This is a genomic window from Aureimonas sp. OT7, from assembly GCF_014844055.1.
Classification (GTDB): Bacteria; Pseudomonadota; Alphaproteobacteria; order Rhizobiales; family Rhizobiaceae; genus Aureimonas; species Aureimonas altamirensis_A.
Map to the genome: position 1 here is coordinate 165,317 of NZ_CP062167.1, position 54,940 is coordinate 220,256.

Annotated in this window: 60 protein-coding genes and 2 pseudogenes (2 of these 62 cut by a window edge); 10 read left to right on the plus strand and 52 right to left on the minus strand. The window is 65.3% G+C overall.

Annotation, left to right across the window (positions count from 1 at the left end):
• The 16 genes from IGS74_RS00870 to IGS74_RS00940 all read right to left on the minus strand — a co-directional run.
• Positions 1–213: the start of a DUF2840 domain-containing protein gene (locus IGS74_RS00870; RefSeq protein WP_012092631.1), read on the minus strand. 273 nt of this gene lie to the left of the window's left edge; only the first 213 of its 486 coding nucleotides appear in the window; it begins with the start codon at positions 211–213; its stop codon lies beyond the left edge, outside the window.
• Complete coding sequence (locus IGS74_RS00875; RefSeq protein ID WP_039194771.1) at positions 210–464, minus strand: hypothetical protein; 255 nt, start codon at positions 462–464, stop codon at positions 210–212. Before IGS74_RS00875 ends, IGS74_RS00870 begins: the two co-directional genes overlap by 4 nt.
• On the minus strand, positions 461–1,204 hold the full coding sequence (locus IGS74_RS00880) for a site-specific DNA-methyltransferase (RefSeq protein WP_039194770.1): 744 nt from the start codon (positions 1,202–1,204) through the stop codon (positions 461–463). The genes IGS74_RS00875 and IGS74_RS00880 overlap by 4 nt, the downstream gene beginning before the upstream one ends.
• A complete protein-coding gene (parA, locus tag IGS74_RS00885) occupies positions 1,201–1,854 on the minus strand; it encodes a ParA family partition ATPase (RefSeq protein ID WP_012092628.1) in 654 nt (217 codons plus the stop codon). Before parA ends, IGS74_RS00880 begins: the two co-directional genes overlap by 4 nt.
• Entirely contained in the window at positions 1,851–3,026 is a 1,176-nt protein-coding gene (locus IGS74_RS00890; RefSeq protein ID WP_039194769.1) for a replication initiator protein A, read from the minus strand. The genes parA and IGS74_RS00890 overlap by 4 nt, the downstream gene beginning before the upstream one ends.
• Before the next feature lie 18 nt (positions 3,027–3,044).
• Positions 3,045–3,326 carry a helix-turn-helix domain-containing protein gene (locus IGS74_RS00895; protein ID WP_039194768.1) on the minus strand — a complete coding sequence of 94 codons (282 nt, stop codon included), beginning with the start codon at positions 3,324–3,326 and terminating at the stop codon, positions 3,045–3,047.
• A gap of 139 nt (positions 3,327–3,465) precedes the next feature.
• Positions 3,466–3,975: a DUF2285 domain-containing protein gene (locus IGS74_RS00900; RefSeq protein ID WP_197057540.1), complete on the minus strand. Its 510-nt coding sequence runs from the start codon at positions 3,973–3,975 to the stop codon at positions 3,466–3,468.
• Positions 3,929–4,237 carry a DUF6499 domain-containing protein gene (locus IGS74_RS20160; RefSeq protein WP_073469400.1) on the minus strand — a complete coding sequence of 103 codons (309 nt, stop codon included), beginning with the start codon at positions 4,235–4,237 and terminating at the stop codon, positions 3,929–3,931. Before IGS74_RS20160 ends, IGS74_RS00900 begins: the two co-directional genes overlap by 47 nt.
• Before the next feature lie 112 nt (positions 4,238–4,349).
• Entirely contained in the window at positions 4,350–4,628 is a 279-nt protein-coding gene (locus IGS74_RS00905) for a DUF2285 domain-containing protein (protein WP_082016221.1), read from the minus strand.
• 93 nt (positions 4,629–4,721) lie between these two features.
• The gene (locus IGS74_RS00910) at positions 4,722–4,973 is read right to left on the minus strand and encodes a helix-turn-helix transcriptional regulator (RefSeq protein WP_012092622.1); all 252 of its coding nucleotides are present in this window, start codon (positions 4,971–4,973) and stop codon (positions 4,722–4,724) included.
• 232 nt (positions 4,974–5,205) lie between these two features.
• Complete coding sequence (locus IGS74_RS00915; RefSeq protein ID WP_012092621.1) at positions 5,206–5,607, minus strand: single-stranded DNA-binding protein; 402 nt, start codon at positions 5,605–5,607, stop codon at positions 5,206–5,208.
• A gap of 703 nt (positions 5,608–6,310) precedes the next feature.
• The gene (locus IGS74_RS00920; protein WP_039194765.1) at positions 6,311–6,727 is read right to left on the minus strand and encodes a hypothetical protein; all 417 of its coding nucleotides are present in this window, start codon (positions 6,725–6,727) and stop codon (positions 6,311–6,313) included.
• Positions 6,728–6,887: 160 nt separating this feature from the next.
• The gene (locus tag IGS74_RS00925) at positions 6,888–7,823 is read right to left on the minus strand and encodes a DUF2493 domain-containing protein (RefSeq protein WP_012092619.1); all 936 of its coding nucleotides are present in this window, start codon (positions 7,821–7,823) and stop codon (positions 6,888–6,890) included.
• Between the two features lie 338 nt (positions 7,824–8,161).
• Positions 8,162–9,205: a toprim domain-containing protein gene (locus tag IGS74_RS00930; RefSeq protein WP_192388690.1), complete on the minus strand. Its 1,044-nt coding sequence runs from the start codon at positions 9,203–9,205 to the stop codon at positions 8,162–8,164.
• Positions 9,205–13,560 carry a strawberry notch-like NTP hydrolase domain-containing protein gene (locus IGS74_RS00935; RefSeq protein ID WP_192388691.1) on the minus strand — a complete coding sequence of 1,452 codons (4,356 nt, stop codon included), beginning with the start codon at positions 13,558–13,560 and terminating at the stop codon, positions 9,205–9,207. Before IGS74_RS00935 ends, IGS74_RS00930 begins: the two co-directional genes overlap by 1 nt.
• A gap of 158 nt (positions 13,561–13,718) precedes the next feature.
• Positions 13,719–14,141, minus strand: coding sequence for an antirestriction protein (locus IGS74_RS00940; protein WP_012092616.1), 423 nt, complete (start codon positions 14,139–14,141; stop codon positions 13,719–13,721).
• A 161-nt stretch (positions 14,142–14,302) separates the two neighbouring features.
• Here IGS74_RS00940 and IGS74_RS00945 point away from each other — a divergent pair, with 161 nt between their 5' ends.
• Both IGS74_RS00945 and IGS74_RS00950 read left to right on the plus strand, forming a co-directional pair.
• Entirely contained in the window at positions 14,303–14,560 is a 258-nt protein-coding gene (locus IGS74_RS00945) for a type II toxin-antitoxin system prevent-host-death family antitoxin (protein ID WP_028034381.1), read from the plus strand.
• Positions 14,557–14,940, plus strand: coding sequence for a type II toxin-antitoxin system VapC family toxin (locus IGS74_RS00950; protein ID WP_012092614.1), 384 nt, complete (start codon positions 14,557–14,559; stop codon positions 14,938–14,940). Before IGS74_RS00945 ends, IGS74_RS00950 begins: the two co-directional genes overlap by 4 nt.
• 17 nt (positions 14,941–14,957) lie before the next feature.
• Here IGS74_RS00950 and IGS74_RS00955 read toward each other — a convergent pair whose 3' ends face one another.
• The 18 genes and pseudogenes from IGS74_RS00955 to IGS74_RS01040 all read right to left on the minus strand — a co-directional run bounded on the left by IGS74_RS00955 (position 14,958) and on the right by IGS74_RS01040 (position 27,876).
• Positions 14,958–15,602 (minus strand): antitoxin, encoded by a 645-nt coding sequence (locus IGS74_RS00955; RefSeq protein WP_039194756.1) that lies wholly within the window; start codon positions 15,600–15,602, stop codon positions 14,958–14,960.
• Positions 15,595–16,011, minus strand: coding sequence for a hypothetical protein (locus tag IGS74_RS00960; RefSeq protein ID WP_012092612.1), 417 nt, complete (start codon positions 16,009–16,011; stop codon positions 15,595–15,597). The genes IGS74_RS00955 and IGS74_RS00960 overlap by 8 nt, the downstream gene beginning before the upstream one ends.
• 66 nt (positions 16,012–16,077) lie before the next feature.
• Positions 16,078–16,635 carry a hypothetical protein gene (locus tag IGS74_RS00965; RefSeq protein WP_039194755.1) on the minus strand — a complete coding sequence of 186 codons (558 nt, stop codon included), beginning with the start codon at positions 16,633–16,635 and terminating at the stop codon, positions 16,078–16,080.
• Positions 16,636–16,766: 131 nt separating this feature from the next.
• Positions 16,767–17,135 carry a thermonuclease family protein gene (locus IGS74_RS00970; protein WP_012092610.1) on the minus strand — a complete coding sequence of 123 codons (369 nt, stop codon included), beginning with the start codon at positions 17,133–17,135 and terminating at the stop codon, positions 16,767–16,769.
• A 39-nt stretch (positions 17,136–17,174) separates the two neighbouring features.
• Entirely contained in the window at positions 17,175–17,555 is a 381-nt protein-coding gene (locus tag IGS74_RS00975) for a hypothetical protein (protein ID WP_012092609.1), read from the minus strand.
• Positions 17,556–17,565: 10 nt separating this feature from the next.
• Positions 17,566–18,054 carry a DUF6878 family protein gene (locus IGS74_RS00980; protein ID WP_012092608.1) on the minus strand — a complete coding sequence of 163 codons (489 nt, stop codon included), beginning with the start codon at positions 18,052–18,054 and terminating at the stop codon, positions 17,566–17,568.
• 210 nt (positions 18,055–18,264) lie between these two features.
• The gene (locus IGS74_RS00985) at positions 18,265–18,429 is read right to left on the minus strand and encodes a hypothetical protein (RefSeq protein WP_166507195.1); all 165 of its coding nucleotides are present in this window, start codon (positions 18,427–18,429) and stop codon (positions 18,265–18,267) included.
• 424 nt (positions 18,430–18,853) lie between these two features.
• Positions 18,854–19,150, minus strand: coding sequence for a hypothetical protein (locus IGS74_RS00990; RefSeq protein ID WP_012092597.1), 297 nt, complete (start codon positions 19,148–19,150; stop codon positions 18,854–18,856).
• Positions 19,147–19,413 (minus strand): DUF6117 family protein, encoded by a 267-nt coding sequence (locus IGS74_RS00995; RefSeq protein ID WP_012092596.1) that lies wholly within the window; start codon positions 19,411–19,413, stop codon positions 19,147–19,149. The genes IGS74_RS00990 and IGS74_RS00995 overlap by 4 nt, the downstream gene beginning before the upstream one ends.
• 71 nt (positions 19,414–19,484) lie before the next feature.
• Positions 19,485–19,961: a hypothetical protein gene (locus IGS74_RS01000; RefSeq protein ID WP_012092595.1), complete on the minus strand. Its 477-nt coding sequence runs from the start codon at positions 19,959–19,961 to the stop codon at positions 19,485–19,487.
• Positions 19,962–20,059: 98 nt separating this feature from the next.
• Positions 20,060–22,210, minus strand: coding sequence for a chromosome partitioning protein ParB (locus tag IGS74_RS01005; RefSeq protein WP_039194752.1), 2,151 nt, complete (start codon positions 22,208–22,210; stop codon positions 20,060–20,062).
• Between the two features lie 123 nt (positions 22,211–22,333).
• Positions 22,334–22,729, minus strand: a complete 396-nt coding sequence (locus IGS74_RS01010; RefSeq protein ID WP_039194750.1) for a DUF2958 domain-containing protein — start codon at positions 22,727–22,729, stop codon at positions 22,334–22,336.
• Positions 22,726–22,956 (minus strand): annotated as a pseudogene (locus IGS74_RS01015) (zincin-like metallopeptidase domain-containing protein); the annotation flags it as partial. The pseudogene IGS74_RS01015 and the gene IGS74_RS01010, both read right to left, overlap by 4 nt.
• Positions 22,957–23,188: 232 nt before the next feature.
• Positions 23,189–24,535, minus strand: a complete 1,347-nt coding sequence (locus IGS74_RS01020; RefSeq protein WP_039194908.1) for an NAD(P)/FAD-dependent oxidoreductase — start codon at positions 24,533–24,535, stop codon at positions 23,189–23,191.
• Positions 24,536–24,582: 47 nt separating this feature from the next.
• Entirely contained in the window at positions 24,583–26,886 is a 2,304-nt protein-coding gene (gene merBA, locus IGS74_RS01025; protein WP_192388694.1) for a bifunctional organomercurial lyase/mercury(II) reductase MerBA, read from the minus strand.
• Positions 26,883–27,131, minus strand: a complete 249-nt coding sequence (locus IGS74_RS01030) for a hypothetical protein (RefSeq protein WP_036742955.1) — start codon at positions 27,129–27,131, stop codon at positions 26,883–26,885. Before IGS74_RS01030 ends, merBA begins: the two co-directional genes overlap by 4 nt.
• Position 27,132: 1 nt before the next feature.
• On the minus strand, positions 27,133–27,429 hold the full coding sequence (locus tag IGS74_RS01035) for a cation transporter (RefSeq protein ID WP_012112816.1): 297 nt from the start codon (positions 27,427–27,429) through the stop codon (positions 27,133–27,135).
• A 21-nt stretch (positions 27,430–27,450) separates the two neighbouring features.
• Positions 27,451–27,876, minus strand: coding sequence for a mercuric transporter MerT family protein (locus IGS74_RS01040; protein ID WP_039194744.1), 426 nt, complete (start codon positions 27,874–27,876; stop codon positions 27,451–27,453).
• Between the two features lie 86 nt (positions 27,877–27,962).
• Here IGS74_RS01040 and IGS74_RS01045 point away from each other — a divergent pair, with 86 nt between their 5' ends.
• Positions 27,963–28,391 carry a helix-turn-helix domain-containing protein gene (locus IGS74_RS01045; protein WP_012112818.1) on the plus strand — a complete coding sequence of 143 codons (429 nt, stop codon included), beginning with the start codon at positions 27,963–27,965 and terminating at the stop codon, positions 28,389–28,391.
• 16 nt (positions 28,392–28,407) lie between these two features.
• Here the strand turns inward: IGS74_RS01045 and IGS74_RS01050 are convergent, their stop codons facing one another.
• From IGS74_RS01050 to IGS74_RS01115, 14 genes and pseudogenes are all read right to left on the minus strand, one after another.
• Positions 28,408–29,334, minus strand: coding sequence for a zincin-like metallopeptidase domain-containing protein (locus IGS74_RS01050; RefSeq protein ID WP_012112819.1), 927 nt, complete (start codon positions 29,332–29,334; stop codon positions 28,408–28,410).
• 216 nt (positions 29,335–29,550) lie between these two features.
• Complete coding sequence (locus IGS74_RS01055) at positions 29,551–29,991, minus strand: hypothetical protein (RefSeq protein WP_012112820.1); 441 nt, start codon at positions 29,989–29,991, stop codon at positions 29,551–29,553.
• Entirely contained in the window at positions 29,988–32,153 is a 2,166-nt protein-coding gene (locus IGS74_RS01060; RefSeq protein ID WP_012112821.1) for a hypothetical protein, read from the minus strand. Before IGS74_RS01060 ends, IGS74_RS01055 begins: the two co-directional genes overlap by 4 nt.
• Entirely contained in the window at positions 32,150–33,991 is a 1,842-nt protein-coding gene (locus IGS74_RS01065; RefSeq protein WP_012112822.1) for a hypothetical protein, read from the minus strand. Before IGS74_RS01065 ends, IGS74_RS01060 begins: the two co-directional genes overlap by 4 nt.
• The gene (locus tag IGS74_RS01070; RefSeq protein WP_012112823.1) at positions 33,988–35,406 is read right to left on the minus strand and encodes a tyrosine-type recombinase/integrase; all 1,419 of its coding nucleotides are present in this window, start codon (positions 35,404–35,406) and stop codon (positions 33,988–33,990) included. The genes IGS74_RS01065 and IGS74_RS01070 overlap by 4 nt, the downstream gene beginning before the upstream one ends.
• Positions 35,407–35,672: 266 nt before the next feature.
• Positions 35,673–36,407, minus strand: a pseudogene (locus IGS74_RS01075) (ArdC-like ssDNA-binding domain-containing protein); the annotation flags it as partial.
• A 175-nt stretch (positions 36,408–36,582) separates the two neighbouring features.
• Positions 36,583–38,001: an IS1182 family transposase gene (locus tag IGS74_RS01080; RefSeq protein WP_039194741.1), complete on the minus strand. Its 1,419-nt coding sequence runs from the start codon at positions 37,999–38,001 to the stop codon at positions 36,583–36,585.
• Between the two features lie 469 nt (positions 38,002–38,470).
• A complete protein-coding gene (locus IGS74_RS01085) occupies positions 38,471–39,304 on the minus strand; it encodes a transglutaminase family protein (RefSeq protein ID WP_039194740.1) in 834 nt (277 codons plus the stop codon).
• Between the two features lie 12 nt (positions 39,305–39,316).
• A complete protein-coding gene (locus IGS74_RS01090; protein WP_009452373.1) occupies positions 39,317–39,592 on the minus strand; it encodes a DUF1488 domain-containing protein in 276 nt (91 codons plus the stop codon).
• Positions 39,589–39,918: a hypothetical protein gene (locus IGS74_RS01095; RefSeq protein WP_039194738.1), complete on the minus strand. Its 330-nt coding sequence runs from the start codon at positions 39,916–39,918 to the stop codon at positions 39,589–39,591. The genes IGS74_RS01090 and IGS74_RS01095 overlap by 4 nt, the downstream gene beginning before the upstream one ends.
• Positions 39,915–40,157, minus strand: a complete 243-nt coding sequence (locus tag IGS74_RS01100; protein ID WP_039194737.1) for a hypothetical protein — start codon at positions 40,155–40,157, stop codon at positions 39,915–39,917. Before IGS74_RS01100 ends, IGS74_RS01095 begins: the two co-directional genes overlap by 4 nt.
• A 36-nt stretch (positions 40,158–40,193) precedes the next feature.
• A complete protein-coding gene (locus tag IGS74_RS01105) occupies positions 40,194–40,340 on the minus strand; it encodes a hypothetical protein (RefSeq protein ID WP_167387076.1) in 147 nt (48 codons plus the stop codon).
• Positions 40,333–40,635 carry a hypothetical protein gene (locus IGS74_RS01110; protein WP_039194736.1) on the minus strand — a complete coding sequence of 101 codons (303 nt, stop codon included), beginning with the start codon at positions 40,633–40,635 and terminating at the stop codon, positions 40,333–40,335. The genes IGS74_RS01105 and IGS74_RS01110 overlap by 8 nt, the downstream gene beginning before the upstream one ends.
• Complete coding sequence (locus tag IGS74_RS01115) at positions 40,632–40,895, minus strand: hypothetical protein (protein WP_039194734.1); 264 nt, start codon at positions 40,893–40,895, stop codon at positions 40,632–40,634. The genes IGS74_RS01110 and IGS74_RS01115 overlap by 4 nt, the downstream gene beginning before the upstream one ends.
• Positions 40,896–41,400: 505 nt before the next feature.
• On the opposite strand from IGS74_RS01115, the gene IGS74_RS01120 reads away from it, so the two are divergent.
• The 5 genes from IGS74_RS01120 to IGS74_RS01140 all read left to right on the plus strand — a co-directional run bounded on the left by IGS74_RS01120 (position 41,401) and on the right by IGS74_RS01140 (position 45,706).
• A complete protein-coding gene (locus IGS74_RS01120; RefSeq protein ID WP_050475053.1) occupies positions 41,401–41,718 on the plus strand; it encodes a co-chaperone GroES in 318 nt (105 codons plus the stop codon).
• Positions 41,719–41,760: 42 nt separating this feature from the next.
• On the plus strand, positions 41,761–43,395 hold the full coding sequence (gene groL, locus IGS74_RS01125; protein ID WP_039194732.1) for a chaperonin GroEL: 1,635 nt from the start codon (positions 41,761–41,763) through the stop codon (positions 43,393–43,395).
• Between the two features lie 70 nt (positions 43,396–43,465).
• Positions 43,466–43,858 carry a hypothetical protein gene (locus tag IGS74_RS01130; RefSeq protein WP_039194731.1) on the plus strand — a complete coding sequence of 131 codons (393 nt, stop codon included), beginning with the start codon at positions 43,466–43,468 and terminating at the stop codon, positions 43,856–43,858.
• A gap of 67 nt (positions 43,859–43,925) precedes the next feature.
• On the plus strand, positions 43,926–44,093 hold the full coding sequence (locus tag IGS74_RS01135) for a hypothetical protein (protein WP_094513308.1): 168 nt from the start codon (positions 43,926–43,928) through the stop codon (positions 44,091–44,093).
• A gap of 725 nt (positions 44,094–44,818) precedes the next feature.
• Positions 44,819–45,706 carry a hypothetical protein gene (locus tag IGS74_RS01140; protein ID WP_199259163.1) on the plus strand — a complete coding sequence of 296 codons (888 nt, stop codon included), beginning with the start codon at positions 44,819–44,821 and terminating at the stop codon, positions 45,704–45,706.
• Positions 45,707–45,770: 64 nt separating this feature from the next.
• On the opposite strand, the gene IGS74_RS01145 is transcribed toward IGS74_RS01140, so the two are convergent.
• The 3 genes from IGS74_RS01145 to IGS74_RS01155 are packed head-to-tail and all read right to left on the minus strand — an operon-like array spanning position 45,771 to position 51,146.
• On the minus strand, positions 45,771–48,950 hold the full coding sequence (locus IGS74_RS01145) for an error-prone DNA polymerase (protein WP_039194727.1): 3,180 nt from the start codon (positions 48,948–48,950) through the stop codon (positions 45,771–45,773).
• Positions 48,947–50,470 carry a DNA polymerase Y family protein gene (locus tag IGS74_RS01150; protein ID WP_039194726.1) on the minus strand — a complete coding sequence of 508 codons (1,524 nt, stop codon included), beginning with the start codon at positions 50,468–50,470 and terminating at the stop codon, positions 48,947–48,949. The genes IGS74_RS01145 and IGS74_RS01150 overlap by 4 nt, the downstream gene beginning before the upstream one ends.
• Positions 50,385–51,146, minus strand: a complete 762-nt coding sequence (locus IGS74_RS01155; protein ID WP_039194725.1) for an ImuA family protein — start codon at positions 51,144–51,146, stop codon at positions 50,385–50,387. Before IGS74_RS01155 ends, IGS74_RS01150 begins: the two co-directional genes overlap by 86 nt.
• A gap of 163 nt (positions 51,147–51,309) precedes the next feature.
• On the opposite strand from IGS74_RS01155, the gene IGS74_RS01160 reads away from it, so the two are divergent.
• Both IGS74_RS01160 and IGS74_RS01165 read left to right on the plus strand, forming a co-directional pair.
• Positions 51,310–51,999, plus strand: a complete 690-nt coding sequence (locus tag IGS74_RS01160; RefSeq protein ID WP_039194724.1) for an SOS response-associated peptidase — start codon at positions 51,310–51,312, stop codon at positions 51,997–51,999.
• A 20-nt stretch (positions 52,000–52,019) separates the two neighbouring features.
• A complete protein-coding gene (locus IGS74_RS01165; protein WP_039194905.1) occupies positions 52,020–52,382 on the plus strand; it encodes a hypothetical protein in 363 nt (120 codons plus the stop codon).
• 94 nt (positions 52,383–52,476) lie between these two features.
• On the opposite strand, the gene IGS74_RS01170 is transcribed toward IGS74_RS01165, so the two are convergent.
• On the minus strand, positions 52,477–54,940 hold the 3' portion of the coding sequence (locus IGS74_RS01170; RefSeq protein WP_050475054.1) for a DEAD/DEAH box helicase. The gene runs 950 nt beyond the window's last position; the window shows 2,464 of its 3,414 coding nt (coding positions 951–3,414); the start codon falls outside the window, past its right edge — the gene reads right to left on this strand; it ends in the stop codon at positions 52,477–52,479.

Genomic DNA, 54,940 nt, shown 5'->3' on the forward strand with positions numbered 1-54,940 from the left:
GTCGAGGCGCGAAATGATCGTGCCGTGGTCGTTCGCCGCCCAGCGGACGAACGCAAACACCGTGCCGGGATGGAAGAATACAACACGCCGGTTGCGATCGAGGATCTGCTCACCAGTCGCATGGCCGAATCTGATCCAGTATTCGGTCTTGCCTTCCACCCAGGTCAGTTCCGCGCGGGTCAGATCGCCGTCATGGGCGTCGATGCCGATCATGGGCGGTCTCCCCCTATGTCGGGAAACTCGCGCGCCAGCAGGTCGCGCAGCATGTCGGCGACGGTGATGCCGCGCTGGAAGGCCGCGATCTTGATGCGGCCGCGCAGCGCCGGCGTGATGTCCACGGTCAGCCGCGCCGAATAGGCGTCGGCGGTATCCGTGCGCTTTGGCGGCGCGTCGCCGGCCTTGATCCAGCTATCGGGATCGGCCGGGCGCGTAGCGAAGCTGCGCTTCTCGGTGCGCGCCGTCATGACGAAATTCCGTCATGGAATGGCAGCACGGTGGCGATGCGCGCCCGCGCGCACTCGGCCATGTCGGGGTCGATCTCGCAGCCGAGATAGCGCCGGCCGGAAAGCCGGCAGGCTTCCCCGACCGCGCCGGAACCGGCGAACCAGTCGCCGACCAGGCCGCCTTCGGGGCAGCTCGTGCGGATCAGGATCTCCAGGAGCGCCGACGGCTTTTCGGTCGGATGGATGGCGCGGCCGTGGCAGTTGCGCAGGTAGATGACCGAGCGCATGAGGCGCGGCCCGCCGTCATGGCTGACATAATGGCCGGCGTCGATCTGGCCGGTATGGGGCGGGCGCTGCTTGCGCCGCACCGTGCGGGCCGTCGCGTCGGGCGTGGTCTGGACGTCGTTGTAGATGTCACGCCAAGCGGTCTCGGCGGGATAGAACTGGACGGCCAGTTCATGCACCCGCTTGAAGCGGTCGGCATGAAAGCCGGTGCCGTTCTGCTTTTCCCAGACGATCTCCTGCGCGATCCGCAAGCCGGCGTCAGTGAAGCGGTCGGCGGTCGCCATGAAGCTGCGCAGCGAGCCGAAGACCCAGAGCGAGCCGGTCGGCCTGAGGGCGGCGCGCGCCAGCACGACCCAGCCCTCGACGCGCCGATCCCAGGCGAGCGAAGTGTCGCCATAGGGCGGATCGGCGATGATCATGTCGTAGGGTGCGTGCCAGGGCATTTCTTCGCGGCAGTCGCCGGTAAGGATCGTCATGCCGATACCCTCCCGATCCCCAGCAGGCCGATCTCGGCGGCCAGGGCGGCAATCTCGCGCGCGGCGGGTGATCGGCGCCCGATCTCGCGGACGAGCCGCCCGGTCTGCGCGGCGTCGGCGAAGACGACGCGCTGGCCGATGGCGCTGGTGAGCACGGGAGGATCGTGGTCCGCCAGCGTCTCGGCGGTCTCGCGGGCGATGACGGTGCGGGCACCGCAGCGGTTGAGCACGAAGCGGGCAACGAGCTGGGGCCGGTAGATGCGCGCCTCCGCCAGGAGGGCGAGCATCTCCGCCGAAGCCCAGCCGTCGAACGGCGATGGCTGCACCGGGATCAGCACGAGATCGGCGGCGAGCAGCGCGGAGCGCATGAGGCCGGCGACGCGCGGTGGCCCGTCGATGACGATGCGATCGACATCGCGGGCGAGTTCGGGCGCTTCGCGATGCAGCGTGTCGCGGGCCAGGCCAACGGTGCCGAAGGCGCGTGGCAGGCCCTCACGCGCGCGTTGTTGCGACCAGTCGAGGGCGGAGCCTTGCGGATCGGCGTCGATCAGGGTGACGCGCTTGCCACCCTGAGCCAGTTCACCGGCAAGATGCAGCGCCAGCGTCGTCTTGCCGACACCGCCCTTCTGGTTGAGGAGCGCGATGATCATTTGCACCCCCCCGGCAGATCGAGAGGCAGGCGGGGTCTTTCTGCAGATTCAGGAGCCTCGGTTGCGCCTCGATCAGATGCCGGTCGAGGCGATGCCGGGGCGTCGGATGCCCTCTTCTTAGCGGCTCTACCAAGGCTTCTGGCGGTGTCGCGGATGAGGTTTTCCACATCGCGCGCGCGCTCTTCAAAGTTAGACTCTTTGTTAGACTCTAAGTTAAGGGCGCGATTTCCTGAATGGGTTCCGGGTGTTAAGCCCGGTTTCGGTTCCTGATAGCACGAGCCTCCGGTTCCCGATAGCACGATAGTCCGGGTTCCTGATAGCACGAGGCCATCCACAGGTTTTCCACAGGGCGCGACCGGCTCGAAGGCCAGCAGCATCCGCCCGCCAACCTCAGCTTCGAGAAACAGCGAATAGCCCGGCAGAGGCTGGCGCCGGATGATGTCGCGCAGCTCGAAGGCGAAGCGCTTGAACGGCGACAGGCTGCCGGATTTCTGGTGAAGGTGACGGAAATCGAACCGCCAGCCATCGCGCTGGCGGCCGCCGTGCTTGCGCACCAGGCGGTAGAGCCAGCGGTCGAGGCCGCCGGTGAGATCGAAATAGGTCCGGTCGATGGTCAGCACGAGCGCATCGTCGAGGACGGCTTGGTAGAACCAGTCCGGCACGATCATCTCGATGCCGTCGGGTCGGCCGTTGCGGTCGGTGCGCTCCTGCCATTCGTTGATCCACGAGAAACGATGACGGCGGCCTTCGGTCGGCTGGCGGATCGAGGTGGAAATCGTGGTCGATTGCAGCCGGTCGAGCGCCGCCTTCAGCCGCTGGTAGTCGCGAAGCGACGTGCCGCGCCCGACATAGGTGAGAATCTCATAGGGCGTGGCGGCCATCAGCCGGGAGGTGCGAAGCCCGGCATCGCGGGCTTCGACGATCTGGCTCGCGGCCCAGATCAGGATGTCGGCGTCCCAGATCGTGGCCATGCCATGATCGGGAACCGCCTCGACCCGGATGGTCACGCTGCCGGCAGCGAAGTCGATGGGCGCGATGCGCTTCGACTTGGCGAGGGAGAAGAAGGGATAGGCCATGAGATCCTGCGCGTCTCGTGGCGCGAAGTCGCCGGGGAGCGCCCGGAACAGGTCGAGCTGCCCGCGCTCAGAAAGGGATCGGCGTCGCACCGTCATGAAGGGAACCGGCTGCGATCAGCGGGCGTAACGACCGGCCTGCGGGCCGGACGGAAGCGACTGACGCTTGGCGGGCAGCACTGAGCCACGCGGATCGGAGGTGGAGGTCACCGCGCCGCGCTCGGTCCAGGCCTCGAGATCGTCGATGGCATAGACCACACGGCCGCCGAGCTTGCGATAGGCAGGCCCGGTTCCGTAGGTGCGGTGCTTTTCGAGGGTCCGGGCCGAGAGGCTGAGAAAGGTCGCGGCCTCCTTGGTCCGTAGAAAACGCGGCGGCAGGACGACGGGTTCATGTGGCATGATCGGGCCTCCGTGGGGTTGCAAGCGGCCGCTGCGGATCAGCGGCGGGCAATGACCACGGTGGCGCAGGAAGAGCGGCGAGTTGCAGGGCGAAGTTGGGGGGTATCGAAATCGCCCACCATCAGGGCAAAGGATCGCGTTATCGTGGGCGGCGATGACGAAGGAGTTTCCGATAACCGCCGGCGACCATGGAACGGGCGTCGCGCAGGAGTGCCTTGATGGCATGACGGGCCGAGGACGCCTGCCATTCGTCCCGCTCAAGCCGGCCGGTGTTCAGAAGAACCCGCGCGATCTCCTGCTGCGTGACGCCGGCCCGATGGCCATCGAAGGCCCGCAGCATCCGTCGGAGGCGTGCGCGTTGCTGGCGTGTCAGGCGCGTATCCGGCGGGATCGCGCGACCATGCAGGGCCGAAAGGAAGCGTTGAATGGCCTCGATCCGGTCGAAACCGGCGAGGCTGAGAGGGACGATGGCGACCGCGATCGCGTCCCCCTTGATGGCACCGTCGAAAATCTGGAGCTTCTGCCCGTTGCCGAGCGGAAAGTGAAACTCCGCACCTGCATTCTCGACCGCGTAGTCGATGCGCCAGTTCTGCGGAGTGACGTCAGCGCTGTCGCCAAGTTCCGAAGGGACCCCGGTCAGCACCACCACACTTGTGTCCTCCGCCGGGAGCCAAAAGACCGGCGCATCGGGTGGCGGGACCAACGGATCGACAGGGAAATCGCAACCCCCATCGCTGCCGGATCCGTTCGGTCAGCGGTTGGGGGTCTCCATGGTCGGCAATTGAGGCTTCAAAATCTGCGTCATAATCGTCATTGCGGCGCAGCCATTCCCAGGCCAGATCGGATGCCGTCAGTTCATCCAGATGGTCGTATTGCGCCGACGAACGCCAAGTCGATGCGTCAGGGGTCATCGCGGCCTCCCGGGTCTACTCAAACGAATTGAGAAGGGTCAGGATTCCCGCACGCGTTGAATTGAGGAAGTCAGGCGATGGTCAACAGGTGATGCGCGGCACGCATCACGCGTCAGGAATTGCGCTGGCTTTCGCGGACCAGCTCGCGGTAGCCGTGTTCGGTCATCCAGTGCGCGCGGGCGAGGTGAGCGTCATGGATGGACCGGCAATGCTCGGGGTCATGTTCGGGATCGAGGCCAAAGAGAACCTGCACAGCTTCGCGCCAATCGGCGCCATCACGCTCGGCATCGAGCAGGCGCATGTAGAGTTTCATATGCTCGCGATCATAGGACGTCAGCGTCTGGCTGGACGGTGGCTTGTCGAGGAAAGTCTGTGTCGGGCGTCCCATCATTCGCTCACGTTTGGGTAACGTATTTGTTAACCATCTTCGGCGGAAGACAGCCATTCCTTTTGACGAGAACCTGACATCACGCTGGCCGCTGTTTCACCGTTTGTCGGTGTTGACCGTATCGTGTTGCAGCAACACGCCCTCGCCCTTATCCGTCGACAAGAAAACGATCCCGGCCGCTTCGAGAGCGCGGCGCACCTGGTCGCGGGTGGACTCGAACACCTCGAGCCCGCTTTGGGATTCGAGGCGTTTGAGTGCGGTCAATGCGACCTGGGCCTTGTCGGCGAGCGTCTCCTGTGTCCATCCCAGTAACGCGCGCGCAGCCCGAGATTGGCGAGCGGTGATCATACATGATCACCTCCCACCGGGATACGCACGCACTCCAGAACTACGGCTATAATAGTCGTTCTCGCTGTGAGCACCAGCCGAAATTCAGGTGCAATTATCAAGGATAGAGAGACGACGCTCCCGTCCATGCCCGTCTGATTCGGTCGCTGGACCTTGCCAGAAGCGGCGGGCGCGATCCGGTGAAGCAGGAGGGAAACCCGGCGGCTTGCGCCGCCGGGCCTCGGGTTCCCGATCAGAACGGAATGTCATCGTCGTCGATGAACTTGCCGTCGTCGTTCTGGGTCTGCTTCGCCCGGCTCAGGAAATCGACCGTCTCGGCGATGATCTCGCAGCCGTAGCGATCGACCCCGGCGGCATCGGTCCATTTCGTGTAGTGGATGCGGCCGCGAACCAGAACCTTCATGCCCTTGTCGCAATGCTGCTGGACCGTCTTGCCGAGGCCGTTGAAGCAGGTGATGCGGTGCCATTCGGTGTCCTGGACCCGATAGCCGTTCTCGTCGCGCAGGACGCGGCCTTCCGAATAGCGGGGGCGCGAGGTGGCCAGGGTGAAGTGGGTGATGCCGGTGCCGCCCTGGGTGGTGCGGGTTTCGGGGGCCTGGCCGATGTTGCCGGCGAGGATGACGATGTTCTGCATTGTAGGTCTCCGTTGCTCCTCGGAGGGACCGTCCCTCCGACGAGACCCGGCCAAGGCCGTCGGAAGACTCCTGCAACTGCCGCCCTTGCTGCAGCTTGCCCCCAAGGCCCCAGGTGGGGCGGGCAGCCGCGTTTGCGCGGCAACACGGCTGGGAGCCGCGGGGGTTGCTGGTGGAAGCCGAACGGACTTAGGGGATCAGTCAGGCGGAGGGATGGTGCTTTCGAAAGCAGATCGGGGACGCACAGCAGAACCATCGTCCTTGCTGGCGACAGCGACCAGGCAGGCCCCCATGCGAACCGAGACCACCGGCATGGCACTCCTTCAACCGTCTTTGCCGGTCACCGTCGTGTCCGCCGCCGGAAGGCCATGTCATCCGCGATGTGATCGGACAGGCTATCGGGTTCTCAGGTCCGGTATGGCGCCGCCCTGCTTCATCGGCCAAAGGCTCGGTCCCTCAGCATCGTGAAGGGACAAGGAAGGTGTTCGCGAAGGCCCCACGAAACGACGTGGACCGATGCAGCGGGGCATCGACCGCACGGGACCACGGTTCGCACCGCAGACCATTTCAAGCGCCGCGAGAAGCAGACCGGGTGCGATGGTGACATGCTGCGACGAACTGCTTTTCCGTCTTGGGCGAAACGACCGGGGCTCGGCGGCGCAAGCTGCCGGCCTTCCTCAGAAGTGGCTGATCGCGTCTGCCGTTTCAGCGCGAGAACACCGACTCGCCGAGGGCGTTCAGATTGACGATGGCCGAGATGCCGATGACGAGACCGCCCATGCCGCCGAACAGGTTGAGAACCAGCCCCGAGTCGATGGCGTTCTTGGTGATGCCATAGACAAGGGCATAGCCGGCGATGACGGCGGGCACGGCGAAGAGAGCGAGCGCAATGAGCCGCAGGGCCGGGTTCTTCGCGAAGCCAAGAGTCACGATCACAAGCGCGATCGAGAGCACGGCGGCGCCGATGGCCATGAGGCCGGACATCACGACCCCGGCGCCCGCGCCCCAGGCATATTGCGCGGCCGTGATGGCTGCCATGACGGGCAAGGCATAGATCGCGAGATTCCAGGCGATCACGCAGGCCGCGATGGTGAGCGAGATGGCGAGCAGGATCAGCGTCATGGAAACCTCCAGAGAACGGTTGGGGATCACGACAGGCTGCCGGGAGATGCGCTCCGCCTGCGACTATGCTGCTTCGCCGGTTCTGCAAGGATGTTCCATCAAAGGCGCGGCCTTGCATCTTGTCAAGTATCGGCGGCCGAAAGCCGCCAGGCGGCGGCGCTTACGCGCCGCCGTCGAACTTCATGACCGGGATGCCGAGCTTGCGGGCCTTGTCGGCGAGATTCTCCTGAATCCCGGTGCCGGGGAAGACGAGGACGCCGACCGGCAGCACGTCCAGCATGGCATCGTTTCGCTTGAACGGCGCCGCCTTGGCGTGCTTGGTCCAGTCGGGCCGGAAGGCGACCTGGGGCACCTTGCGGTGATCTGCCCAACGGGAAGCGATCAGTTCGGCTCCCTTCGGCGACCCGCCGTGCAGCAGCACCATCTCGGGGTGCTTGGCATGGACCTGATCGAGCTTCGCCCAGATCAGGCGGTGATCGTTGAAGTCCGCGCCGCCAGTCACGGCAACCTTCGGGCCGGCGGGCAGCATCACCTCGGTCTCGGCCCGGCGCTTCGCGGCAAGGAAGTCGCGGCTGTCGATCATCGCGGCGGTCAGGTTGCGATGGTTGACCATCGAGCCGCTGCGCGGCCGCCAGGCACTGCCGGTGTGGTGCTCGAAAGCCTCGGCCGCGAGGTCGCGGAAGAGTTCCATGCTGGCGCGCCGTTCGATCAGGGTCTGCCCCTCGGCCGTGAGGCGTTCGAGTTCGACCGACTTGACCTCGCTGCCGTCCTGTTCCCGCTGAAGCCGGCGCTGCGCCTGCTCGTTGTCGTCGAGATCGCGCTCCACCCGGCCGGTGGCGCGGTGGAAGAGATTGACGGTCCCCCAGAGCAGCTCTTCGAGGTCGGGCTCTAAGCGGGTGTCGCCGAGCGTCGCGACGAGGGCGTCGAAGATGTCGGTGACGGCGGCGGCGACGGTGTTGCCCTCGGGCAGCGGCCTCGGATCGGGTTCGTCCTGGAACGGGCGCCAGCCGTAGAGCTGGAGTTCGGTGAGGGTGTGATCGGTCTGGGAGGAGGTGTGGACCGGCTCGTCGCCTGCGGAATAGGTTTCGTTCGTCATCGGGAGCGTCCTTCGTCTGGAGACCGCGCCCATCGCGGCCTTCGCAGGCGTCGAAGCGCACGGGCGGGACGGGTTGGCAGCCCTCGCCCGCTCCGCGAGGGCCTTGATGGCCGGGGGTGGGCTATTTTGACTTTCGCGATGCAAAGGCGGGGTTCGTCCCCGCCGGCGGAAAATAGTCCAAACCCGGCCATTGCCTGCCCGGCCCGTTTGTGCGCCGATCGCCCTCTCCGAAGGCCGTGGGCGCGGGACTCTCCGACGATGGATGCACCTGCCGATGGCGAAAGACTGAAACCGGCAGAGGATGACGCTGGGCCGCGCCTCCGGGACCGATCACGACCTCACCTCTCCATGAACCGGCGGACGTCTTCAGGATGAAGCTGATCCTTCAGACGCGCCCGGAGGGCATCGGCGCCGTGGCGTCGCAGATCATCGTTGAAATCGCCGTTGAGCGGCGTGAGCGACATCGCCTCGATCCCGAGGCTCTCTGCTCTGGCGGCCAGGCCGTCTCTTGCACCGTCCCCGGCCGGGTCGCGATCCCTGACGACATAGAGCCGGCGCAGCGACGGCGGGAACAGGATGGCAGCGAGGTGAGCGGCCGAAAGCGCCGCCAGCATCGGCATGCGGGGCAGAACCTGACGGGGCGACAGCACGGTCTCGATGCCCTCGCCGGCGGCGAGAACCTCAGCGGCGGTTCCGAAGCGGACAGCGTGCCCGAGAAGGACGCCCATCGCCCGCCGCGGTGTTTCGACAGCCGCCTTGCCGGAACCTTCCGGGGCGAGCCAGGTGCGATGCGCGCCGGTCTGCTGGCCCGCAAGATCGGTGACGGCGGCAACGAGTGCCGGCCGGATCTCGGTGGGTGAAGACTCGTCGGGTCTATAGTAGCACCTCGGATGGTAGCGCAGCGCGGTGGTGTCCGAGAGGGAGGTGATCGCCCGCCCGTTGAGGTAGATCGCCGCAAGGGTGCCGTGGATCGGCTGCGCCATGGCGAAGAGGCGGCGCGACGCTTCAGGCGAACCGGGCACGCTGCTGGATGTGCTGCCGGTCGGCGTCCTCGTCTTCTCCGGTTCAGGATGCGGGAGGGCAAGGAAACGGCGCGCTTCCTCGGCCACTTCCTTGAAGTCGACAAGGCCAAGCGCCTCGCGGATGACGTCGAGCAGATCGCCATGCTCCCCGGTGGCCATGTCGGTCCATTTCCCCGCCGCGCCCTTGCCGGAACCCGGGCCGGTCAGGCGCACGAACATCGAGCGGCCAGGAGTGTTCTGCACATCGCCGACCAGCCAATATCGCCCGGCGCGGTGGCCGGACGAGAGATAGTGGCGGCAGACCGCCTCGGCCTCTCGGCCGAGACGGGTCGCCAGTTCGGAGGCGTCGTGACGCGGCATCAGGCTGCCTCCCGTTCACCGATGCGCTCGACCGGCCAGCGGTCGAAGAGCTTGGCCAGCACGGCGGGTCCGCTGGCATCGACTGGCACGAACATGCGCAGCTTCCAGGAGATGATCTCGTGGAAGAGGCCGTATGCCGTGAGACGCTGGCGCATGGTGTCGGTGAAGCCGGAAAGCTCGATGCGGTTCACCCCCATGACGCGGACCCGGCGAAGCTGGAGGCCCTCGGAGAGATCGAGGATCGTCCGGCCTTCCATCAGCGCCGCGAAAGCATCCTTCGGCGTGACCTTCGCGATGCCGGTCGTGGTCGCGTTCGCGGCCCAGGCCGGGGAGACCTTGCGGCCGATGATGCGCTCGCCCGCGTCAGACTGGAGGCGATAGACGCGGGTGGACTCGTTCGGCAGCCGTTTCCAGATCGGCAGCAGCAAGCCCGTCACCATATGCAGGGTGCTGTCTGCGAACTCCGGCACCTCCGCAAGTTCCGCATTCCAGGCCGCAGCGAATGCGTCCCGGTCGGCCTCGACCCAATGGGTCTCGCCCATCATCCTGATGGGGATATTGTGTGCTTCCATCGGCCGGATCAGCCTGACGCGGCGCTCGATCTCGCCATCGTCCAGCATGACGCTGGTGGTGGGGATTTGCACCGCCGCGCGGCCTGAGCGCCCGTTGATCAGGAGCTTCGCGCGCGGATCGTCGAGTTCCGCTAGGGCGGCATCGAGCATGACGGGCCGGTTGCGCTTGCGTTCGGTGATCGTCAGCAGGCTGGTCTCGGCCCCGGTGCGGGGATGGGTGTAGATCACCTGACGGTCGGTGACGGTGAAGCTCTCGGCGCGCAGCGTCTCCAGCCCAGCGTCATAGATGCCGGACGCGATGGCGCCCTCGATCCGCGCGGTCAGAAGCTGCTCGAAAGCGCTGAAGAGAACGCCCTGAAGCTCGACGGTCAGCGCCAGCAGCCGGTTCAAGAAAGTCGTGATGGCGGGCAGCTCGTCCTTGATGCCGTTCGCGTCCATCAGTTTCAACCCGGTGGCGGATTCGAAGCGTTCGAGCGAACATCCCTCGACCTTGCCGCGCACCAGCAGGAGATAGAGCTGGCGCAGCGCGTCGCGGGCGTAGGGACTTTCCAGATTGTCCTCGGGCCGGAACAGGCCCTGGCCGCCGGTCTGGCGCTGGCCGCGCGTGATCGCGCCCAAAGTGTCGAGGCGGCGGGCAATCGTGCTGAGGAAGCGCTTCTCGGCTTTCACATTGGTCGAGATCGGCCGGAACAGCGGCGGCTGCGCCTGATTGGTGCGATGCGTCCGGCCAAGGCCCTGGATGGCGGCGTCCGCCTTCCAGCCGGCTTCGAGCAGGTAATGGACGCGCAGCCGGGTGTTCTTCGCTGACAGTTCGGCGTGATAGCTGCGCCCGGTGCCGCCGGCATCGGAGAACACCAGCACCCGCTTCTGATCGTCCATGAAGGCTTGCGTCTCGGCCAGGTTGGCCGAACCGGCGCGACTTTCCACGACGAGCCGGTCGATGGTAACGCCGCCGCCGCGCTTGCAGACGATACGACGCGAGCGGCCCGTGACCTCCGCCACCGTGTCGGTGCCGAAATGCTGGATGATCTGGTCGAGCGCGCCGGGAACCGGCGGCAAGCTGGCGAGGTTGGCGATCATCTCGTCGCGCCGGGCCGCGGCCTCGCGGCTCTCGACCAGCTGGCCATCACGATAGACCGGGCGCGACGACAGGTTGCCCTCCGAATCCGTGAACGGCTCATAAAGCTGCACCGGGAAGGAATGAGCGAGGTAGTCTAGGACATACTCGCGCGGCGACAGGTCCATTTTCAGATCGCCCCATTCCTCGGTGGGGATCTCTGCCAGCCGCCGTTCCATCAGCGCCTCGCCGGTCGAGACGATCTGGATGACGGAAGAATGTCCCGCTTCCAGATCGGCCGTGATGGACCGGATCAGCGTCGGGGTTTTCATCGACGTCAACAGGTGCCCGAAGAACCTCTGCTTGGCGCTCTCAAAGGCCGAGCGGGCGGCGGACTTGGCCTGCCGGTTCAGCGTGCCGGACCCGCCCTCGCCGCCGGTGATGTTGGCGGCCTGCATCGCCGCATCGAGATTGTTATGGATGATGGCGAAGGCATCGGCATAGCTGTCGTAGATGCGGACCTGTTCAGGGGTCAGTTCGTGGTCGAGCAACTCGTATTCCACGCCTTTGAAGGACAGCGAGCGGGCGGTGTAGAGGCCAAGCGCCCGCAGGTCGCGCGCCAGCACCTCCATCGCCGCGACGCCGCCGGCCTCGATCGCCTCGACGAACTCCGCCCTGGTCGAGAATGGGAAATCCTCGCCGCCCCAGAGACCGAGCCGCTGCGCATAGGCGAGATTGTGGACGGTGGTGGCGCCGGTGGCCGAGACATAGACCACGCGGGCCTGCGGCAGGGCGTGCTGGAGGCGCAGCCCGGCACGGCCCTGCTGGCTGGCGGCGACATCGCCGCGTTCTCCCTTGCCTCCTGCGGCATTGGCCATTGCGTGCGCCTCGTCGAAAATCACCACTCCATCGAAGTCGGAACCCAACCATTCGACGATCTGCCTGACCCTGGAAATCCTTTCTCCGCGGTCGTCGGAGCGCAGCGTGGCATAGGTTAGAAATAGGATGCCTTCGTTCAGGGTGATCTTTGCGCCTTGCGGGAATCGCGACAGCGGCGTGACCAGCAGCCGCTCCATGCCAAGCGCCGACCAGTCGCGCTGCGCATCCTCCAGCAGCTTGTCGGACTTCGAGATCCAGACCGCCTTGCGCCGCCCCTGCATCCAGTTGTCGAGGATGATCGCTGCGGATTCCCGGCCCTTGCCGACGCCGGTGCCATCGCCGACCATGAACCCTTGGCGGAAGCGGACGGCGCCCTTGGCGTCCTCCGGCGTGGCAGCAAGATTGTCGAGCGTGTCGTCCACCGTCCAAGCCCCGGCGAGGAATCCCATATGGGCCTCGCCGGCATAGATCACCGTCTCCAACTGCGCCTCGGACAGCCTGCCGAGAATGTCTTTGGGCAGCACCGGACGATAGCTCGGCTTCGGCGGCGCGATGCTCGCCATCGAGGCCGACTGCACGAGCTGGGTCGGATGCGCCTGCGCCCCGGCGATGCGGATGGTCTGAAGACCGTATTCCTCGTAGATCGCGTCGGAGAGGCGGCCGCCCTCGGCCGGTTCCCAATCCACGATCTCGTAGGCGACCGGCACGGCCTCCGGTTCCGCAAGGGGCGCGTCGGGCGCGGATCGCGCGGCGCGGTTGACATAGCCGCGCACGGTGCGCGGCGCGGTCGGTCGTGCCACCGGCACGGCCAGGCCGGGATCGACGGGAAGCCTGGCCGGAAGCTGCTCCGCCAGCCAGCCCATCAGGGTGGCAACATCCGACGCCACACCGGGCGCTGCCGGGAACACCGCCGGGTCTTCGGCGGGCAGCTTGTCGATGACGGTCAGCCGCGTGTCGATGGTGGTGCCGTGCTTGGCATAGACCGATCCATCGATGACGGCCGAGAAGACCACGCGGCCGCGCTCCTGCAGCCGTTTCCAGTTAGCCGTCCAGGCCGGATTGTCGGGGGCGAAGCTCGCGCCGGTGATGGTGACGAGCCGCCCGCCGGGCGCAAGGCGCGCCAGCGTCGAGGCGACATGGCGGAAGGCGGCATCAGCCACGCGGCCCTCGACATGGGCCATGACCGAGAACGGCGGGTTCATCAGCACCACTGTCGGGATCAGGCCGGGATCGAGATGATCGTCGATCTGGGCGGCGTCGAAGCGGGTGACGGACAGGGCCGGAAAGAGGGAGGAAAGCAGGCCGGCGCGGACCTCGGCCAGTTCGTTGACGAGCAGCGCACCGCCGGCGATCTCGGCCAGGATGGCGAGGAGCCCGGTGCCGGCCGAGGGCTCCAGCACGCGGTCGGCGTGCGTGATCGCCGCCGCCGTCACCGCAGCGAAGCCGAGAGGGATCGGGGTGGAGAACTGCTGGAAGGTCTGCGCTTCCTCGGAACGCCGGGTGTGGGTCGGCAGGAGCCCGGCAATTTTCGTAAGCTGCGGCAGGATTGCCGACGGAGACCCGGCTTTGCGGAAAAGTGCATTGCCGTATTTGCGCAGGAAGAGGACGGTCGCCGCCTCGCAGGCATCATAGGCGGTCTTCCAGTCCCAAGCGCCGGTGGCATCGGACGTGCCGAAGGCGGCCTCCATGGCGCCGCGCAGCGTGGCGGCGTCGACACGCTGACCGCGTTCCAGATGCGGCAGCAGCAGACCGGCAGCGGTGAAAACGCAGGCCGCGGTCTCAGCGTCATGGTCGAACGGAAGCGGCGCGGTGGCGGATGCCGCCGCGGATGCGGAAATCATGTTCATCGGGGATTCCTCGGGAGAGCAAGTCAGGATCAAGCCGGGCAGCGCTCTCTCTCGACCGCACCGGCTCAAACCCCTTCCGGCCCATCTCTCGCTCTGAAGCCGTGGCGAAAGCAGGCATGAAACAAGCGCCCGACCGTCAGGCTGGGCGCTTGTGGGTTTCAGTCGATGGCCTGGAAAATCGCCGCCGCCTCCGCGTGATCGGCGGCATGCTCGTAGAGGCGACCATAGCCCTCGGCGAGTTCGTCGTCATCGTAGCGGAAGGAAAGATGCGAGAAGGCGAAGAGCGTGGCGATGATCCCGGCGGCATCGCTTGAGACCTCGCCCTCGAAGCCGTTGCCTTCGCAGAACAGGCGGCAACGGGGCTTTGAGGTCGGCGCGAGATAGAGCGGCTGGCCGGCGCGTTCGTAGAAATCCCAGAGCCCGCCGCCGTAATCGCCGGGGCTGAGTATCTCCATGAAGCGAAAGACGGTATGCTCGCCGATGATGAGCAGGCGCCGGCCAAAAAGGCGCGGCAGGAAGTCCATGCGGCGCTCGTCGGGGACGCGGATTGCGGATTGGGAAGCAAGTTCGGGCAAAGCCATGATCGGTCTCCGAGAGGGAAAGGGGCACCTGCCGGACGACCCTCTCTCAACCCGTCCGGGGGCACCTGTTCCCGGCCGTCCTTTCGCTCTGGGGGCTTGAAGTGGACCATTATCTGGACCATCTTGTGCAGAATAGCGGAGAACATCTGGAGTGATATGCGATGAGGGTTTCTGTCACCGAGGCGAAGGGGCAGCTCACCGAACTGGTGAAGCGGGCCGAAGCCGGCGACGAGGTGATCCTGACGCGGCGGGGCCACGAGGTCGCCCGCCTCGTGCCGGTTGCCGTGGTGGCGACCCCGAAAGGCCGGCGCGCGCTGATGGAGCGGGTCCGGGCCACGGCGCGGGGCAAGGCATTGCCCGGCGCGGCTGCCGCGCGCAGCCAGGATTTCCTCTACGGGGATGACGGGATGCCGGCATGATCGCCGTCGATACCTCGGCGCTGATGGCCATCGTGCTGGACGAGCCGCAGGCCGAGACCTGCATGGTGGCGATCGAGGCGGCAGACGGCCTGCTGATCTCGGCCGGAACAGTGGCCGAGGCGCTGATCGTCGCCGGGCGGCGCAATGTCGGTGAAGAGATCGCCGCCCTGGTCGAGGGCCTTGGGTTCGAGGTGGTCTCCGTCACTGAAGCCTCGGCACGCAGGATCGCCGAAGCCTATGCCCGCTGGGGCAAGGGCGTTCATCCCGCCGGACTCAACTACGGGGATTGCTTCGCCTATGAGGTCGCCAGCGAACGCGGCTGCCCGTTGCTCTTCGTCGGCGACGACTTCTCACGGACGGACCTGCTGTCGGTTCTGTGAGGCAGCGCAGAAGGGTTTCAGCCGAAGCGCTTTCCATCAACTGTGAAGCTGTATTCGTTGGCAACGATGGCCTCATCGACCGCCTCATCCGAAGTCAGGTAGTCGTATTCGCGCTCAAGCTGGCGATAAAGCCAACGGGCGAGATCGCGCAATGCCTCCATGACGGTCTCCTCGGCATCGGCGGTCATGTCCTGCCAGGTCGGGCTGTCGCGGGTGACCGAGATCGCCATGCAGTATTCGTGATAGTATCGCCCCCGATGGGTCGCCTCGGCGGTCAACTGGTAGAAGTTGCGGCGTTGCGCCTGGTGCAGGGCATCCGCGATGCGGTGCAGCTCCACATCCTTCGGCGCATAGGTACGGATTTCCGCCGCCGTGCCTTTGCGATAGGAATAGTGGCCTTCGAACGCGGCGCCATCGCCCTGCGACCAGAAGCCCGTAAACCAGATGCAAGGCTCTTGTCGCACGCCGCCGCCCATGAGGCGGACGGTGCGGGTCTTGATGCGGATGCCGAGGATGTCCGCGATCCGCCGGAAATCCTCATAGACGGCATCGTACCAATCGTAGTCGAAGCCGCCCTCGCGATACCAGGCGCGGGCATTGTCTTTCGCGGCTTCGGAAAGCTCGTCGAGCCGATAGACCGTGGTTTCGATGACGTCAGGCATTGGGGTCGCCCCCGTCCAGAACGGTGGAAAGCCAACCGTCGGTGTAGATCCAGTCCACCGTCTCGCCGGTGGCGAGGTCGAGGACATGCGCGCCGCCCCCGAACCCGTCGATTCTCGGACGTGAGCAGGTATTGGCGTATTGCATCCCCCATAGCCCGGTCAGGCCGAACGCGGCGGCACAGCGTTTGACGAACTGGATGACATGCTCGGGATCGCCGGTGCCGTCATCGCGCATCCAGAGCTGGGTGCCGCCATGTTCGGGCTGGATCGAAAGCATGAAGCCGTCCGAGGGCGGATCTTCGGCGGCGTTTTCGCGCGCCAGCGCGTTGTAGAGATCAAGCGCGCGGGCGGCGTTCTCGGGGCTGCCCACGTCGAGCAGGCAGGAGAAATGGGTGAAGTAGTCGGCCATGTCAGGCTCCTGAAACGAGAAGGCCCGGCGCGGGGCCGGGCCTAGTGGATGGAAAGGGGCGACAGGTCAGGCAGCTTGTGGCAGCCGCAGCAGATCGGCAGTCGTCTCGCGCCAGAAGGGATCGACCAGCCGCGCCTCGAGCAGGCTGGCGCGGTGGCGGAGATCACGAGCCGATACCGCATCGCCGCGCCCGGATGCCGTGAAGGCCATGCCCCGCAGACGGCTGGCCTCCGTGACGGTGCGGCGAGCCTCGGCGTCGGAGGCGACCGGATGCTGCCAGAGCACGATCCCGGCCCGGACCTCACCGGCAAGGACAAGGCCCAGTTCGTTGTCCTGAATGACCATGACGCGGGGGCGAAAGCGCAGCGCATCGCCCTGTCCAACGCGGAAATCACCGCGCGCAACGCGCTGGCTGGCGATGATCAGCGCCTCTTCGGGGGATTGGCACTGGCCGATGACGAGCGTGCGGTCGAAGCCGCCGACGTCATCGCTTTCGTCATCGCTGGCGATACCGATGCAGGAGATGCGCAGCGGCAGCTTCTGGGCATGACGCAGCCGGGGCAGGATCTGTCGCGCGACAATTTCGCCGATCGAGGCGAAAGTGGTGTGGTGGGAAAGGCTCATGGGGAATGCTCCGCGACGGACGGCGGAAGCCCCTCTCCCGCCTCACAATCCGTCACGGCCAACCGGCCCGCACTCTTACTCTCCCGTCCCGACGGTGGATCGTCCCGCACCTCGGCGGGACGATCCGGCGATCAGCACCAGGGCTCACGCCGCCCGGCCCAGGTTCTCGCCAGCCCTTCATCGACGAGAATATCGCCGACATCGCGGCCTTCGACGCGTATCGCCGCCAGGGTCCGGCCATAGCGGTCGGTCCCCTGACGCAGGATTTCGACCCGCCGACCTTGCAGGATTTCCGCCAGCCTGATCTTCGCTTGCCGGGCAAGGTCGGTTTCATGGATGCAGCGGCCCTCCATTTCGGGAGCGTCGATGTTGAATATCCGAACAGCTTCGGACTGCTGTCCCATACCCAGCCGGATCGAGTCACCGTCCCAGACGCGGATTTCCGCCGGTTCGCAGGAAGCCGTGCAGAGCAGGACGGAGATGACGATATGGCTGAGCATGGCAAGAGGCTTTCATAAGGGGGAGGCTGACGCGACTGCTCAGACTTCTTCCTGAAGTCGGCCATTGACGCAATGCGGATCGACCTCCGCCTCGATCCGCTGCGTCCGCCCCATCCAAGGCGCCGGGTGGATTGCCCGCGCCCAATCGGCGAAGGACGGGATACGGCCCAGATCCTCGCGGACATGCTGCTCCCCGACCCATCGGGCCGGGATCACCCTGCCGGTGGACAGGGTGATCGTCGCCCCGAAAATGGTCTCGGCCATGAAGATGCCCTCGGCATGGTGGCGAAGCGCGCGATGACGAAAATCGGCCAGGATCTCCTTGCTGGCATCGAACCAGCTATGGATGGGCAAGTAATCCTCGACCGTGCCGCCCCATTTCTTCACCGACGAGAGCGCATGATGATAGGGATGTGCCATTTCCGCCCCCTCAGAACTCGTGACTGTAGAATTCGGTGGCGGTGTAGCGCTCGTTGTAGTCGAGCGTGATGGTGCGCGCCGCCACATCGAAGCTGAACTCGCCATAGGCGCCATCATTGTTCTCCCAGCCGCCATGGGTTTCCGAGAGGAAGTCATAGGCGAGCTGTTCGATGGCCGCCTCAACGCCCATTGAGATTGCGGTCACCTTGTCGGTTCCCCATGCCACCGTGGCAATGGTGATCTCGCCCTGCGGCAGGTCCACGGTCCGGTCGTCCGATTGCGCGGTGATGTCCTCGATCTGGCCGCTGTCGCCAGAACCGTCGAAGGTGACGGTCACGAGAGTGATGCCTGCGGCGGCCAGCGCATCGAACAGCGCCGTCTTGTTGTCGGGACGGACCGCTTCAGCGCGACGGTTGCGCTCATCGCGCTCGGCGAAGAAGCGCGCGACGCTGGCGGCCATGTCGAATTCCGGCGTGGCTGGTTTGTCGGTATCGGTCATTGGATGATCCTCCAGGAGAGCGGGATGATATGGCCCGGCGGCGCTCTCCTCTCCTTCCGCCAGGCTCGCCCCGATCCCGGCCCAACTCTCCCTTTCCAGAGCCGAGGCGAGGCCTCGGCACCGCCGCTGGCGATGCGCAGCCTGCGCATGGCACAAGGCCCGGCTGCGCCTGACGCGGGCCGGGCCGTCGGGCGGAGGCGCTTTCGCGCCTCAGCCGAAGGGATCGAGTTCGAGCTTCACCATCTCTTCGTCGCCGTCGAACTCGTCGGCGGGCATGGCGCCGTGGGTGCCGTCCCCGGCCTGGAACACGACGATCACGACCATCAGCGTGGTGGCGAGGCTGGCGGCGAAAGCGGTGGCATCTGCGTAGGACATGGGTTCCGGCTCCTGTCTTTGGAGGCGGGGGACCATCCCCCGCGCGACAGGCGCCCGAAGTGTCTGACCGGATCTGCAATCACCCTCGGGCGTTCGGATTCTTTCCGAATCCCCGAGGGCGGCACGCGCGCGTAAGCCGACCCCACCGGGGTTGAATGCAAAGAGACGGTCGGACCAAGGTTAGCGAATGGAAGCGGGGGATGGTGCTTTGCGTCGAGCCGGTGCCGGAAACCCGTCGCAGATGCTTTGCTGCGCCAGCCTCGTTGCCGGCGGATATTCAGGGTGTGTTTCAGGCCGGGGACGGAACCCGTTGCCCCCACAACACCAAGGAGTTGGCGCAATGGTGAAGCTCGAACTCGATCCATCGCTGCTTGTGCAGCGATACCCGATAGCCCCGTGTGCAAGGTTCGGCTTTCAGGGCCGGTCAGTCCCAGAACCCATCGGCGATTTCGCGGGCGATCATGGCGCGGGCCTTCATCATCACATCGTCGCCGGAGGTGTCGATATGACCGAAAAAGCGCGTCCGGGCGCCATGGGCCGTCCAGTCGGCATAGCGGCAGTATTCGCGGGCATCGAGCCGGAAGGCGCGCATGTCCTCGGCCCAATGCGGTTTCGGTTCCACGATGACGGTGACGCCGTTGCGGGTTTCCTCCCAGGGAAGCGAGCGCTCCGATGGCGGATTGCGGCGGTCATCGGCGAAGATTTCATCGACCGTCATCATGATGCGCCCCCATCTTCGGCCTTCTCGACAAAGCCGGCAGGATCGTCGGGATCCGGCGGCAGATAGGCGTCATAGGGGTTGCCGCTTGCGAGATGGCCGAACGGCGTGAAGACGTAATCACCCCCGTCGCGGCCGACCGCGCACAGGACATAGCGTGTCTCACGGGTCGCGGCGTCGAGGCATTCCATAAGGGCGAGATTGCCGTCATCGGCAGCACGAAGCAGAGTGTCGAAGTTCGTTCGAACGGGATCGGGAATGGCCATTGTGTTCTCCTGAAACGAAGAAGGCCCGCCGTCACGGGACAAGCGGGCCGGATGAACGGGATCGGCGATGGTCACGCGGCAGCTCGACCCTCGACGGCATCGGCGCCTGCCTCGTCGGCGGTGATCTCCTCGAGGCGCGCGCGGCTGTAGCCGTTCCTGGCTAGCCAGAGTTCGGCCGCCTCGTGGTTCTCCGCGAGGTGCAGCAATTCGACGTTCTCTCCGACATCCTGCACAACACGGACCTGACCGATCTTCGGGCGTTCGACAACCCGGAAGCTCAGATCGCTGTCGATGCCGTAGCTGCGCATGATGGTGATGAGGATGATGCCGCCTTCGCCGAAATCACCCTCATGCAGGGTGAAGGACGGCGGCGTCGTGTAGGTCGGGCGCTCGCGGCCCGGTTCCTTGCGCACGAGGCGACCGGCCCCGTTGCGGGATTTCCACGCGGCGAGCTTCTTGGTGAAACGTGCGGGCGGTTTCGGCTGGCCGTCGCTATAGGCCACGAGCGAGCCGAGAGGCGCAATGTCGAAAATGAGGGAAGCGGACATGATCTTGCTCCTGAAACGAAAGCGGCCCGGCGAGATGCCGGGCCTTCAGATGGAAGGGATGGAATGCGGGGCGGCGGAGGCCGCCCCGCTGCTGCGCGTCACTCGGCGGCGACGAGGGCCTCTGGATCGTCGGCGGCCTCGGCCGTGTCCTCATGGCCACCGGCGAGGAAGTCGGGCAGCGCCACGCTGTCCTCGTCCTGATCGGTCGCGCCATCCACGGCCTGCGCCTCGATGGCGGGGCGCAGCGGCTCCGGCAGCCAGCCGGTATCGGCCAGGAGCCGTTCGGCCTCCTTCGCCATATCGCCCTTCTTGAGATGCGCGATGAGATCGGCCGCGCGATCGCCGGCGCCCTCGCGCACCGCCTCGATGATGCGGGTCTTGGTCACGCGACCCAGGTAGTTCTCGACCGTGGGCCTCCAGCCCGCTTCGACGAGATCGAGGCCGGTGGCCTGTGCCAGCCGTTCGGCCTCGGCCATGCGGCGGTCGAGACCGTGCTGCGAGATGCCATTCCCCGAATAGGGGTTGGGCCGCTCGTAAAGCGCGTTGACCCCGAAACTGACGCAATGGGCGAGCAGCGCCAGGCGGCTGGCATCGTCGAGACCGTCGATCCAGTCCCAGAGCCGGTCGTCATCGCCAGCGGGGATGTCGCCCCGCCAGGCGTCCGCGCGCTCGTCGATCATCTTCGCGGCGGCGCTGTCAGCGAGCCCGGTCGCATCCGTGGGAAGATAGATGTGACGCACGGCGGCATAGAGGCTGGTTCCCGAGGTGGCGGTGCGCTCGAAAGTATCGAGAACCAGCTTGTGCAGCAGCGCCGTCATGGCGACGCGCGGATTCTCGGCAAGCGCATTGCGCAACGCCAGCGTCCGCCAGGCGGTCAGGTCGGTCACCAGCCGCTCGGGCAGCGGCTTGACGGCATCGTCCTCCTCTTCATCGCCGTCCGGGACCGGCTCGCCGCCGACGGTGATAACCGCGCGCTGCACCGCATCGGGATCGGACGGGTCGGCACCTTCGCCCGCATCCTCACCATCGACGCTCTCGGGTTGTTCGTCCTCGGGGCGGACATAACCGGGACTGACGATCAACTCGCCATCGCGGTCGATGCTGACGAAAACACCGGCACGGGCGATGTCTTCCGGCGCGAAGGTGACGGGCCGGTTCTCGAAGCCTTCCAACTCGGCTTCGATCTCCCCGAGCCGCTGGTCGATCTCATCGGGCAGGTCGTCGGCTTCTGCATACTGCGCTTCGAGTTCGTCATACTCGTCGCGCAGCGCCTCGCGGGCGGTGCGCTCCTCGTCGGTCAGCTCCTGGGTCACACCGACCAGCCTGCGCAGGCCGTTGGCGTAGCCGTAGGGAAGTTCGACTGCCGCGTCGATCCACTTCCAGCCCTGTCCGGCGATCTCGTCGGCGACAGTGCGCAGCTTCTCGTCAACCAGGCGGTCGAGCAGCGTGACGTCCTGCAACCAACCGCCGTTCTCGTCGGAGAAGAGATCGCGCAGCACCGGGCCGCCCGCCGCCTCATAGGCGTCGATGCCGATGAAGCGGGCGCGCTTGTCGGCAGCCGGAACCGTGGTCTCGGTCAGCAGGCTGCGGATGTGCCAGGGCTCTTTCTGCCACGACGTGCTGATCCGCTCCCAGACCTGCTGCTGGCGCTCGTGGTCGGGATTGACGGTGAAGGCTTCCAGCATCGCCAGCGTCATCTCATTCCGCGCATAGGCGTCGTGCAGCGCCGGCGCGACCGTCGCGAGACGAAGGCGCTGCATGATGTAGCGCGGCGTGGTCCGCCAGGCGTCGGCGATCTCCTCCTTCGACATGCCCATGTCGAACATCCGCTTGAACGCCTTGAACTGGTCGAGCGGATGCAGGGCGAGGCGCAGCAGGTTCTCGGCCAGCGAGTCGTCGACTGCCGAGGTCTTGGCATCGGCCTTCTTGACGATGCAGGGGACGAGGCCATCGGCCGGGAAGCGACCGGCTTCGACGAGGCGCGCGATGGACCTGTAGCGGCGGCCGCCGGCCGGGGTCTCGAAATCGCCGGTCTCAACGCCGTCCGCGTCGAGGATGGCGCGAACGTTGAGGCCCTGCACGAGATCCTCGCGCCGGTCGATGTCATGGGTAAGTTCGTCCAGACCCGCCTCGACGTCAGCCTCGCGAACATTGCTGTCCGACAGCCTGATCCGGTTGAACGGAATGTCGCGCGCCCGTGAAAAGACGATCATCGGGGCGACGGGCTTCTTCCTGGCAGCTTTGGCCATGGTGATTTCTCCGCGACGGGCGGCCGGGAGCCACTCTCTCGACCTCCAACCCGTCACGAAGCGAAGCGCCGCCCTCTTCCTCTGAAGAGTGCGACGCCAGGCCACAAAGCCGGCAACCGGAAATCAGGATTCCCGGCTTTCCGTATCTGTGGATGTGCGGGTGAATGCCGCACCGGCGCGGTAGAGGGCTCGTTCCGCCGCCTGGATGCTGCCGGTTTCCCACGCAGCCTCCGCCCAGACCGAGATCGGGAAATCCCCGGTGAAGAGCAGATCCCGCTCGATCCCCATGCCGAAGGGCAACCGGACCCCACGCAGCTCTTCCAGGCTCCACGAGCCGAGTTCGGGGTAGCCGATATCGGCCAGGCCGAACATGATGTCGCCGCCCTGATCCAGCTCGGTGGCGAGCCAGACGCCCGCGCCGAAGGGATTGAAGAATTTGACGACGGGGACGTGATCGGCGCCGCGCTGCCGGCCATTGGCGAGGAGCTGCGCACGCTGGGTACGGGTCAGGAGGATCATGCCGCCACCCTCCGCTCGGTCGAGGCCGCAACCGATTCAGCGCCGTCCTCGTCGGGCAGATGCGACAGCAGCCAGTCGGCCGCCTTGCTCGCCTGCGAAGCGGCGCGGACGATGGCGCGGTTATCCTCGCGCAGCACCTCCAGCCAGGAGCCGATGTAGTCGGCGTGGCGCACGGTCGGCACGATGCCGAGCGAGGCGCAGCAGAAGGCCGCGTTCATCTCGGCGACTTATCTGAACAGTCAAGCTGTCTCAGCGGACTTTCATCAGCCGAAACCAGCCGATCTGGCGGCGTTGCGCGGTTTTAGAACGGGTGAGACACTCGGGAGTATCTGGAGGGCTGCTCTTCGCATTGCGGTTCGTGGTTTTTACGACTGCTCAGCGAACCGAATGCGACTGGTGAAGGGATTTCTTTCGTGCAGACTGCTCCGCGGCCGTACCGGTCGACCACCTCACTTACGCTCAAAGCATCTCGCCGATATCTGACGCGCCGCTGGGATATGCGAACATGGTGGTCTTCAACTGCTCTGCCGTCAGCCCTTGCCTGATCGCCAGTGCAAAGATGTTGATCACTTCGTCAGCGTGCGGACCGACAAGATGGGCGCCGAGGATGCGGTCAGTGTCCGCGTCGACCAACGTTTTGAAGCCATACACCGTCTCGGCCTGCTGGCGTGCGGTGAACCAGCCGTCCACGCGCTCGGTCTTTACGCGAACGTTCAGGCCTTTCTCACGCGCCTTGGCTTCGCTCATGCCGACGGCTGCGATCGGCGGGATGGTGAAGGCGACACTCGGAACGCCTGTGTATTCAGGCCTGACCGTGTTGCCGTTGAGCAGGTTCGCCGAGACTACCTTCGCGTCATGGCTTGATACCGGAGTGAGCGGCGGTCCTAGGCCGGCGGCATCACCTGCTGCGTAGACCGCGGGGTTGGAGACGCTTTGCAAAAATCCGTTCAACGCCAGCCGCCCGTTATGGTGCTTTACGCTCCCGGCATCGAGATCGAGCGTCGCGAGCGCCGGCGCCCGACCCGCGGCATGGACGACCAGATGTGCGTCCATATCGAGTTCGCCGTCAGGACAGTCCGCCCGGACGCGATAGCCGTCTGATACCTTCTCAATGGCGGTCACCCCTGCCTGTGTGCGGACATTGATGCCGCGCTCGCTGAACTTGTCCATCAGCCAGCCGACGAGATCGGGGTCGAATTGCTTGAGCATTCGCTTCCCGTGCTGAAGAATTGTGACCTGTGCTCCGGCGCGCGCCGCGATGTGCGAAAACTCGGCCGCGATATAACCGCCGCCGACAAGGACGATGCGTTCAGGCAGGCTCTCCAGTTCCAGGAAGCCTTCATTGGTGATCAGGTGCTGCTCGCCCGGAATGCCGAGCGGCACGGCCTCGGCGCCGGCGGCGATCACGATACGGTCCGCCTCGATCCTCTCTCCTCCGAACTCGAGCGCATTCGGGCCGATAAAGCGAACGTGACCGTGGAAGGCGTGAATCCCTTTGTCGGCAAAGGCTTTCTCACGCTTCTGCGGTACCGGATCGGTGAAGCTGCGCTTGAAGGCCATCAGTCCCGTCCAATCGAGCGTCGCGTCCCCTTCGATTCCACGTCCGCTCATGCGCCAGGCGTGATCAGCCGCCTCGGCGCCGCCGACCATCATCTTCTTCGGATCGCAACCGCGCAAGGCGCAGGTGCCCCCGAAGGGCCGGAAGTCCGCGACGGCGACGCTCCAGCCAGCCGCACGAACCCTGTGTGCTGTTACGATCGCAGCCGTTCCCGTGCCGATGATCGCAAGGTCATATCTCTTCGCCACTAGATCTCCTCCAACATTGTCACGTTCGACATCCGAGCCTTCACGGCTCAGCCGGCGCAGCATGAGAGCTTCGCCACGTCCTTGTCGAAGGCAAGAGCCGCGAGCTTCAGGCCCTCAACGGTGGTGAGATACGGAAAGAGCGTATCCGCGAGGTCGTCGACGGTGAGGCCGTGCCGGATTGCCAGGGCCGCCGTCTGGATGCTGTCGGCTCCCTCCGGTGCGAGGATATGCGCCCCGAGCAGCCGGCCGCTGCCAGCGTCGGCGACGAGCTTGATGAGCCCGCGTGTGTCTCGGGCGGCAATCGCGCGCGGCACCTGGTCGAGACCGATCGTGGAGACACGGACGGCGTGGCCGGCGGTCCGCGCAGCCGCCTCTGTCAGCCCGACGCTCGCCACCTGCGGATCGGTGAAGACGATGGCCGGCATGGCACTGTTGTCGTAGCGCAGGCTGTCGCCGTTGAGGGCGTTCTTCGCCGCGAGCTTGGCACCGTAGGCGGCCATGTAGACGAACTGATCGTGACCGGTGACGTCGCCGGCAGCGTACACGCCCGATCTTGTCGTGCGCATGCGGTCATCGACGAAGATGCCGCCCTTCGGCGAGAGAGCGATCCCATGCTCGGCGAGCCCGAGACCTTCGATATTGGGCGCGCGGCCCGTCGCCACGAGCACCTGATCGGCGTCGATCGTGACGTCCTTGCCGTCGCGATGGACAGTGAGTGCAACACCGTCCGCGGTCTTGCGGATCGTCCGGTACGTGATGCCGGAAATCACCGCGATGCTCTCGTCCATGAAATACCCCGTCAGCGCCGTGCCGATTTCGGGTTCGGCCTCCGGAAGGAGACGCGAGCGGCACACCAGCGTCACCTCGACGCCGGCGCGGGCGAACATCTGGGCGAGTTCGGCCCCGATATAGCCGCCGCCGATCACGAGCAGAGATCGGGGCAGCGCCTCGAGATCAAGCGCCGTCGTGCTCGTCAGGTATGGCACGGTCTCGATGCCGGGGATGACAGGGACGGCCGGTCGCGCGCCGGTCGCGATGATGATCTTGCCGGCTGAGACAAACGTGCCGTCCACCTGGACGCCGCCGTCCACGATGCGCGCCGGCCCTTCGCGATAGGCGATGCCGTTGTAAGCCGGGAGCAGGTCGGCGTACTTGGCCTGACGTAGCTCCGAAACCAGCGCGTCCTTCTGACGGACGGTTCCGCCCCAGTCGGTCAGTTCGGCCTCGGCCGTGATGCCGGCGAAACGTGCCGCGGCTCGGGCATTGTGGAGCGTCTCGGCGGCGCGGATCAGCGTCTTCGACGGCACGCAACCGATATTGACGCAGGTGCCGCCGATGGTGCCGCTGCCGATGAGGGCCACCTGGGCGCCCTGATCGGCTGCCGTGATCGCGGCCGAGAAGCCGGCCGAGCCGGCGCCGATGATGGCAAGGTCGTAGGAACCATTGTTGCGGCCATTCGTGCCAAGGCGCCGATGCGTCACGGGCCTGTCCGGCGATGCCGTATCGCCCGACGATTGAGGCTCACCTTGTGTCTCGGCCGCGTTGTTGCCGTGGCCGGCGATTGTGCCGATTCCGGCAAGGCTGGGCCCGAAGATCGCCCGACCTGCTTCGAGAGCTTCCTCGATCGACAGCCGGAATCCCGGCTCGTCTGCAGGACGCTGCCGGCGCCACGCGGCGAGGTGATCGTCGGAACAGAAGAAGGATGTTGCAGTGCACAGCGAGTTCGCAGCGCATCCGCCTTCGTAATGGACGCTGAGCCATACGACGGCCGTCGTCGGCTCAACGTCGGCCAGAGCCCGGCCCCGTTCCTGCGTGGTGATCCGGACCGGCGCGCCGCAGTGGCGGCAGCGCGAGACGATCGAGATGTCTTGGTCGGTCATAGCGCCGATGCCGAGCGCGTCGACCGCGCACATCGCAGTAAGAGTGCGTCCGTCCAGTGTGACCCGGTGGCCGGTGTCGCGGTCGGTGAAGGGATACGCGCCGACAATCATGTCGCCATCGAGTACGACGAGGTCGCGACGGCGGAGCTCTTCGAGCAGCGCACGGACGGCTTCCTCGCTCAGCCCCGCACGCTTGGCAAGCGCGCTTGGGGTCGGGGCTCGCCCGTGTTCGGCGTAGAGCTGTAGCAACGCAACGCGCACGCGATCCGTGGCCGCCTCGTAGCCGCTCCAGCGGTTGAGCACATGGTCGGAGCCGACCATGGCCAGCAGGGCCTCCTTCACCACGGGTGACGAAACCACCGACCAGTCCGGAAACGTCACACCCGGCCGCACGGCCAAGCTCGGCACCGTTGCGGATGTAGAAACCGTCACCTTGTCGCGGGACGCGGAGGATGTGCAGCAATCGTTCATGGCTTCAGGCCTTCATTCAGAATCTTCGTGTTGGAACAGACGACCTTTGCACGGCGATGATGGATGCCGCAGGCGACAAGCCCGAGGCCCGCGGCGATCAGGGAAAGCACGACCAGACCCGAACCCGTCAACCACGCGCCGAGGCCGGCCAGCGGCGGGGGCACGGCAAGGAGTGGCGCCGCGCAGCAGATCGCAACGACAATGGCGCCTGCGGCGCCGGTGCGGATCAGGGCGCGGTCATGCATGTCAACTGCCTTGCTCCTGCGTCGGGCGGGCCGGATAGCCGGCATTCATGCTGGCGGCCGCGATGGCATCCGGGGTCGTCTGCGCGTCGTCGAAGGTCACGGTCGCGGTCTTGGCTTCGAACGAGACGGCCACCGTCGAGACCCCGGGGACCGCCGCCATCGAGGTCTTCACGATGTAGGGGCAGGAGGCGCAGGTCATGTTGTCGATGGCGAAGGTGACTGTGCGTTCGGTAGCGAACACGGCAGGCGCGGTCATCACCGACATGATCAAAGCAAGAGCACTCAAACTCTTCTTCATGGGACGGGTCTCCTCTTGGTGTCAGGCGGAAAGCAGCAGCGGGGCGACGTAGTCGAATGCGAAGGCGGCCGCGACGAGCACCGTCGCAAACCAGAGCGCGATCTGGACAATGCGGCTGGGGATCGGGCGCGCGCAGGCAGCATCCTCGGCGCAGGCCCGCCTCGGCTTCCAGTAGACGAGATAGAAGCCGTAGCCGAGAACGCCCGTCGTCCCGGCGACGAAGAGCGGCTTGTAGGGCGCGAGCGCCGTCAGATTGCCGATCCAGGCGCCACCAATGCCTAGGCTAAACAGGATGAGCGGGACGATGCAGCACGAGGAGGCGGCAAGCGCGCCGAGAATGCCGCCGACGGCGACCAGGCGCTGCCGTCCGACTTCGGCTCGGTCCGACGCGAGCACGTCGGTCGTGGCGGACGTCATGCCCGCCGTGCTGGGTCGCGATATATCCATGTCCGATCTCGCTTTCCTTGCCGAAATCCTCATTGCGCAGTACCATGCGGTCTGTAGCAACTACAGGGTCAAGAGGGATTTTTGCGATGCGCGATCACGCTGGCGTGAAGGGCCTGCAGCGGGCTGAGCTCGCCCGGCGGACGGGCAGCAATCTGGAGACTGTGCGCTACTACGAGAAGGTCGGGCTCCTGCCCGAGCCACCGCGCACGGCGGCCGGCTACCGCAGCTACGACACGACGCACGAGCGGCGCCTTCGCTTTGTGCTGCGGGCACGCGAGCTCGGCTTCTCACTCGACGAAATCCGCGAGCTGTTGCGCCTGGTCGACGAACGCGACCAGCCCTGCGCCGAGGCAAGCGCGGTCGCCGCCGCGCATCTCGACGATGTGCGGGCGAAGATCGCTGACCTGAAGCGCATGGAGCGGGTGCTCAAGGACGTCGTCGCGCAATGCGCCGACGGCACGCGGCCGGAATGTCCGCTGATTGAGGCGCTGTTCCGGGAGCGAACTGTCAACTGATCGGGTCGAGGAGCGCCTATGCGGCGCCCCTGACGTCGTTCCGGCAAGCGTTGCCCTGCTGGGCGTGCAGCCAGTCGGCGATCTGCTGCGCCTTGGCTGCGGCGGTGAAGATCGCGCGCTTGTCGGAGCGAAGCACCTCGAGCCAGGAGGCGATATAGCTGGCGTGGTCGGGCCGCGGCTCGACGCTGAGATGGAGGTCGGCGCAGATCATGGCGCTCAGGAGCTCGACCGTGCATTCCTCCATAGCATAGGCGGCCGAGCCGAACCGTCCGGAGAGATCACGGTCGAGGCGATGCCTGGCGCCGGAGGCGTGCCCGCATTCGTGGAGCAGCACGGCGTAATAGGCTGCGGCATCGCGGAAGCAGGCGAAGTCGGGCATCTGCACGTGGTCGGTGGATGGGCGGTAACAGGCCTGCGATCCGCCGTGGCGGATGTCGATGCCGAGCGCTGCGCAGAACCGTTCGGCCCGCTCGATGCGCTCGGCCTCGGGTAGCACCGGTATCTCGGGCGGCGTGTAGCCGTCGACCTGCGCGCAGTTGAAGACCGTGTAGCCGCGGGCGAACATGCGCCGGGCGGGCTCGTCGCGATCCTCGTCGCCGTCCTGTACGTCTGCCTTGCCGTGGCGATCGACGGTCTTCCAGAACACGACGAGGTGCCCGCGCTCGCCCTTGCGGACCTGGGCGCCGAGCGCCTGCCACTGGCGATAGGTGCCCCAGATGCCGGCGGGAAAGCCGGCGGCGTGCGCGGCGGCCCAGAGTGCGATGACGTTGACGCCACGATAGGCCTTGCGCGAGGCGACGTTGACGGGCGTAGTGATGGCCGATCCGTCGTGGTGCCAGGGCATCCGGTACTGGTCGGCGCCGGCCTCGATGGCGGCGATGATCTGGCTGGTGACACGCTCGTAGATGTCGTTCCGGGGCTGGGGTGTGCGATCGGTGGTCATGGCTGCCTCCTGTGTTCGCCCTCTCCGTCGAGGGCGAGGCGGCAGGGGCAGACGCGGGAAGCCGGGCCGTCACACCCTGTTCTCGGTGCTGGTGCGGAACAGGGTTGATGGGCCGGCAGCGTCTGCCACAACCCGAGCCCTGCCTCGACGGGCGAGCACGGGAGGCAGCCATGACCGGCGAGCGGCGCCTGGACCGGTCAGGATGAAGCGCGGCTGTCAGCCGGTGCCGTCCAGAGGCGGACGCCGCAACGGGACGACCCTGGCGTCCACGGATCGAGACAGCTCCGCTCGCAGACCTTCGATGACGGCATCTCGCTCGGCGAGCTGCAACGTCAGCATCTGGATGTGCTGCGCGAGCGTCCGGGTGAGCGCCCGCAGCTCCGCCATCTCGGCACCACGCACGGCGCGTAGTTCCGCTTCCAGAGCATGGATGCGTTCCTTGAGGGCCCTGGGCGACGATCGCCGCAGGCGGGCTTCGGCCGCGCGGAGCTCGGCGAGAAGATCGCCGGCCCGGTTCGCCGTCGCTCGGCTGACGCCGGCCTCGCGCGCCAGGTTGGCGACGGTCAGCGCCCCGTCGGTGCGTTCAGGGCGGCCGTCGAGCAACCGCTTCATGGCAGCCCTTAGCGCCGCTTGGCTCTTCGGCCCGAGCGCGGTCATGCGTCACCGTCCATGAGAGGCGCGATCAGCCGGCACTTGCGCTCGTTGTCCCGCAGGATCGCCGTGCGCTGCAGCGGCGATAGACGCCGGTCGGCCAGAAGCGCTTCGCCCTCGACGATCGAGGCCTGCCACGGTTCGCGGTGCCGGGCGGTCAGGCAGGCGTTCGGGCACCGGTCGGGGCTGCAGCGCGATAGGGCCGGCGCCGTCCGCTCGGCATCTGGCGCGCCGGTGAGGCAGAGCGCGGTCGCTGCATCGAACAGGCAGTCGTTGAGGAAACCGACATGCAGGGTCCGCCCGAGATGGGCAACCATGGTGCGCAGCCGCTTGCGGTCCAAGATCCGGCCGGGAAGATCGCCAAGTTCCTCCTGCACGCGGCCGAACTCGCGTCGCAGTCGCGCAGCACCCGGTCCCGCCGGGCCTTCACGGCGAAGATAGGCCTCGTAATGGGCGACAATGTCGTCGAGCTGGCCGAGTGCACGTTCGCGCTCGATCGCCAAGCGGAAGTCGGCCTGCGCCGATCCGGCATAGCCTTCGAACATGGCGACCGAGGCGTGCTTGTACTGGATCTTGCCGGCGACCGTGCCGAACGGCCGGTTGGCGATGTACCAGGCGATCGTGCGTCGGAGCTGCCGGGTCGTAAACTTCCAAGGCTCGTCGCCGATGCGCGGAATCGCCGGCGCGGCCTCCGAGCGCGTGTCGAGGCCCTCGCGGAAAAGGTTGAGTGTCGGCGTTGCACCCATCCCGAGATGATCGTTGCTCCAGGGCCAGTCCTTCAGCGCCACCCACAAGGATGACAGTTCCTTCTCTCGGCGATTGCGTGCCGAGAGAACCTCCATCACCGCGACGGCGCGAGCGACGGGCTCGATCGTGATCCAGTCGGCCGTGACGCCGCGCGCGCCATGGCGCTTGTACACCGTGCTGCGCAGCCGGTACCGCTCGACCAGGCCGTCGGCGCTGCGCACCGGCGACACGCAACCCGGCTGCATCGCCTGCACCTCGCTGTCGCGCATGCCGGTGAGGTAGGCGCAGACGAGATAGCAGGCGCCCTGCAACATCCGTTCTTCGCGGGCGAGGCTGAGGCCGTCGAAGCGCTCGCGCCATGGCAGTCCGGTGTCCGGATCGATCGAGATCGGCGTATCGAGCCCGCCGATCTCGGTTCCGAGCTCGGCGGCTGCCTTCTCGATCAGTCGTGCAGTCGGCTCGGACTGGCTGATGCGGCCGCTCTGCGGAGCGCCGGCGTGAAGGCGCATCAGATGGAGATTGTAGGGCGGGGTCTCTTCGCCGGTGAGCGGGTCGATGCGGCGGGCCACATTGGGCGCGTGCTCCCAGATCGGCACGCCTCGGCCCATGGCCCGGCGCACGTCGAGCCACTTGGCCACGCGGGCGCGATAGTTCTTGGCCACGGCCCGTCCGGCCCGCGCGTCCCGCGCCATCAATCGGGCGCAGCGGGCTTCGAGAGCGTCAAGCTCGGCCCGCGCCGCGAGGATATCGGGCGCATAGACCTCGACATACTTGAGCGCCCAGCGCAGCATGGCGCCGATGACCGGCTCGGGAATGCGCGGCGTGGCGTTCTCGGCGGGCGCTGGCGGCCGGCCGGCAACGCGGTGCGCCGCACGTCCACGCCACGGCAGGAAACCGATGCCGCCGCCGGTTAGCCATGGCGCCAGGTGATGCAGGTCGATCGGCACCTCGACATACTTCACCGTCTCGTGAGGCGTTCGCCGTCCGCCGTCACGGGCATACGCCAGATAGGCGTCGAGCAGCGCCTGATCGATCCGGCTGAGATCGACGGCGCCAGTCCTTGCGCGGAGGAACGCGGCGAAATGCTGGATGTAGCGCAGCAGGCGGATCGCCGAGGTCGCGCCGCAGGGCGCCCGATATCCCGGCACATGGATGCGCAGGCGGGCGATCACGTACTCCTTCGCCAGCCGCCGCGTGACGGGATCGGCGATGCGGGCGAGGTTCAGCCGGTAATTGCTGTAGCGGGCGTTCACCCGGAAAATGGCGGCGCCCAGGTCCCAAAGATCGTCACCGAAGCGCGGAAGTCGCGTGCGGTCGGCATCGTCCCTGACCGCCACGCCGGCAAGCACGGGCTCGTCGTTGCCATAAATGGCCGAAGGCAGCGACGCGTGCTGCGGCAGCTTGATCGGTGCCGGCATCATGGCGCTCTCGCTTCGGGCGGCAGGTAGAGGAGCGCGGGGTCCGATGACCCAATCCGACGGGCTTCCTCGATCTCGGCGTCGGCGAACCGGGGCAGAATCTGTTCGGCGATGCGTCCGTGAACCCGGCCGAACTTGGCGATCCAGTCGGCTTCGCTCAGCACCTGCCGCTGCGCCCGGATGAAGTTGAGGAAGGCCAGGAGCGCGGGCACCTTGCGGGCGGTGACCACGGCATTGCTGCATTCGAGACACCCCCAGAAGGGGGACGGACAGGCCTCTCCCTCCGAGCCGAACGGGCTGTTGTAGAAGCCGCCGCAACTGGCGAGCCAGACGTCCTGCTCGCCGCCGAACAGCGCCTTGACCGCGGCGGCGCCGACAACGGGAAGGCCGGTCGCCTTGTCGGGATCGGTCTGGACGGCCGCTTCCTCCTCCGACGACAGGACACAGGGGGGGAACGCGGCGTCGAGCGCATCGGTCATGGCGTCGGCAATTGTCGCCTCGTGCAGATGACGAAGCGCGGGAATGTCGGCGTAGTGGTCGGCCGCGACCGCGACAGTGTGGCCGACGGCGAAGCGGTCGAGCTGGCCGCCCGTGCGCCGGTACCATGCCGCCTTATGCGTCTTGCGCAGGCGCGTCAGATTGAGGCGAAGGCGTTGGCCCCGCTCATCAAGGATGCCGTGCCGGCGCGTCCATGAAGCCGCGAGCTCCTTCATGCTGAGCACCCGAGGGGTCAGGCGGCCCCAGGCACAGTGCGCCCAGAGCGTGTCGGCGCCGAGCCGGCTTCTCGCCGGACCGGTCCACTGCAGCGCCTTGCGGATCAAGCCGCCCGGCGTCGAGGAACCGCCGTCGCGCACACGCAGCCGCTTCCACTCGGCGCCGCGCGCCCGACGCTTGCAATACTCGATCTCGACATAGCCGCCCGCCGGGTTCTTCAGGCAGTCCGCTCGCAAGCCCTTGATCGCTTCGATCTCCATGCCGGTGTCGAGCGAGATAAGCACGATGAGCGGCACGAGATCGGCGGCGATGAGATGCCGGCGGCCATGCAGATCGTGGATCAGGCGATCGTTCGGCAGGCCACTCTCGCGGCGGAGCGTGTAGAGTCGCTTGAAGAGAGGGTGCCTGTGCCCGATGACGCCTTCCGCGTCGATCACTTCCATTACCTGTTTGTGGGTTGCTGCCAGCGCCTTGCTCCGATCGGAATCCTCGACCGCCGGAATACGATCGGCCTCGCCCAAGCGGCGGATGATGGCGGCGAGATCGGTGCGCGCCGCCTTCCGCAATGCCGCGGCGACATCATCGCCATAGGCATCGCGCGGCCTGGCGCGCACGCCGGGCCGATCGCTCGTGTACATCAGCCGGCGTGAGGCATCGGGCGGCAGGTGGCTGGGCTCCGCGGCCTCGGCAAGCCGCAGCAGGTTGAGCACCTTGCTCATGCGGTGCAGGCGGTGATTGGGATGCAGGCCGCTCCCCTCCATCCAGGAATCGAAGCCGTCGATGCAGACGGCACTGACGTCGGAGAGACGGGCGACGTGCGATCCGGCGGAATCGAGATAGCGCCAAAATGTCTTGAGCGCATTGGCATAGGCGTAGGCCGTCGAGATCGAGCCGGCCGGACCACCGACCTGGCAGGCGCGCCAGAGCGCGCCGGCAAAGGTCCGCGCCAATGCCTTGCGGCCGGCGAGCATCGTCAGGTCGATCGTCTTGCTGCGATCCGCCAGCGTGACGGTAAAGCGCAGCGATGCGATCGCAGCGGCGGCCTCGCCCTCGGGATCGGGCAGCGCCTCGGGAAAGAGGGCGCGGCGACCCGGCCGCCGCACCGATGGAGCCGCCGCGGCGGTCATGCCGCGCCGCCAGCCGTGTCTTCGGCCCAGCGATCCGCGGCGGCCTCGACCAGCTCCTGCGCCTCGGCGAGGCTGTCGAGATAGATGTAGGTGCTGGTGATACTCGCATGCCCCAGCAGGTGCTGGAGCTTCTGCAGAGGATCGCCGAGAATCCGCCGATAGGCTGCGCCGTGCTGGTCCTGCGGATCGAACACGGATCCGATCTGCTCGCGGATCAGCATGGAGAGCATGTTGACGGCGAAGGTGTGCCGCAGCGTGTGTGGCGTCACCTCGACCTCGATGCCGAAACGGCGGCAGCGGGTGCAGGCCCGCCGAAAGGCAGCTTCCCAAGTCGCCGAGGGCACGGGCTTGCCGCCTTCAGTCAGCCAGAGCAAGGCATGCTGCGCCTGGCCGGGCGTGCCGACCAGCACGCGGCGGCGTTCGCCCAGCGTCAGACGGTCGAGCCGGACACGCTTGCCCGCCGCGTCTGTTGCCTTCCCGTCCTCCAGCATCAGCCAGAGCGGATCGGACACCGAAGGCTCTGAGCGCGCGGCAGAGACCGTGCGCTCGAGATCGACATAGTCGCCGATCAATCTCAGTACCCGGCGGGGAACGCGGATGCGCCGTGGTCGTCCGCCCTTGGCGATCGGACCGGGGAGATCGAACGGCACCGAGCGCGATTCGGGATCGGTCAGGCGCGGCAGCTCACTCAGCAGCAGACTGCCGGCCTCTGTCAGCCGCAGGCCGGTCGTGACGAGAAGCTCGGCAAACAACGCATTGCGCTCGCCGTTGCGGCCGCGCCACGTCGCGTCCTCCGAGCCGTCGGGAAGCCGGCCGCGCAATCCCACCTCGCGGAACAGCAGGTAGCGGCCAAGATCGATGTAACGGGTATCGTGGCGCCGCGCGGCGCGCTCGCGGGCACGGTTCGTCGTCACAGCGAGCACTGCGCGGCTACCGCCGGCCCTGCGAAGGGTGGCGCCGTAGCTGAAGGGCGAGATCGCAATGATTCCTTCCTCGACAGCCCAGCGATAGAGCTTGTCGAGCGCGGCAACGCTCCGGTTCCAGCTCGCAGCCGAGATGCGGTAGGGAGCTGCCGACAGCCGACGCGCCCGGTGAAAGGCCAGGACATCGTCGCGGCCGGCCTGCCAGACCGTCTTGCCGCCGCGCCGTTCGACAAGAAAGCGCGCCCAGACGAGAATGTCGCGGGCGTAGGAGCGCCACGTGTTCGGCGATCGCGCTCCCATAGCAGGACAGGCACGAAAGAACCGGTTGAGAGCGAGATCGTAGCTGCCGTCATCCATCAGGATGAACGGCATGCCGTGAATCAGCCCGGTGCGCTCGACCGCGTCGAGCGCACCGGGCGCGAGGCTCACTGCAAGGTCATCAAGGAAAAGCGGACGCGAAATAGTGTCAAGATCGGTAAAATACAAATGCACGCACGATACCCAAGCGGAGCGCCTTCGGCGCAACTTCATTGTTTAGAATGCGAGGGGTTCCCCTCGCGCTCTCCCGCTCGCCGCGTGGCAGGGGTGCAGGACTTAGCCTGCACCCCATGAACAGCTTGTCGTGCCGCCGCCGCGTCAAGCGTTGTCCTCGCTACGCTGCGGGAACGCTTGACCCGGACGTCTGAAGAGCTTCACCGGAGCCGTGGTGAGGCGCCTCCAATGCATGATTCTGAGACAGGATCACAGAGTCAGGATAAGGCGACCAGCTCCTCGAAGGCGTATTTCTTCGTGCCGAAGCTGCCCGAAAAATCCCGCCCCAAGCGCGAGGCATGGCCTGTGGCATGCCCCATCTCGTGGAGCGCCGTCCTGTGCCAGTTGATCGGCTCGAAATAGGCGGCCGGAGGCGGCACCTGCACGTAGTCGAGCGCCGGAACATAGAAGGCGCGATCCCCGCCGATGCGGAAATCGATCCCGGTCGCCTCGATCAGCGCCTCGACCTTCGGCTCGATCATGCCGGGCGGCGGTGGCGGGGCCTCGAAGGCGATGTCCTCGGGCAGGCCCTCGCATTGCGCCGCGTTGAACACGGTGAAGCGCTTCAGGAACGGAATGCTGCTGGCTTCTTCGCCCGACTCCTGGGCGCGGCGCTTCTCGTCCTCCGGCGTGAAGCGGTCGGCATAGACGACGGTGGTGCCGCGCTCGCCCTTGCGGACATTTCCGCCCAGCGAGAGTGCTTGCCGGAAGGTGAGCCAATGCTGGGTCGGATAGCCGTGCTGGACCACTGCGCCCCAGAGGATGAGGACATTGATCCCGGAATATTGCCGCGCGGTCGCGGCATTCCTCGGCATGGCGAGCGGCGCCTTCGCCGCCGCCGTCCCCCAGGGCTGGACCCAGGGCAGCCGCCCTTCCTCCAGCTCGGCGATGATCTTGTCGGTGATGTCGTCATAGAGATTGCTGCGGGCGCCGCCTGGGCGAGCGCGGTCCTTTCTGGCCATCGGGATGATCTCCGCGACGGGCGCCGGAGGCCACTCCTCCAGCCCTCAACCCGTCACGGAAAACCCGTCCGCACTCTCCCTCTCAGGGGGCGTTGCGGGGCAGGCTGTGCCAAAACGTCAGCCGTCGGAGCCGCAGCGCCTGCCAGGTGGAGCCGAAGCGAAGCGCCGCCTCGCGTCAGCTCGGGGTAACAACCCTCGTTCCGAATGTGTTCGCGGCGTGTAGGATGTTGAAGGCTAGGATCGACAGCGCCGCCTCCGCCTTTACCGCCCTAAGTCCTCTAGTTAGGAACCTTCCGCCACCCGACATTCGCTTTATGGTGCCGAATGGATGCTCGACCGTGCATCGCCTGATCGTCATCAAGCTGGGATTGGCATGGATTCGGGCCTCCATGCGATCGAGGGCACCTTGATCGACAAGCCGGTGAATTGTGCGCTGGGCTCCCGGCGTGCATCTCGGCTTCAACGCACAGGTCGCGCAGGCCGAGGTACGGTAGCGCATCGCCCGATTGCGAGTATGGATTCCGGACGGGCGTAGAGTTTGCCCGCCGGGGCAACGGACCGTGTCGCTGTCCTCGTCGTAGAGGAACTGTACCGGTCGAAAATGTTCGGAATTCATCGCGCCGCGCTTGATCGGCGCAGCGACCTCAATGTTCTCGCGTTCGCAACGGGCGACTTCTTCGGCGTTTGAGTAGCCGCCGTCGGTCAACACCTGGAGCTGATCTACCTCCAGCACGGCCTTAGCCGCGACTGACATCGGATGAAGAAGGTGGCTGTCGTTCGCGTCATTGTAGACGTCATGGTGGACGATCAGACCACTCGCAACATCGACGACGCTTTGCAGATTGTACGAGGGAAGCTTCGGCGCGTGGGCATATCCCATCGGTTTGGCCTCCGGCTCGCCAAACACGAGCACCTTCTCGACCCGTCGATCGAGTTCCTGCTGTCGCCTGGCCAGCCGGTCCTTCCGACGCTGCAGGGAGGCAATGGCGGACTTGAAGCCTTCGCGGTGCAGTGGTTGATCATCAAAGCCCCGCGCGACGGTCTCGTCGATTATGTCCAGGCGGTCGAGATAATAGGCGATCTCTTTTTCGGTATGCGCGATATCGCGCGCGAGCCGCTCCGCCCCGGCGATGTTCTTTGGACTGGCGACCGCTCGCATCTTGGTGCCGTCGAGTGCGACCGACCGGCCGCCTACCAAATTCTGCTCGCGACAGAACAGCACGAACGCGGCGCTGGCGGCGACGATCGCGTCGGGATAGTCGTGCCGGAAGGCGGCAATGGTCCGATAGTCCGGCGCGAGTTGCCGCATCAGCCACATTGCTTCAAGGTCGCGCTTGCAGGAGCGCTCCAGATGTCGCGATGAACGGGCTTGATTGAGGTAGCCCCAGATATACAGCCGGAGCATGTCGCTGGGATGATAGCCTGGTCGTCCGGTCGAGGCCGCAATGGCGCGTGTGAAGCCAAGCTCAATCATATCCAGACTGTCGACGAAAGCATCGACGACGCGGACGAGCGCGTCAGGCCCAACATAGTCATCGACACATGGGGGAAGCAGATTGGCCTGATCTCGCGCTATTCCCTCAATGAAGCTCATAGACACCTCGGCAAAGCAGATCAGGAGAGTCTGATTCTACACTTGTTTGCTCATAGGGAAAGGCTTTGTATTGGGTCTCGAATAACTACCCAGAGGCAGGATCGCGGCACCTCGCTGACCCTCCAAACTTCCGAGAAAAGGTGGCTTCCTGCTTTCGGCACTTTGGGCGACGAACCTGCGAAAGCTGTCATTCAAACAGTCTTCGCACTTCGACTGGATGCGCCTGACGTCAGCCACAGGCCCGACTTTTCCGTTTGCTGAAAGTGGGTATTACGAGGATGGAACATTAGGTCGCGGCCGCACCGGCTCAAGGGATTGGAATCGCGCCAACCTAACGTCGGGAACCGGTCACAGTCAGCGGACCATGGCGGGTGCCTGACTAAAGTGGGTTATCTTCGAAAAGGTCTGCGGCGCTTCCGGTATGCCTTGCCGTATCGCCTGTAGCCTTGGTGTCCGGTCCCAAGGCGCCTTACTCGCGATGCTCTTGCGCCTGTTGCAAGCCCGATACCTCGTAAGTCCATACTCGGAACGCCTTCAGAACATGCGGGCCGAAGGAGTTGACGAGCGGTATGTCGGCTGCGTCGCGGCCGCGCGCCACCACGATCCTGCCGATCCGCGGGACGTTGTTGCGCGGATCGAAGGTGTACCATTCGCCATCGAGGAACACTTCGATCCAGGCGCTGAAATCCATCGGATCGACGACCGGCACGCCGATGTCACCGAGATGGCCGTTGATATAGCGAGCGGGGATGTTGAGGCATCGGCAGAACGTGACCGCAAGATGCGCGAAATCGCGACAAACGCCAACGCGCTCATGGAACGCCTCGAAAGCCGTCCGCGTAGATCGAGCCTGCATGTAGTCGAAGCGGATGTGGTTGTGGACGAAATCGCAGATCGCCTGCACCCGGCTCCAACCGGGCGGCATCTTGCCGAACAGGTCCCAAGCGGTCTGGCTGAGACGGTCGGTTTCGCAGTAGCGGCTGCCCATGAGGTAGACGAGGCAATCGTCCGGCAAGTCCGGCACCGGCAGTTCCCGGGCACCCGGCACAATCCCGTCCGGCCTGCCGTCGTCCTCGATCGTGGCATCACCCCACATCGTCAGGTCGCCCGCAGGCGCGACCAGCCGCCGGCATTTGTTGCCGAAGAGATCGCGGTAGGTCGATACGTGCACATCGGGTGTGGTGAACGTCGTCTCCGGCACCCGTATGTCAGCCGCGCGATCCTCGTGCACCGACAGCAGACACACCAAGGCTGTCGGCTGCTGGCAGGTCAGTGTGATCTCATACCCGTAGCGGATCAGCATTGAGTGGTGTCTTTACCGGAAATCGGCAGCGGTCAGCGTATAGGAGGTTTGGCGACGATGCGAGTAGGCCTCGCGGGCGACATCGTGGATCGAACTGCGCGTCGCATCGAAGGTCGAGAGATACATCTCTTCCGACACCTCAGTGCTGCGCAATTCAGCAGGGGACCTGGCGAGCGCTTCCACTTCGACAAAGAACGGCACTTCGAACATGCCGTCGTGCCCGATAAAGCGAATGGCGTTGCGCACTTCGTCGAAGCTGCGGCTGGGGTTCAGGAATTCAAGGGTCATCGTTGATCTGCCCTTGCCGTTTGCAGCAGCAGTGGTACACGCATAAACCCGTTCATGTGCTCCTTGCGTCGCACATCATTCCGACGATTGAGGGAAAGCATCCCGTCGGTTGCGGCCGAGTGGCTAAGGCCGATCATCTCCTGCCCTTCGCGGCTGGCTGGAACGCCGGTGAAGACATGGTAGATGGTCCAGGACCGGTCGGCTTCGATCCGGCGGCCATATTGTTCGTCGCCTGGTGCGCGGGCGGATGCACCGCCTTCATTGTCCCAGACGCCGATCGCGCGGTCGTGCCGCTCCCGTTCGATTTCATCTATGTATCGGGTCATGATCGTGGCCTTTCTCTAGTGGTCACGTCGGCATCAATGATGCCGGAAAATAGCGCGTTACCGGATAAGTCGGTGATCGCGATGGCGTCGGGCCGTTGAGGCATATCGAGCGTCTGCGAAAGCAGTTGCGCAATCTCAATGGCGTTGGCGAGATCGACGGCTTCCACCGCCTCTCGGCCCACGACAGCATGGGCGTCATCCGTCTCCCGCGTGCGGTAGAACTCGATGACAACTTTCATGGCGCTACTTGCTCTTTCAGCCGGAGCAGCACTGCCTCAGTGCTTGCCTTTGCCTTGGGAAGCATTGGCATCATTGGCGGCAAACTTGATCTGGTTGCCGAAGGTGCTTTCAGGCTTTGGCGGGGCCTTCTCCTGTTTCGGCTTTCTGATCTCGCGATTGCTTCGTTTCTGGCCTTTAGCCATGTCCGAACGTCCTTTCGATGAGGGTTGCGCCATTACCGGATTGCGACATGTCGACCGGCTCGAGGCTGTCCTGCGTCGTCACTCGCTCATGGCGTTCGTCGTCGTTGCGGATGCGATATTGCAGTGAATCTCCCCGTGCCGGCAGTCTGCCGGTTATGCGGTAGATATCGGCGGGTAATGCCGGCCTCACGAAACCGCCCTTGAGCCGGACAGCCTGTCCGATCGCGAAGAGATGAGCAGGAGCCTCGTGGCGGGCGGGACGGTTCGTGCGCCGGATTGGGTTGGTTGATATCATGGCTGTTGGTGATCCTTTTCGAGGGCGGCGTCGAGATCGGCGGGATCTATCGGCGCCATCTGATACGTGTGGCCATCAATGCCGATGGCGGGCAGGTGGATGAAGGCGCCTACACGTCTCCAGGCAAGGCGGGAGGATCCCTCCAGCAGTTCCTCATCCTGGTCCACGCGATAGTCGCCGGCAGGCTGCGCAGCGTCGAAGCCGGACAGCATGAAGGGTGCGGAGAACCGGACGATTTTCTGCGTGGTGCGCGTTGTCATGGGTCGATACCTCCGCAGGAGCACGCAAACGCGCCTCCTGCATCATTCCCATTCGAACCGGAACGAACTTCCGTGCTGCCAGTACATCCGTGGTCAGCGGCGCGTTCATTCCAAGGTTCGAACAGAGCGATATGCGCGCCAGGTCGGCGCGTGATGCATTCGCTATCGAGAATTCGGTGGTGAATGGCGGGTCTCTGACACCGCAAAAAGCCAAGTCGGCCAAATCAACGAGTTTTATATATGGGCTGTCCCCACCCGGTAAACAAGGAGCGGGTCGCTATTATTTATCTAGAATTGAATAAATGGCTCTTCCATAAAAATAAAAATCCTTAAAAAGGCAGGAAATACGTATTGAAAACAACAAACATCGCATTGGTAGAAGTGATATAAATTTTCGCAATTCCACCTTTTCAACGAAATACGTTTAGCACTCCTATCATTCGAGTGCCAAAGTCGCTATCTATCCGAGGTGGTCGCCCTATGCGCCGGCCTCAGAAAGAACCCCATGAAATTCCGGCCCCTCCACGACCGCGTCGTCATCCGACGGGCGGAAGGCGATCTCAAATCCAAAGGCGGGATCATCATTCCCGATACCGCGAAGGAAAAGCCGCAGGAAGGCGAGGTGATCGCCGTCGGCCCGGGTTCGCGCGACGAAGCCGGCAAGCTGGTTCCACTCGACGTCAAGGCGGGCGACCTCATCCTGTTCGGCAAATGGTCCGGCACCGAGGTCAAGCTCGACGGCGAGGATCTCCTGATCATGAAGGAATCCGACATCATGGGCATCGTCGAGAAGACAACGGCGGCCGCCAGCAAAGCCGCCTGACCGGCCGATACCTGATAATCAAGCCCGAACTGGACGAACATCATGTCTGCCAAGGAAATCAAATTCGCCGGCGAAGCCCGCGACCGCATGCTGCGCGGCGTCGAACTGCTGAACAACGCCGTCAAGGTGACGCTCGGGCCAAAGGGACGCAACGTCGTCATCGACAAGGCCTATGGCGCGCCGCGCATCACCAAGGACGGCGTCACCGTCGCCAGGGAGATCGAACTCGAAGACAAGTTCGAGAACATGGGCGCGCAGATGGTGCGCGAGGTGGCCTCCAAGACCAACGACCTCGCCGGCGACGGAACCACGACGGCGACGGTGCTCGCGGCCTCCATCCTGCGCGAGGGCGCCAAGCTGGTCGCCGCCGGGATGAACCCGATGGACCTGAAGCGCGGCATCGACATTGGCGTCGCGGCCGTCGTCAAGGAAATCCAGGCGCGGGCCAGGAAGGTCAAGTCGTCGGCTGAGATCGCGCAGGTCGGCACGATCGCCGCCAATGGCGATGGCACCATCGGCGGGATGATTGCGAGTGCGATGGACAAGGTCGGCAACGAGGGTGTGATCACCGTCGAGGAAGCCAGGACCGCCGAAACCGAGCTCGACGTGGTCGAAGGCATGCAGTTCGATCGCGGCTACCTCTCTCCATACTTCGTCACCAACGCCGAAAAGATGCGCGTGGAACTGGATGACCCCTACATCCTCATCCACGAGAAGAAGCTCGGTAATCTTCAAGCCATGCTGCCGATCCTGGAGGCGGTGGTGCAAAGCGGCAAGCCGCTGCTGATCATCTCCGAGGACGTCGAGGGCGAGGCGCTCGCCACGCTGGTCGTCAACAAGTTGCGCGGCGGCCTGAAGGTCGCGGCCGTGAAAGCTCCGGGCTTTGGCGACCGCCGCAAGGCCATGCTCGAGGACATCGCCGTGCTGACCGCCGGCCAGGTGATCTCCGACGATCTCGGCATCAAGCTGGAAAATGTCACGCTCGACATGCTCGGCAGCGCCAAGCGTGTTGTCGTAGACAAGGACACGACAACGATCATCGACGGTTCCGGCGACAAGGCCGGCATCGCCGCTCGTATTGCCCAGATCAAGGCGCAGATCGAGGAAACGACCTCGGACTACGACAAGGAGAAGCTCCAGGAGCGGCTGGCCAAACTCGCCGGAGGCGTCGCGGTGATCCGCGTCGGCGGCGCGACCGAGACCGAGGTCAAGGAGAAGAAAGACCGCATCGACGATGCGCTCAACGCCACCCGAGCTGCGGTCGAGGAAGGCATCGTGCCCGGCGGCGGTGTGGCGCTGCTGCGCGTCAGGACCGTGCTGGCCTCTCTGACAGGCGCCAACGCCGATATAACCGCAGGCATTTCGATCGTGCGTCGGGCGCTCGAAGCGCCGGTCCGGCAGATCGCCGAGAATGCCGGCGTCGAAGGCTCGATCGTGGTCAGCAAGCTCACGGACAGCAAGGACCACAACCAGGGCTTCGACGCCCAGACCGAAACCTATGTCGACATGATCGAGGCCGGTATCGTCGACCCCGCCAAGGTCGTCAGAACCGCCCTGCAGAACGCCGGCTCGATCGCAGCGCTCCTGATCACCGCCGAGGCGATGATCGCCGACATTCGCGCGAAGGAATCCACCCCGTCGGCCGGCAACGGCGGCATGGGCGGAATGGGATACTGAGAACAGTGCCTGAACCGTTCGGCCGACGCCCAGACAAAGCAATCTGCATTCCAACCTGGAAGGAATCTCCATGGCCACACAAAGCACGACCAAACCATCTCTCTCCCGCCGCTGGGAAGACTATCAGCCTTCAAAGACCATTCTGGTCTGGGCATGCATCGCGGCGATGATCGCAACGATCGTTATAGGATTCAGCTGGGGCGGCTGGGTCACTGGCGGCACTTCGCAGACCATGGCGAAAGCGGCCGGCGACACGGCGCGCGGGGAGCTGGCATCCGCCATATGCGTCGAAAGGTTCAACGCGGCCCCAGATGCGGCGGCGAAACTTGCCGAGTTCAAGGCGATACCCGACAGCTACAAGAAGCGTCAGTTCGTGGAAGCCGGCGGCTGGGCGACGATGCCGGGGCAGACGACTGCCGACCGGCTTGGAGTCCAAGGCTGTGTCACCGGGCTTGGCGCATAATACCCCGTTTAAAGCGCTCAGGCAGGCGCCAGGGCGTTTCCACCCGCCACCGGAAGGAACTTCAGCAATGATCTCGTTTGTGAAGAAGACAGATACGCATCCGACGCTCAAGCAGGTCGAAGAAAATCGCTTCGAGCAGATCCGCAAGGCGGCGGCTGAACGGCACCGCAAATCGGATACCGACGGCACCCGCCGCCGCGCCCGCCAGAAGGCCGAGGACAACAGGCTGATCTGAGATGCATGTGCTCTACTCGAAAAGGCAGCATCCGATGCGATATCTTGATCGAATAAGAACGGAACCGTCCCTCTGGCTCCTGATACTGATGGTCGGTGGCTTGGCCGCCACGATCCTTTACGTGGTTCTGACTAGCATCACCTATTGAGTGAAGTGCAAGCCAGCTTCACCGATCCGACGTTGGGATGATGGATGGGCATGGGGATGCGATCAGCGTATCTCCGGTATCCAGCCGCCTGGGGAGCTTGCTCTGCTGATCGCAGAGGCATTAAGGGAAGGAGCAGGCTGACATGCCGAGGCTGTCCGACTTGGGTGCGGAATAGTTCCTCCGAGGCGGACCAATAAGGGCCAAGCAGCGGTCAGCCGCAGCGGCTCAACGGCAGCTTTCGGGATTTTGCGATCTCATAGCCGATGATGACAAAGAGGTCTTAAGCAGCCAAACGCTCATATTCCATAGAGCGGGCAAAATCATTCGCTGCGCTCGCACGATTGGTGGGTTTTAGCACAGCCTGGGGGTCTCCCCGCTGAAGGGGGTGCGCCGGCAACGATAGTGCCGGCCAGGGGGGAAGGCCTTCCCCCTTCAGGCCCACGACAAGATGCGCGTTTATTCGCGGGAACAATAAAACGAGCCCGCGCGAAGGAAGAATCAGAAGCGAATAGCCGTCGCCGGTGTTGGCGTCTCCCGGTATGATGAGGTGAGTTTGGCGCTCAGGCTTGGAAAACTAATGACGCAGCATGACCAGCACATCGCCGCGTGGCGGGATGCTTTTCGCGACGAGACAACGGGCATCCACAGAGCCATTCAGGATCTGCTCTGGAACTACGCCGCCTTTCGCACGACGGTTCGGATCGTCCGTCTTGCAAATGAGAAGAGAGGCTCGAGACCCCCGCTTAACCAGATGATGTTCAATCTCGTTTCCGAGGGATACTGGTCAAGCCTGCTTCTCGGCACTCGCCGACTTCTCGATAAGGCCCCGATAAAAGGCCCCAAGGGAGTTTACTCGATCCGATCTGTCGTCAACGACGTGAAAGCGAGCCAAAACTGGTTGACCAGGAGAATCTACGTCGAGAAAGTGCTTGACGCGCAATACGATCTCGATCGCCTGCATCAAGAACAACATGACCACCTCGTCGCCGCGAAGGGGCGTCCGGTGTGGGGCGATCCAGAGCTCATGAAAAGTGAGGCCGCGCATCGGCATTTCGATGTTTTGAGCGGCGTTTCTGCGTCAGAGCGTAACCCGAGCAATCTGATCTCGGACACGGTCTTCGAGAAGATCGAAACTCGGCTTGCCCGCCTTGATCGAATTGCCGAGCACGTTAACTCGCATGTTGCCCATGCCGGGAACAAGCAAAGTCGGCAGGACAGGGAGCTTGGTGATTTCGACATTCGCGATGCTGAAAAGACTCTCAGGCAGTTGAAGGAAATCGCGGATCTGGTCGGAGTGTGGTTCGCCAACGAAGGCGGTGCGGGCCTCGCCACATATCTCGGTGACCAATTCGAGGGCCTCGATCATCCTGTTGTAGACACCGCCGACCTTGCCGACCTTGCAGAACAATGGCGATTGATCGATAGAGAAATCGCAGAATGGTCGATCGGGCCAGAAGATCTGTGATCCCCGAGAGGCAAGCCGATTCCTTGGTTCGAACCGATACCGCCTTCTGTCAAAGCCACCGGCTTTACCGGAAATCCCGCGCCTTCACCCTGATGCCGCCGGCCACCGGCCCCTGCTTCTCGGCCGCAGCCGCCTCGCGCTGCCCGACACTCGCCAGATCCCGCGACAGATCGACGATCCGATGGGCGACAAGATGCACGACCTCGCCCTCGCGCTGAACGCGGCCCCTCACGGCGATCATGCTCGATGAGAGAATGACCCGCCGATAGCGCTCGAAGACCTTTTGCCACACGACGAGATTGGCGATGCCGGTCTCGTCCTCGAGCGTGACGAACATGACGCCATTAGCCGAGCCGGGGCGTTGGCGCACCAGGACGATCCCTGCCGCCTCCAGCCAGCGCCGGTCGCGCGCCGCCATCGCCTCGGCGCAGCTGACGATCCGGCGCTTCGCCAGGTCCTCGCGCAGGAAGGAGACCGGATGGCGGCGCAGCGACAGGCCGATATGCCCGTAATCCTCGACCACCTCGCGACCGGCGGGCATCGCTCTCAGCGCGATCGCAGGCTCGTCGAGTTCCGGAACGGTCCGCCCCTCACGGTCCGAGGCGGCGGCGAAGAGCGGCAGTTCCTCGTCGCGCAGCCCCTTGATGGCCCATTGCGCCTCGCGCCGGGCGAGGCCGAAAGCCGGACGGAATCCATCGGCCGCGGCGATCTGATCGAGCGCCGCGACGGGAACGCCGGCCCGCCGCCAGAGATCGGCGATCGAGGTGAAATTCTCATCGCCCCGCGCCGCCACGATGGCGGCGGCATGGGCATTGGCGAGGCCCTTGACCATTCGCAGTCCAAGACGGACCGCGAGACGGCTTTCGTCGCCGGTCGGCTCCAGCGTGCAATCCCAGCGGGAGGCATTGATGCAGACCGGGCGGACCTCCACCCCATGCTCGCGGGCGTCGCGCACGATCTGGGCCGGCGCATAAAAGCCCATGGGCTGGGCGTTGAGGAGCGCGGCGCAGAAGACATCCGGGTGCCAGCATTTGAGCCAGGCCGAGGCATAAGCGATCAGCGCGAAGCTCGCCGCATGGCTTTCGGGAAAACCATAGGAGCCGAAGCCTTCGAGCTGCTGGAAGGTCCGGGCCGCGAACGGCTCCTCATAGCCGCGCGCGATCATCCCCGAGATCAGCCGGTCGCGGAACTTCGAGACGCCGCCGGTATGTTTGAAGGTCGCCATGCTCTTGCGCAGGAGATCGGCCTCGCCCGCGGTAAAGCCCGCGCATTCGATGGCGACGCGCATCGCCTGTTCCTGGAACAGCGGCACGCCGAGCGTCTTTCCCAGCACCTTCTCCAGCTCGGGCCGGGGATAATCGACCTCTTCCAGGCCCTCGCGCCGGCGCAGATAGGGATGAACCATATCGCCCTGGATCGGCCCCGGCCGCACGATCGCGACCTGCACCACCAGGTCGTAATAGGTCCGGGGTTTCAAGCGCGGCAGCATCGACATCTGCGCCCGGCTCTCGATCTGGAAGGTGCCGAGCGTATCGGCTTTGCGGATCATCGCATAGGTGCGCGGATCCTCGGCCGGGATCGACGCCAGATCGAGGTGGATATCCTTGTGCTCGGCCAACAGGTCCAGCCCCCGGCGCATGCAACTCAGCATGCCGAGCGCCAGGACATCGACCTTCATGAAGCGCAGCGCGTCGATATCGTCCTTGTCCCATTCGATGATCTGGCGCCCCTCCATCGCCGCGGGCTCGATGGGCACGAGATCGTCGAGCCGGTCATGGGTCAGCACGAAACCGCCCGGATGCTGCGACAGATGCCGCGGCGCGCCGCGAAGCTGGGCGGCCAGTTCGAGCGTCAGGCGCAACCGGCGATCCTCCGGATTGAGGTTGAGATCGCGGAGCTGCTGCTCGGTGACACCAGCCTCGGACCCGCCCCAGAGCTGGCCGGACAGCGTCTGGATCAGGTCTTCGGGAAGCCCCAGGGCCTTGCCCACGTCCCGCAGCGCGCCCTTGGAGCGATAGCGGATGACGGTGGCGGTCAGAGCGGCGCGCTCGCGGCCGTAATGCTCATAGACCCACTGGATCACCTCCTCGCGCCGCTCATGCTCGAAATCCACGTCGATATCGGGCGGCTCGCGGCGCTCCTCGGAGACGAAGCGCTCGAACAGGAGATCGTTGCGGCCGGGATCGATCGCGGTGATGCCGAGCACATAGCAGACGGCCGAGTTCGCCGCCGATCCGCGCCCCTGGCAGAGGATGCCGCGCGACCGGGCGAAGCGGACGATGCTGTTCACCGTGAGGAAGTAGGGCGCGTAATCGAGCTTGCCGATCAGGGCCAGCTCATGCTCCAGCGCGGCGGTCACCTCCTCGGGCACGCCCTCGGGATAGCGGTGTGCGGCGCCCTCCCAGGTCAGCCGCTCCAGGGTTTCCTGCGGGGTCAGCGCCTGGTCGTCGCGCTCTTCGGGATATTGATAGCGCAGCTCGTCGAGCGAGAAGCGGCAGCGATCCGCGATCTCACGCGTCCGGGCCAAAGCCTCGGGCCAGCGCGCGAAGAGCCGGTGCATTTCGGCGGGCGGCTTCAGATAGCGGTCGGCATGGCGCTCGCGCCGGGCGCCGAGCGCATCGACGGTGACATTGTGGCGGATCGCGGTGACGACATCCTGCAGGATGCGGCGGCCGGGTTCGTGGAAGAGCACGTCATTGGTCACCACGGTGGGCACGCCGATCCGCGCGGCGAGCGTCGACAGCTCCCAGAGGCGCATCTGGTCATTGGGCCGCCGCCGCAGCGTCAGGCCGAGATAGGCGCGATCGCCGAAAGAGTCGCGCAGGCGCCTCAGGCGCAAACCGCAGGTCTCGTCGGCAAGGTCCGGCACGAGGACCGCGATCAGCCCTTCGCCATAGGCGGTGAGATCGTCCCATTCGAGATGACAGCGCGCCTTGCCCGCCCGCCCCTTGCCCAGCGACAGGAGTCGGCAGAGCCGCGACCAGGCCGCCCGGTCGGTCGGATAGACCAGCGCCGACATGCCGCAGACGAGATCGAGGCGGCAGCCGACGATCAGCCGCACGCCCGCCTCCTTCGCCGCCTCATGGGCGCGCACGATACCGGCCAGCGTGTTGCGATCGGTCACGGCCATGGCCTCGATCCCCATCGCCGCGGCGGCAGCGAGCAGCTCCTCGGCCGCGGAGGCTCCGCGCAGGAAGGAGAAATTCGACGTCACCTGCAATTCGGCGTAGGCGGGCGCGCTCATCCGAAAATCCCGTGCAGGAACCAGCGATGCGAGCCGGTGGCGGCATCCTCGCCATCGCCGGAGCGGAAGATCCAGAAGCGTTCGCCGGCATCGTCCTCGACCCGGAAATAGTCCCGCACCGCGATCAGCTCGGCATCGCGCTTCCACCATTCCCCGAAGATGCGCTCCGGTCCGTCGGCCCGTCGGACCCGGCGACGCACGCCCTTCCAGGAGAACCAGTTCGGCGGATGGTCCGGCAGGAGCGCCATGGTCTCGATCGGCTCCGGCCGGGAGAGCAGCCGCGAAGGGCGCGGCCAATGGTCGGGCCAGCCCGCACCCGTATCCTCGGCGAGTGCCGGCAGACGACGGACCGAGCGCTCGGGCACATCGCTCGCCACCGGCGCGAAACGATAGACCGCCCGCGCGCCGACCCGATTGGCCAGCGTGTCGATCAGGCCGGACAGATCCGGCGCGCCCTCCTCGATCAGGCTGCTGGCCGCCTGCCGCAAAGGCAGGGGTTCGGCAAGGGTGGCGGTCAGCGACATGATCTCGATGCCGAAGCCCGGCGCGATGGTCTCGATCCTGTCGCAGAGAAGCCGGGTCAGGCGCGCGGAATCCCGCACCGGCATGGCCAGGCCGATGCGCACCGTCTCGATCCGGTTGTCGACCCGGTGGCAGAGCAGGTCGAGACGGCGCGCGCCAAGACCCCGCCCCTCGAGCGCCTCGCAGAGCGCCATGACCAGCTTGCGAATATAGCGCGCGATGGTCTCGGCGGCGCCGATGGGCTCTGCGAAGACGCGGCGAACCGAGACCAGCTCCTCGGGCCGGATCGGTTCGATGGGTTCGGCGATCTCGCCCAGGGCCTGATCGAGACGCCGGCAGAGCTCCGGGCCGAAGCGCCGGGTCAGAGGCGCGCGCGGCTGCCCGATCAGGTCGCCGATGCGGACAAAGCCGAGGTCGTTCAGCCCCGCCGCGATCGCGGGTGGCAGGCGCAGGGCTTGCAGCGGCAGCGGTGCGAGTCCTGGGATGGTTTCGCCGGGAGGAGTGACAAACAGCGGATCGGCCGCGTAGCGCGCCAGCGCATGGGCCGCGCCCCAGCTATCGGCGATGGCTGCGCGGGCGGTGACGCCGGACATGACAAGCCGCCCGGTCAGCGCCTCCAGCATGGCCGCCTCACCGCCATGCAGATGGTCGGCGCCGGTCGCGTCGATGACGATCCCGTCCGGCGCGTCGGCGGCGGCGATAGGTGAGAAGCGTTGCAGCACCCAGAGCGCGAGGCGTTCGAGGCTGTCCAGGTCGGCCCGCGGGTCGGCGGGCTCGATGTGGAGGCCGGGCACCATCGCCTGGGCCTTGGTGACAGGCATTCCGGCGCGCAGGCCGAGCGCCCGCGCGGCCGGATCGGCCGCCGTCACCACCCGGCGGTTCTTCTCCCTTCCGGCGATGACCAGCGGCGCCTCACCGGGCGGCGCTGCGTCGCCCGCCTTCCGCCGCAACCGGTCTGTCGGCCAGTTCGGCAGGAAGACAGAGATGACCCGAGCCATCGCACGCCTCCAGTTCGATATCGAGACATTCGCCCGCCCGCGCCCGGATCAGCTCGACCAGCCAGCGCGGCCGCCCGACGCCGGGAACTGGAAGGGACGAGGACGGCAGCGCCGAGATCCGCCAGCGGGTCATCGCCGCCGTCGGCTGCCCGAAATCGCTGGCCTCCGCCTGTCGCCGCCAGCGGCGCAACGCGATGCAGATCGTCGCCGAGCCTTTCGCGGCCAGATGCAGCCGCCGCGAGGCGGTCATCGGCAGGCGCGCGACGTCGCCCACGACCGCCCCCAGCCCGCCATGCCGCAGCCCTTCCTCCATACAGGCCAGAACGGCCTTGTCGTCTCCGGCTTCGACGAAGATCACCCGGCCGGGCGGCAGTCCGGCCTGCTCCAGCCCCGGTGCGAAGAGATCCTGTAGCGCCACGCACCAGAGCACCTGCCCGGTGGTGCGGGCGGCGATCCCGGCCGTGAAACAGGCCGCAGCCGCGCCATCCACCGCCCCGTTGCCGCCTCCGGCGACTTCATGGAGGCATCCGAGCGCCAGCCCGCCACCGGGCAGCTTGCGATCCAGCGGCGCGATCCCGAAGGGCAGCACCTCGTGCGGATGCGCGCCATCGCCTTCGAGCCGCGCGATGCGCGCCCGAAGGTCGGCAATGGCTGGGCTGTCGGCACGGCTGGGCATATGAGGATGGCGTCTCCGGGGCTTTGCACTGGTCGATTCCGTTGCTATGTTCTTTATTTGTTCTCTTACAGGTCGAGAGTCAATCTCGGCCATCCCGGAAGTGATCGACGGGGTGCAATGCCCTATGGTGACGTAAAGTATTCGCAAGGAGAGTGGCGGGGCGATGTGCAATCTCTATCGCATTACGACCAATCAGCAGGCGATCCGGGATTTCGTGGCAGCCACCCATGACAGTATCGGCAATCTCGAACCGTCGATGGACGTCTATCCCGACCGGCCGGCGCCGGTGGTGCGCAACACCGACGGCGGGCGGGAACTGGCCTCATTGACCTGGGGTATGCCCACGCCCGTCGAATATCTGAAATCCCGCGACGCGCCGGACACCGGCGTCACCAATATCCGCAACACGGCCAGCCCTCACTGGCGCAAATGGCTCGGGCTCGAGAATCGCTGCGTGGTCCCGGCCACCGCCTTTTCCGAATATGGGCAAAAGCCCGATCCAGTCACGAAGCGCAAACCGCTGCACTGGTTCGCCCTCGATGAGACCCAGCCCCTGTTCTTCTTCGCGGGAATCTGGACGCCGTGGCGCGGAACCCGCGGCTCGAACCGGACCCCGCGTCCGGGCGATCATCAACTGTTCGCCTTCCTGACGACCGAGGCCAATGGCGTGGTGAAGCCGATCCATCCGAAGGCCATGCCCGTCATTCTGACGAGCCACGAAGAAGTCGAGACCTGGCTGACCGCCGACTGGAACGAAGCCAAGACGCTGCAGCGGCCGCTGCCCGATGATCGGTTGGTGATCCTGGAAACGCCAGCCAATACAGCCGCCGATGGCATGTTGCCGGGCATCTGACAATGATCCGGAGGACGAACATGGGCCGGAAGGAAGAAGAACAGTTAGCGGCGACGCTCGCCAAGGCGATGGCGATGATCTGCGTCCGCAACAGCATGCTGGAGGACCTGCATGCCGGCCCGGTCCCGGTCACGAAGACCGGCGACTATTCCGATGTCTTCGTCATCGACGCCGACGGCAATCGCATTCCCTGGAGAACCGTGTCGAGGTTCGACGATGACGAGATGCGCGACCTGATGCGCCAGGTGGTCAATCGGCTCTACACGTTCCAGACCTGCTTCGCCGAGCCGCAGTTTCAGGCGTTGATCGACAAGTGGCTCGATGTTGCGCGCCACTGGGACGAGCCGGTCATCGACGAGCGCCTCGCGGGAAGGCCCAGCTAGCCGATCGTACGGACTGTCGGTGGGACGGCTGAGGTGATAGCCGCAGCGCGATTTCCCAAAGCGGCCCTCCGTAATCCTTGAAGCATTCGCGCGCTTAGGGCTCAGACCAAGACGCGTGGGAGCGACCATGCCGGCGAATGATCGCCTGAGGGCTGCCTTCATCAAAGCGAGCAGTCAGCACACTTGGAGCGGCGTCAACCATACTTTGCCCAAGCATGGCTACCACTTTGAAGTCAGGCGTAAGAACCCACACGGCATTGTCTGTTTCGTCGACCTCGACCCGATATGGACTGGCCGGAACCGGAACGATCTGCCGCGTCGCCGGTTCGATATTTATACGCCAGTCGCGCGAGGTCCAACGCTGGCTGATGCGGTTCAGCATCTCGGCCCTGAATGCTTTCCAAATGTCGTTGGTCGCTGGCGTTGGCCAGTCTCCGGCATCTGTCATCGCGACAACTTCATTGGTTTCGAGCCAGACAACGAGACCATCGTTATCGATGAAAATCGGATCCTGATCATTAATTGCGGCGAGGGCCGCGGCTCTTGAAGGAAGTCCGGCGCGCACAAGCATCGCCATCGTGTAGCGCGGCAGCCCGGCCTCAAGACAGGCAGCGGCTGTGCCGGCAATGATCTCGGGTTGCCAGCCAAGCGCAACCCTTCGGGTACGAAGTGCCTCCAGCGCCCAGACGAGCCGATACGTAAATACGTCCTCGATGAAACGCATGTTGTCCGGCCCGATCTCGTGCACTGGCGTTCCGGAAACCCACGCGGCCAGGATCTCGCGCCAATTGCCCGGCAGAGGATCGTCAGGAACAAAGGGGCGGATAGCGAGTAAGCGCTCCGCAAGCGTGGTAAGCGATGCAACGAGCACCTCGCTATCGCCGGGCAACGCTGCCTCGTCGGCTTGGTCGAGCAACACGGCGAGCTCGTCGGCCATCGCGTCGAGTGTCAATCCGGACTCAAGCCCAACACCCATCGCAAAATGACCGCGCCTTTGATCGGCGTTCGTCTGCGACCAGATCAGCCCCGAGCGCGCCCTGAACAATTCAAGCTGGCGCTCACGCAGGTCATCGCCACGGCGGGCAAGCTGCCGCGCCCAAAGCGAACCGTTCAGCGACTCGTCGATGAGCCGCGGCAAGTCCGCATCATCAGCATCCAGCGCTTCGACAAGACCAAGGATCGCGTGATCGAGTTTCTCTAGCAGAAGCTCGAAAGGCTCGTCGTCTTCCTCGTCGACATGGATGTTCCAGGCATCTCGGTTGTTGGCGAGATACTCAAAGGCGTCGTCTCGACTTAGCGTCCCGCTGCGCGCCAGACGATTGAGAATTTCGCTGGCGATCTGAATAAGCCCGCTCTCAAGCGTCCGGGCCCTTGATGCGTTCACAAGCTCGCGCCATGCCTGCCTGCGCCAACGCAGCGGTTCGAACATTACGTGGATCACAAGCCCTTCGAGATCGACGAAGGCGCGTCCGGCGCGCCCCGCGACGTTCGCAAATTCCTCGCCGGTGAGGGGAGTTCCCGCGCGATACAGGGTCGGCACAAGCAGGACCGCTGCGTTGAGATTAAGCCCCTGGGCGAGGGTCGGCGATGCGATAGTCACAGTTAGAACGCCTTCGTTTAGCAGGCGTTCGACCTCGCGAAGGAAAGGGTTAGGTAAACGCGCGTGATGAATGGCCACGCCCAGTTCAAGGCAGCGGACGGCCGGATGCTCTGCACCTAGCCATTCAGCCCCAACCGATTTCGCCCTCTCTATTGCGCCTTCGTCAGCAAGAAGTGGAGCGATGAAGCCACGCCGGGCGAGGTCGACAATGCGCGTTGCGTAGCTCTCGACATGATCCCGCTGCGTACAGAATACCAATGTGCGCTTGCCCTCATCGGCAAACTGCCATGCCGCAGCAATGGTCAACTCGGGATTGTCTCTGGGAAACGGCGTTCGACGCGGAGCGATGGGAGGCTGCTCCGTGACAAAGTTCTGGATGAAGGGTCCGTCATCATCAAGATCGAATGTCAGGCGCGCTCCCTGTCCGCCCCACGCCAGCGTTCCGAAACGCTGACGGGTCGGCCGCCAGCTTGATTTCACCGCTTCGCCCTCGGCATCGCTACGCACCCACGCCGTCAGATCTTCGAGTTGTTCGCCATCGGGCAGGATCGCCGACAGGCAGACGATACGCCGGTCGACCGCGTCCGCGCGGCGCAGAAGCCTTTGCACGAGAATTTCGTAGCGGAGCTCGCGCTCGCTCGGCCCTATCAGATGTCCCTCATCCAGAACGATCAATCCGATATCATCCAGCAATTGCGGATTGCTTCTTAGCGCGAAGTCCAGCTTTTCCGGCGTCGCAATAACGATGTCGTGCGAGCGCAGTGCGTCCTGGTCTCCCGGCATTGCGCCGCTCGCACCGTAGAGCGAGGACACCGAAAATCCGAGAGGACCGAACGTCTTGCGAAAGGACCGCTCGGTCTGCGCCGACAGTGCCCGCAGCGGCGTCACGAGCAACACCCGCTTCTCTGCACTGAGCGACATGAGGGTGCAGATTTCCGCGACGCGGGTCTTTCCAGCA

Coding starts and splice junctions, on each gene's coding strand:
- IGS74_RS00875 (WP_039194771.1), bottom strand. CDS start 464: ATGACGGCGCGCACCGAGAAGCGCAGCTTCGCTACGCGCCCGGCCGAT.
- IGS74_RS00880 (WP_039194770.1), bottom strand. CDS start 1,204: ATGACGATCCTTACCGGCGACTGCCGCGAAGAAATGCCCTGGCACGCA.
- parA (WP_012092628.1), bottom strand. CDS start 1,854: ATGATCATCGCGCTCCTCAACCAGAAGGGCGGTGTCGGCAAGACGACG.
- IGS74_RS00890 (WP_039194769.1), bottom strand. CDS start 3,026: ATGACGGTGCGACGCCGATCCCTTTCTGAGCGCGGGCAGCTCGACCTG.
- IGS74_RS00895 (WP_039194768.1), bottom strand. CDS start 3,326: ATGCCACATGAACCCGTCGTCCTGCCGCCGCGTTTTCTACGGACCAAG.
- IGS74_RS20160 (WP_073469400.1), bottom strand. CDS start 4,237: ATGACCCCTGACGCATCGACTTGGCGTTCGTCGGCGCAATACGACCAT.
- IGS74_RS00905 (WP_082016221.1), bottom strand. CDS start 4,628: ATGATGGGACGCCCGACACAGACTTTCCTCGACAAGCCACCGTCCAGC.
- IGS74_RS00910 (WP_012092622.1), bottom strand. CDS start 4,973: ATGATCACCGCTCGCCAATCTCGGGCTGCGCGCGCGTTACTGGGATGG.
- IGS74_RS00915 (WP_012092621.1), bottom strand. CDS start 5,607: ATGCAGAACATCGTCATCCTCGCCGGCAACATCGGCCAGGCCCCCGAA.
- IGS74_RS00920 (WP_039194765.1), bottom strand. CDS start 6,727: ATGACGCTGATCCTGCTCGCCATCTCGCTCACCATCGCGGCCTGCGTG.
- IGS74_RS00925 (WP_012092619.1), bottom strand. CDS start 7,823: ATGACGAACGAAACCTATTCCGCAGGCGACGAGCCGGTCCACACCTCC.
- IGS74_RS00930 (WP_192388690.1), bottom strand. CDS start 9,205: ATGCCGCGTCACGACGCCTCCGAACTGGCGACCCGTCTCGGCCGAGAG.
- IGS74_RS00935 (WP_192388691.1), bottom strand. CDS start 13,560: ATGAACATGATTTCCGCATCCGCGGCGGCATCCGCCACCGCGCCGCTT.
- IGS74_RS00940 (WP_012092616.1), bottom strand. CDS start 14,141: ATGGCTTTGCCCGAACTTGCTTCCCAATCCGCAATCCGCGTCCCCGAC.
- IGS74_RS00945 (WP_028034381.1), top strand. CDS start 14,303: ATGAGGGTTTCTGTCACCGAGGCGAAGGGGCAGCTCACCGAACTGGTG.
- IGS74_RS00950 (WP_012092614.1), top strand. CDS start 14,557: ATGATCGCCGTCGATACCTCGGCGCTGATGGCCATCGTGCTGGACGAG.
- IGS74_RS00955 (WP_039194756.1), bottom strand. CDS start 15,602: ATGCCTGACGTCATCGAAACCACGGTCTATCGGCTCGACGAGCTTTCC.
- IGS74_RS00960 (WP_012092612.1), bottom strand. CDS start 16,011: ATGGCCGACTACTTCACCCATTTCTCCTGCCTGCTCGACGTGGGCAGC.
- IGS74_RS00965 (WP_039194755.1), bottom strand. CDS start 16,635: ATGAGCCTTTCCCACCACACCACTTTCGCCTCGATCGGCGAAATTGTC.
- IGS74_RS00970 (WP_012092610.1), bottom strand. CDS start 17,135: ATGCTCAGCCATATCGTCATCTCCGTCCTGCTCTGCACGGCTTCCTGC.
- IGS74_RS00975 (WP_012092609.1), bottom strand. CDS start 17,555: ATGGCACATCCCTATCATCATGCGCTCTCGTCGGTGAAGAAATGGGGC.
- IGS74_RS00980 (WP_012092608.1), bottom strand. CDS start 18,054: ATGACCGATACCGACAAACCAGCCACGCCGGAATTCGACATGGCCGCC.
- IGS74_RS00985 (WP_166507195.1), bottom strand. CDS start 18,429: ATGTCCTACGCAGATGCCACCGCTTTCGCCGCCAGCCTCGCCACCACG.
- IGS74_RS00990 (WP_012092597.1), bottom strand. CDS start 19,150: ATGATGACGGTCGATGAAATCTTCGCCGATGACCGCCGCAATCCGCCA.
- IGS74_RS00995 (WP_012092596.1), bottom strand. CDS start 19,413: ATGGCCATTCCCGATCCCGTTCGAACGAACTTCGACACTCTGCTTCGT.
- IGS74_RS01000 (WP_012092595.1), bottom strand. CDS start 19,961: ATGTCCGCTTCCCTCATTTTCGACATTGCGCCTCTCGGCTCGCTCGTG.
- IGS74_RS01005 (WP_039194752.1), bottom strand. CDS start 22,210: ATGGCCAAAGCTGCCAGGAAGAAGCCCGTCGCCCCGATGATCGTCTTT.
- IGS74_RS01010 (WP_039194750.1), bottom strand. CDS start 22,729: ATGATCCTCCTGACCCGTACCCAGCGTGCGCAGCTCCTCGCCAATGGC.
- merBA (WP_192388694.1), bottom strand. CDS start 26,886: ATGAACGATTGCTGCACATCCTCCGCGTCCCGCGACAAGGTGACGGTT.
- IGS74_RS01030 (WP_036742955.1), bottom strand. CDS start 27,131: ATGCATGACCGCGCCCTGATCCGCACCGGCGCCGCAGGCGCCATTGTC.
- IGS74_RS01035 (WP_012112816.1), bottom strand. CDS start 27,429: ATGAAGAAGAGTTTGAGTGCTCTTGCTTTGATCATGTCGGTGATGACC.
- IGS74_RS01040 (WP_039194744.1), bottom strand. CDS start 27,876: ATGGATATATCGCGACCCAGCACGGCGGGCATGACGTCCGCCACGACC.
- IGS74_RS01045 (WP_012112818.1), top strand. CDS start 27,963: ATGCGCGATCACGCTGGCGTGAAGGGCCTGCAGCGGGCTGAGCTCGCC.
- IGS74_RS01050 (WP_012112819.1), bottom strand. CDS start 29,334: ATGACCACCGATCGCACACCCCAGCCCCGGAACGACATCTACGAGCGT.
- IGS74_RS01055 (WP_012112820.1), bottom strand. CDS start 29,991: ATGACCGCGCTCGGGCCGAAGAGCCAAGCGGCGCTAAGGGCTGCCATG.
- IGS74_RS01060 (WP_012112821.1), bottom strand. CDS start 32,153: ATGATGCCGGCACCGATCAAGCTGCCGCAGCACGCGTCGCTGCCTTCG.
- IGS74_RS01065 (WP_012112822.1), bottom strand. CDS start 33,991: ATGACCGCCGCGGCGGCTCCATCGGTGCGGCGGCCGGGTCGCCGCGCC.
- IGS74_RS01080 (WP_039194741.1), bottom strand. CDS start 38,001: ATGAGCTTCATTGAGGGAATAGCGCGAGATCAGGCCAATCTGCTTCCC.
- IGS74_RS01085 (WP_039194740.1), bottom strand. CDS start 39,304: ATGCTGATCCGCTACGGGTATGAGATCACACTGACCTGCCAGCAGCCG.
- IGS74_RS01090 (WP_009452373.1), bottom strand. CDS start 39,592: ATGACCCTTGAATTCCTGAACCCCAGCCGCAGCTTCGACGAAGTGCGC.
- IGS74_RS01095 (WP_039194738.1), bottom strand. CDS start 39,918: ATGACCCGATACATAGATGAAATCGAACGGGAGCGGCACGACCGCGCG.
- IGS74_RS01100 (WP_039194737.1), bottom strand. CDS start 40,157: ATGAAAGTTGTCATCGAGTTCTACCGCACGCGGGAGACGGATGACGCC.
- IGS74_RS01105 (WP_167387076.1), bottom strand. CDS start 40,340: ATGGCTAAAGGCCAGAAACGAAGCAATCGCGAGATCAGAAAGCCGAAA.
- IGS74_RS01110 (WP_039194736.1), bottom strand. CDS start 40,635: ATGATATCAACCAACCCAATCCGGCGCACGAACCGTCCCGCCCGCCAC.
- IGS74_RS01115 (WP_039194734.1), bottom strand. CDS start 40,895: ATGACAACGCGCACCACGCAGAAAATCGTCCGGTTCTCCGCACCCTTC.
- IGS74_RS01120 (WP_050475053.1), top strand. CDS start 41,401: ATGAAATTCCGGCCCCTCCACGACCGCGTCGTCATCCGACGGGCGGAA.
- groL (WP_039194732.1), top strand. CDS start 41,761: ATGTCTGCCAAGGAAATCAAATTCGCCGGCGAAGCCCGCGACCGCATG.
- IGS74_RS01130 (WP_039194731.1), top strand. CDS start 43,466: ATGGCCACACAAAGCACGACCAAACCATCTCTCTCCCGCCGCTGGGAA.
- IGS74_RS01135 (WP_094513308.1), top strand. CDS start 43,926: ATGATCTCGTTTGTGAAGAAGACAGATACGCATCCGACGCTCAAGCAG.
- IGS74_RS01140 (WP_199259163.1), top strand. CDS start 44,819: ATGACGCAGCATGACCAGCACATCGCCGCGTGGCGGGATGCTTTTCGC.
- IGS74_RS01145 (WP_039194727.1), bottom strand. CDS start 48,950: ATGAGCGCGCCCGCCTACGCCGAATTGCAGGTGACGTCGAATTTCTCC.
- IGS74_RS01150 (WP_039194726.1), bottom strand. CDS start 50,470: ATGGCTCGGGTCATCTCTGTCTTCCTGCCGAACTGGCCGACAGACCGG.
- IGS74_RS01155 (WP_039194725.1), bottom strand. CDS start 51,146: ATGCCCAGCCGTGCCGACAGCCCAGCCATTGCCGACCTTCGGGCGCGC.
- IGS74_RS01160 (WP_039194724.1), top strand. CDS start 51,310: ATGTGCAATCTCTATCGCATTACGACCAATCAGCAGGCGATCCGGGAT.
- IGS74_RS01165 (WP_039194905.1), top strand. CDS start 52,020: ATGGGCCGGAAGGAAGAAGAACAGTTAGCGGCGACGCTCGCCAAGGCG.